This is a genomic window from Trichlorobacter sp. (assembly GCF_034008105.1).
Lineage (GTDB): Bacteria > Desulfobacterota > Desulfuromonadia > Geobacterales > Pseudopelobacteraceae > Trichlorobacter.
On the sequence record NZ_JAVEPN010000006.1, the window covers coordinates 1 to 56,179 of the forward strand.

General features: G+C 59.9%; 54 protein-coding genes, 1 tRNA gene, 1 other RNA gene and 1 riboswitch (1 of these 57 cut by a window edge). Of the genes, 32 read left to right on the forward strand and 24 right to left on the reverse strand.

Annotated elements, in window-relative coordinates; all coding sequences use genetic code 11:
• On the forward strand, positions 1-373 hold a 373-nt coding region (locus RBQ93_RS04765; RefSeq protein ID WP_320370880.1), incomplete at its 5' end, for a retropepsin-like aspartic protease.
• Positions 374-404: 31 nt separating this feature from the next.
• Here RBQ93_RS04765 and RBQ93_RS04770 read toward each other — a convergent pair.
• Positions 405-1,043: a CDP-alcohol phosphatidyltransferase family protein gene (locus RBQ93_RS04770; protein ID WP_320370881.1), complete on the reverse strand. Its 639-nt coding sequence runs from the start codon at positions 1,041-1,043 to the stop codon at positions 405-407.
• A 153-nt stretch (positions 1,044-1,196) separates the two neighbouring features.
• Here RBQ93_RS04770 and RBQ93_RS04775 point away from each other — a divergent pair, with 153 nt between their 5' ends.
• Complete coding sequence (locus RBQ93_RS04775) at positions 1,197-1,799, forward strand: DUF502 domain-containing protein (protein ID WP_320370882.1); 603 nt, start codon at positions 1,197-1,199, stop codon at positions 1,797-1,799.
• Between the two features lie 14 nt (positions 1,800-1,813).
• On the opposite strand, the gene RBQ93_RS04780 is transcribed toward RBQ93_RS04775, so the two are convergent.
• Together RBQ93_RS04780 and priA are read right to left on the reverse strand one after the other, a co-directional pair.
• On the reverse strand, positions 1,814-3,064 hold the full coding sequence (locus RBQ93_RS04780) for an MFS transporter (RefSeq protein ID WP_320370883.1): 1,251 nt from the start codon (positions 3,062-3,064) through the stop codon (positions 1,814-1,816).
• 15 nt (positions 3,065-3,079) lie between these two features.
• A complete protein-coding gene (gene priA, locus RBQ93_RS04785; RefSeq protein ID WP_320370884.1) occupies positions 3,080-5,341 on the reverse strand; it encodes a primosomal protein N' in 2,262 nt (753 codons plus the stop codon).
• A gap of 68 nt (positions 5,342-5,409) precedes the next feature.
• Between priA and RBQ93_RS04790 the strand changes: the two genes are divergently transcribed.
• Complete coding sequence (locus tag RBQ93_RS04790) at positions 5,410-6,579, forward strand: metallophosphoesterase (RefSeq protein WP_320370886.1); 1,170 nt, start codon at positions 5,410-5,412, stop codon at positions 6,577-6,579.
• Here RBQ93_RS04790 and RBQ93_RS04795 read toward each other — a convergent pair.
• Positions 6,536-6,745, reverse strand: coding sequence for a hypothetical protein (locus RBQ93_RS04795; RefSeq protein WP_320370887.1), 210 nt, complete (start codon positions 6,743-6,745; stop codon positions 6,536-6,538). The two genes, RBQ93_RS04790 and RBQ93_RS04795, sit on opposite strands and share 44 nt — an antisense overlap.
• 192 nt (positions 6,746-6,937) lie before the next feature.
• Between RBQ93_RS04795 and RBQ93_RS04800 the strand changes: the two genes are divergently transcribed.
• From RBQ93_RS04800 to RBQ93_RS04865, 14 genes are all read left to right on the forward strand, one after another.
• Positions 6,938-7,384 carry an Hsp20/alpha crystallin family protein gene (locus tag RBQ93_RS04800; RefSeq protein ID WP_320370889.1) on the forward strand — a complete coding sequence of 149 codons (447 nt, stop codon included), beginning with the start codon at positions 6,938-6,940 and terminating at the stop codon, positions 7,382-7,384.
• On the forward strand, positions 7,377-9,827 hold the full coding sequence (gene lon, locus RBQ93_RS04805) for an endopeptidase La (RefSeq protein ID WP_320370891.1): 2,451 nt from the start codon (positions 7,377-7,379) through the stop codon (positions 9,825-9,827). Before RBQ93_RS04800 ends, lon begins: the two co-directional genes overlap by 8 nt.
• A 162-nt stretch (positions 9,828-9,989) precedes the next feature.
• Positions 9,990-10,271, forward strand: coding sequence for a type II toxin-antitoxin system Phd/YefM family antitoxin (locus tag RBQ93_RS04810; RefSeq protein ID WP_320370892.1), 282 nt, complete (start codon positions 9,990-9,992; stop codon positions 10,269-10,271).
• Positions 10,268-10,696 (forward strand): type II toxin-antitoxin system VapC family toxin, encoded by a 429-nt coding sequence (locus tag RBQ93_RS04815; protein ID WP_320370893.1) that lies wholly within the window; start codon positions 10,268-10,270, stop codon positions 10,694-10,696. Before RBQ93_RS04810 ends, RBQ93_RS04815 begins: the two co-directional genes overlap by 4 nt.
• A 17-nt stretch (positions 10,697-10,713) precedes the next feature.
• Complete coding sequence (locus RBQ93_RS04820) at positions 10,714-12,324, forward strand: tetratricopeptide repeat protein (protein ID WP_320370894.1); 1,611 nt, start codon at positions 10,714-10,716, stop codon at positions 12,322-12,324.
• A 9-nt stretch (positions 12,325-12,333) separates the two neighbouring features.
• Positions 12,334-13,089, forward strand: coding sequence for a hypothetical protein (locus RBQ93_RS04825; protein ID WP_320370895.1), 756 nt, complete (start codon positions 12,334-12,336; stop codon positions 13,087-13,089).
• Between the two features lie 13 nt (positions 13,090-13,102).
• Entirely contained in the window at positions 13,103-13,408 is a 306-nt protein-coding gene (locus tag RBQ93_RS04830; protein ID WP_320370896.1) for a nucleotidyltransferase family protein, read from the forward strand.
• Complete coding sequence (locus tag RBQ93_RS04835; protein WP_320370897.1) at positions 13,408-13,746, forward strand: DUF86 domain-containing protein; 339 nt, start codon at positions 13,408-13,410, stop codon at positions 13,744-13,746. Before RBQ93_RS04830 ends, RBQ93_RS04835 begins: the two co-directional genes overlap by 1 nt.
• A complete protein-coding gene (gene thiL / locus RBQ93_RS04840) occupies positions 13,743-14,753 on the forward strand; it encodes a thiamine-phosphate kinase (RefSeq protein ID WP_320370898.1) in 1,011 nt (336 codons plus the stop codon). Before RBQ93_RS04835 ends, thiL begins: the two co-directional genes overlap by 4 nt.
• 26 nt (positions 14,754-14,779) lie before the next feature.
• Positions 14,780-16,780, forward strand: a complete 2,001-nt coding sequence (gene tkt / locus RBQ93_RS04845; RefSeq protein WP_320370899.1) for a transketolase — start codon at positions 14,780-14,782, stop codon at positions 16,778-16,780.
• Complete coding sequence (locus RBQ93_RS04850; protein WP_320370900.1) at positions 16,780-17,469, forward strand: Crp/Fnr family transcriptional regulator; 690 nt, start codon at positions 16,780-16,782, stop codon at positions 17,467-17,469. The genes tkt and RBQ93_RS04850 overlap by 1 nt, the downstream gene beginning before the upstream one ends.
• 15 nt (positions 17,470-17,484) lie before the next feature.
• Positions 17,485-18,513 carry a 3-deoxy-7-phosphoheptulonate synthase gene (gene aroF / locus RBQ93_RS04855; RefSeq protein ID WP_320370901.1) on the forward strand — a complete coding sequence of 343 codons (1,029 nt, stop codon included), beginning with the start codon at positions 17,485-17,487 and terminating at the stop codon, positions 18,511-18,513.
• A gap of 41 nt (positions 18,514-18,554) precedes the next feature.
• Positions 18,555-18,740, forward strand: a non-coding RNA gene (gene ssrS / locus RBQ93_RS04860) — 6S RNA.
• A gap of 75 nt (positions 18,741-18,815) precedes the next feature.
• Entirely contained in the window at positions 18,816-19,664 is an 849-nt protein-coding gene (locus RBQ93_RS04865; RefSeq protein ID WP_320370902.1) for an energy transducer TonB, read from the forward strand.
• 25 nt (positions 19,665-19,689) lie between these two features.
• Here the strand turns inward: RBQ93_RS04865 and RBQ93_RS04870 are convergent, their stop codons facing one another.
• The 8 genes from RBQ93_RS04870 to RBQ93_RS04905 all read right to left on the reverse strand — a co-directional run bounded on the left by RBQ93_RS04870 (position 19,690) and on the right by RBQ93_RS04905 (position 26,632).
• Entirely contained in the window at positions 19,690-20,343 is a 654-nt protein-coding gene (locus RBQ93_RS04870) for a hypothetical protein (protein WP_320370903.1), read from the reverse strand.
• A 6-nt stretch (positions 20,344-20,349) separates the two neighbouring features.
• Positions 20,350-20,985 (reverse strand): DNA repair protein RecO, encoded by a 636-nt coding sequence (gene recO / locus RBQ93_RS04875; RefSeq protein ID WP_320370904.1) that lies wholly within the window; start codon positions 20,983-20,985, stop codon positions 20,350-20,352.
• A 139-nt stretch (positions 20,986-21,124) separates the two neighbouring features.
• Entirely contained in the window at positions 21,125-23,830 is a 2,706-nt protein-coding gene (polA, locus tag RBQ93_RS04880) for a DNA polymerase I (protein WP_320370906.1), read from the reverse strand.
• A gap of 134 nt (positions 23,831-23,964) precedes the next feature.
• Positions 23,965-24,705, reverse strand: a complete 741-nt coding sequence (locus RBQ93_RS04885; RefSeq protein WP_320370907.1) for an SHOCT domain-containing protein — start codon at positions 24,703-24,705, stop codon at positions 23,965-23,967.
• Positions 24,706-24,713: 8 nt separating this feature from the next.
• The gene (locus RBQ93_RS04890; RefSeq protein ID WP_320370908.1) at positions 24,714-25,322 is read right to left on the reverse strand and encodes a hypothetical protein; all 609 of its coding nucleotides are present in this window, start codon (positions 25,320-25,322) and stop codon (positions 24,714-24,716) included.
• A 284-nt stretch (positions 25,323-25,606) separates the two neighbouring features.
• Positions 25,607-25,777: a type II toxin-antitoxin system CcdA family antitoxin gene (locus tag RBQ93_RS04895; RefSeq protein WP_320370909.1), complete on the reverse strand. Its 171-nt coding sequence runs from the start codon at positions 25,775-25,777 to the stop codon at positions 25,607-25,609.
• Between the two features lie 276 nt (positions 25,778-26,053).
• A complete protein-coding gene (locus RBQ93_RS04900; RefSeq protein WP_320370910.1) occupies positions 26,054-26,428 on the reverse strand; it encodes a hypothetical protein in 375 nt (124 codons plus the stop codon).
• A gap of 21 nt (positions 26,429-26,449) precedes the next feature.
• Positions 26,450-26,632, reverse strand: coding sequence for a DUF4177 domain-containing protein (locus RBQ93_RS04905; protein ID WP_320370911.1), 183 nt, complete (start codon positions 26,630-26,632; stop codon positions 26,450-26,452).
• Between the two features lie 158 nt (positions 26,633-26,790).
• On the opposite strand from RBQ93_RS04905, the gene RBQ93_RS04910 reads away from it, so the two are divergent.
• Entirely contained in the window at positions 26,791-27,240 is a 450-nt protein-coding gene (locus tag RBQ93_RS04910) for an Hsp20/alpha crystallin family protein (RefSeq protein ID WP_320370912.1), read from the forward strand.
• Positions 27,241-27,347: 107 nt separating this feature from the next.
• On the opposite strand, the gene RBQ93_RS04915 is transcribed toward RBQ93_RS04910, so the two are convergent.
• Positions 27,348-27,635, reverse strand: a complete 288-nt coding sequence (locus tag RBQ93_RS04915) for a TatA/E family twin arginine-targeting protein translocase (RefSeq protein WP_320370913.1) — start codon at positions 27,633-27,635, stop codon at positions 27,348-27,350.
• Positions 27,636-27,818: 183 nt separating this feature from the next.
• Between RBQ93_RS04915 and dusB the strand changes: the two genes are divergently transcribed.
• The 3 genes from dusB to RBQ93_RS04930 are packed head-to-tail and all read left to right on the forward strand — an operon-like array spanning position 27,819 to position 31,342.
• A complete protein-coding gene (dusB, locus tag RBQ93_RS04920; protein WP_413818353.1) occupies positions 27,819-28,805 on the forward strand; it encodes a tRNA dihydrouridine synthase DusB in 987 nt (328 codons plus the stop codon).
• On the forward strand, positions 28,798-29,895 hold the full coding sequence (locus RBQ93_RS04925) for a two-component system sensor histidine kinase NtrB (protein ID WP_320370916.1): 1,098 nt from the start codon (positions 28,798-28,800) through the stop codon (positions 29,893-29,895). The genes dusB and RBQ93_RS04925 overlap by 8 nt, the downstream gene beginning before the upstream one ends.
• A gap of 4 nt (positions 29,896-29,899) precedes the next feature.
• Positions 29,900-31,342 (forward strand): sigma-54 dependent transcriptional regulator, encoded by a 1,443-nt coding sequence (locus RBQ93_RS04930; RefSeq protein WP_320370917.1) that lies wholly within the window; start codon positions 29,900-29,902, stop codon positions 31,340-31,342.
• 35 nt (positions 31,343-31,377) lie between these two features.
• On the opposite strand, the gene RBQ93_RS04935 is transcribed toward RBQ93_RS04930, so the two are convergent.
• The 5 genes from RBQ93_RS04935 to RBQ93_RS04955 all read right to left on the reverse strand — a co-directional run bounded on the left by RBQ93_RS04935 (position 31,378) and on the right by RBQ93_RS04955 (position 36,418).
• A complete protein-coding gene (locus RBQ93_RS04935; RefSeq protein WP_320370918.1) occupies positions 31,378-32,001 on the reverse strand; it encodes an HAD family hydrolase in 624 nt (207 codons plus the stop codon).
• Entirely contained in the window at positions 31,998-32,312 is a 315-nt protein-coding gene (locus RBQ93_RS04940; RefSeq protein WP_320370919.1) for an HNH endonuclease, read from the reverse strand. Before RBQ93_RS04940 ends, RBQ93_RS04935 begins: the two co-directional genes overlap by 4 nt.
• A 145-nt stretch (positions 32,313-32,457) precedes the next feature.
• Positions 32,458-34,815, reverse strand: a complete 2,358-nt coding sequence (locus RBQ93_RS04945) for an endonuclease MutS2 (RefSeq protein WP_320370920.1) — start codon at positions 34,813-34,815, stop codon at positions 32,458-32,460.
• Positions 34,812-35,186 (reverse strand): peptide chain release factor-like protein, encoded by a 375-nt coding sequence (locus RBQ93_RS04950; RefSeq protein ID WP_320371025.1) that lies wholly within the window; start codon positions 35,184-35,186, stop codon positions 34,812-34,814. Before RBQ93_RS04950 ends, RBQ93_RS04945 begins: the two co-directional genes overlap by 4 nt.
• On the reverse strand, positions 35,186-36,418 hold the full coding sequence (locus RBQ93_RS04955; protein ID WP_320370921.1) for an EAL and HDOD domain-containing protein: 1,233 nt from the start codon (positions 36,416-36,418) through the stop codon (positions 35,186-35,188). The genes RBQ93_RS04950 and RBQ93_RS04955 overlap by 1 nt, the downstream gene beginning before the upstream one ends.
• A 191-nt stretch (positions 36,419-36,609) precedes the next feature.
• On the opposite strand from RBQ93_RS04955, the gene RBQ93_RS04960 reads away from it, so the two are divergent.
• The 4 genes from RBQ93_RS04960 to RBQ93_RS04975 are packed head-to-tail and all read left to right on the forward strand — an operon-like array spanning position 36,610 to position 41,004.
• Positions 36,610-37,269, forward strand: a complete 660-nt coding sequence (locus RBQ93_RS04960; protein ID WP_320370922.1) for a lysophospholipid acyltransferase family protein — start codon at positions 36,610-36,612, stop codon at positions 37,267-37,269.
• A 49-nt stretch (positions 37,270-37,318) separates the two neighbouring features.
• Positions 37,319-37,777, forward strand: a complete 459-nt coding sequence (gene rnhA / locus RBQ93_RS04965; protein ID WP_320371026.1) for a ribonuclease HI — start codon at positions 37,319-37,321, stop codon at positions 37,775-37,777.
• A 21-nt stretch (positions 37,778-37,798) separates the two neighbouring features.
• The gene (locus tag RBQ93_RS04970) at positions 37,799-39,352 is read left to right on the forward strand and encodes a hypothetical protein (RefSeq protein WP_320370924.1); all 1,554 of its coding nucleotides are present in this window, start codon (positions 37,799-37,801) and stop codon (positions 39,350-39,352) included.
• A 17-nt stretch (positions 39,353-39,369) separates the two neighbouring features.
• The gene (locus RBQ93_RS04975; RefSeq protein ID WP_320370925.1) at positions 39,370-41,004 is read left to right on the forward strand and encodes a methyl-accepting chemotaxis protein; all 1,635 of its coding nucleotides are present in this window, start codon (positions 39,370-39,372) and stop codon (positions 41,002-41,004) included.
• A 76-nt stretch (positions 41,005-41,080) separates the two neighbouring features.
• Here RBQ93_RS04975 and RBQ93_RS04980 read toward each other — a convergent pair whose 3' ends face one another.
• The 3 genes from RBQ93_RS04980 to RBQ93_RS04990 all read right to left on the reverse strand — a co-directional run bounded on the left by RBQ93_RS04980 (position 41,081) and on the right by RBQ93_RS04990 (position 45,631).
• Entirely contained in the window at positions 41,081-43,798 is a 2,718-nt protein-coding gene (locus tag RBQ93_RS04980) for an EAL domain-containing protein (protein ID WP_320370926.1), read from the reverse strand.
• A 151-nt stretch (positions 43,799-43,949) separates the two neighbouring features.
• Positions 43,950-45,404, reverse strand: coding sequence for an NADP-dependent succinate-semialdehyde dehydrogenase (gabD, locus tag RBQ93_RS04985; RefSeq protein ID WP_320370928.1), 1,455 nt, complete (start codon positions 45,402-45,404; stop codon positions 43,950-43,952).
• Positions 45,405-45,555: 151 nt separating this feature from the next.
• Positions 45,556-45,631, reverse strand: a tRNA-Thr gene (locus RBQ93_RS04990).
• Between the two features lie 69 nt (positions 45,632-45,700).
• On the opposite strand from RBQ93_RS04990, the gene RBQ93_RS04995 reads away from it, so the two are divergent.
• The 4 genes from RBQ93_RS04995 to RBQ93_RS05010 all read left to right on the forward strand — a co-directional run bounded on the left by RBQ93_RS04995 (position 45,701) and on the right by RBQ93_RS05010 (position 49,212).
• Complete coding sequence (locus RBQ93_RS04995) at positions 45,701-46,513, forward strand: SIR2 family NAD-dependent protein deacylase (RefSeq protein ID WP_320370929.1); 813 nt, start codon at positions 45,701-45,703, stop codon at positions 46,511-46,513.
• A gap of 87 nt (positions 46,514-46,600) precedes the next feature.
• Positions 46,601-47,620: an energy-coupling factor ABC transporter permease gene (locus RBQ93_RS05000; protein ID WP_320370930.1), complete on the forward strand. Its 1,020-nt coding sequence runs from the start codon at positions 46,601-46,603 to the stop codon at positions 47,618-47,620.
• Between the two features lie 10 nt (positions 47,621-47,630).
• Positions 47,631-48,458: a cobalt ECF transporter T component CbiQ gene (cbiQ, locus tag RBQ93_RS05005; RefSeq protein WP_320370931.1), complete on the forward strand. Its 828-nt coding sequence runs from the start codon at positions 47,631-47,633 to the stop codon at positions 48,456-48,458.
• 4 nt (positions 48,459-48,462) lie between these two features.
• A complete protein-coding gene (locus RBQ93_RS05010) occupies positions 48,463-49,212 on the forward strand; it encodes an ABC transporter ATP-binding protein (protein ID WP_320370932.1) in 750 nt (249 codons plus the stop codon).
• 10 nt (positions 49,213-49,222) lie between these two features.
• Here the strand turns inward: RBQ93_RS05010 and nikR are convergent, their stop codons facing one another.
• The 3 genes from nikR to thiD all read right to left on the reverse strand — a co-directional run bounded on the left by nikR (position 49,223) and on the right by thiD (position 52,575).
• The gene (gene nikR, locus RBQ93_RS05015; RefSeq protein ID WP_320370934.1) at positions 49,223-49,642 is read right to left on the reverse strand and encodes a nickel-responsive transcriptional regulator NikR; all 420 of its coding nucleotides are present in this window, start codon (positions 49,640-49,642) and stop codon (positions 49,223-49,225) included.
• 162 nt (positions 49,643-49,804) lie between these two features.
• On the reverse strand, positions 49,805-51,094 hold the full coding sequence (gene thiC, locus RBQ93_RS05020) for a phosphomethylpyrimidine synthase ThiC (RefSeq protein WP_320370935.1): 1,290 nt from the start codon (positions 51,092-51,094) through the stop codon (positions 49,805-49,807).
• Positions 51,091-52,575 carry a bifunctional hydroxymethylpyrimidine kinase/phosphomethylpyrimidine kinase gene (thiD, locus tag RBQ93_RS05025; RefSeq protein WP_320370936.1) on the reverse strand — a complete coding sequence of 495 codons (1,485 nt, stop codon included), beginning with the start codon at positions 52,573-52,575 and terminating at the stop codon, positions 51,091-51,093. Before thiD ends, thiC begins: the two co-directional genes overlap by 4 nt.
• Positions 52,576-52,632: 57 nt before the next feature.
• Positions 52,633-52,745, reverse strand: a riboswitch (TPP riboswitch).
• A 94-nt stretch (positions 52,746-52,839) separates the two neighbouring features.
• On the opposite strand from thiD, the gene alr reads away from it, so the two are divergent.
• The 3 genes in view from alr to RBQ93_RS05040 are tightly spaced (at most 11 nt apart) and all read left to right on the forward strand, a layout consistent with a single transcriptional unit that may run on beyond the window.
• Positions 52,840-53,973, forward strand: coding sequence for an alanine racemase (alr, locus tag RBQ93_RS05030; protein WP_320370938.1), 1,134 nt, complete (start codon positions 52,840-52,842; stop codon positions 53,971-53,973).
• On the forward strand, positions 53,970-55,013 hold the full coding sequence (gene selD, locus RBQ93_RS05035) for a selenide, water dikinase SelD (RefSeq protein WP_320370939.1): 1,044 nt from the start codon (positions 53,970-53,972) through the stop codon (positions 55,011-55,013). Before alr ends, selD begins: the two co-directional genes overlap by 4 nt.
• Positions 55,014-55,024: 11 nt before the next feature.
• Positions 55,025-56,179, forward strand: partial view of an ASKHA domain-containing protein gene (locus RBQ93_RS05040; RefSeq protein WP_320370940.1) — the 5' portion only. The gene runs 87 nt beyond the window's last position; only the first 1,155 of its 1,242 coding nucleotides appear in the window; it begins with the start codon at positions 55,025-55,027; its stop codon lies beyond the right edge, outside the window.

The following is a 56,179-nucleotide window of genomic DNA, read 5'->3' on the forward strand; positions in this document are numbered from 1 at the left end:
CACCGTACGGGGCAACAAGGTAATCGTGCCGGTCACCTTCAGTTACCGCGGCAATCTGGTGCAGGGTCGCATGTTGCTGGATACCGGCGCCTCCCTGACCGCCATCTTCCCCGGTCTGGCCAGCCGGCTTGGTATCCAGCCGGATCACGGACAGCGAGCGGTGGGCAGGATCGCCGACGGCAGTTTTGTTGAGGCGCAGCATATGCGGGTGGAGTATATGCAGGTGGGGCCCAAGGTGCAGCAGCATTCGGAGGTGGTGGTGCTGCAGCAGGCCGGTCCCTCGATGGGCTTTGACGGACTGCTGGGAATGAGTTTTCTGGGTGATTTCCGGTACCACGTCAATCTGCAGAACAGCACCATCGAGTGGCAGTAGCACCGCCGCAGGGTGTAAATTGAGCAGTAAACTATTCGTGATGTGCGGCCTCCCGCATACCACCCCGTACCCGTCTGAAGATGGTGAGCAGGGCAAGCAGTGCAGCCAACAGCAGCGCCCAGTTCATGATGATACCGTGCAGCAGCGGCTGGTGCACAAACACGGCCCAGGCGGTAAACAGACCGAGGGCGCCGAAAAAGAAGGCTCGGTTGCCCGCGCCGAAGGGGCCGTCATAACGACGTGAGGCACCAACGGCTACGCCCAGCAGCCCTGCACATTCAGCCACCCCGCACAGCCCCACCATGATCACCCAGCCGATGCTAAACTCCAACAGATCCAGAAAAGGCAGGTAGAGGGCCGCATCTGCTGCCACGAGGCCGATTTCGCGTGAGTACACGCCGGCTGGCGTCTCCTGTTCAGCATCAGTCAGCAGTTCGCTGATGACGTGTAACGCCATCCGCAGCAGCAGGAACGGACCCAGCAGCAGGTAGGGGTACGGGTTGGGGCCGTGGTCGGCAAAGGGCTGGTAGATCCAGATGCCGTAGGCCAGGGACGTCAGCATGACAAAGAGGTTGGCCATGGTGGCGGTTATGCCGCTGCGGGCCAACAGCGTTGCCAGCGGACGGAGCAGCTGCCGATAGGATTGTTGCACGTCGTGGACCAAAGGCATGGGTGATTCCTTTTGGATGTTTTAGCGACTTGACGCCATAATCAGAACTGTTCACAAGTGCGGCAGGGCATGAGGAAAACCGTGCAACCCGACAGCGGTTGCGCTACACTGCAGCGCACTCCGGCTGAAACCAGCCGGATCGGGAGGCGACAGATGAAGCGAGTTGGTACGATCCTGTTTCAGGGACTGGTGGCACTGCTGCCGGCCATCCTGACACTCTATATCCTCTTTTGGCTGGTCAGTTCAGCCGAGACGGTGCTGGGCGGCATGCTCAAACTGCTGTTGCCCAGCGGCTGGTACATCCCTGGCATGGGGCTCTTGGCGGGCCTCGTGGTCACCTTTCTGTTCGGCCTGGCGCTGAACGCCTTTCTGGTGCGGCGGCTGCTCGATCTGGGCGAGCGGCTGGCAGACCATATCCCGCTGGTAAAGACCCTCTACGGTTCGCTCAAAGATTTCATCGGTTTTTTTGCCAAACAACGGGATTCCCAGTTTAACCAAGTAGTTACCATGGATCTCGAGTTTGGCGGCAAGCCGATGCGTATGATCGGCTTTGTGACCCGCAGTGATTTCAGCAGCCTGCCGGCCGGCATCGGCGAGGAGGGTGAAATCGCCGTCTATCTGCCGCTGAGTTATCAGATCGGCGGCTATACGGTGATCGTACCGCGCTCCTCGGTAAAGCCGGTCAATATGTCTACCCATCGTGCCATGGGCTTTGTGGTCACCGGCGGCATGACCACCGACAAGGGCCTGAAATAGTCCAACTCGACCATTCAGGAGCGATCTTTCAGCCAGCTGCGCAGCAACTGCCGGCTGCGACATGTCATGGCAGGAAAGGCTGGCAGGGTGACGGCGCCGGCCAGCAACGTCAGCAGCGCCAGAAAGCTGAAGCCCTGGGCGGCACTCAGCTTGAGCGGCCCACTGAATAGAAAGGTCAGCACCGCTGCCAGCAGGATGCCGACCCAGTTGACAAAGCTGGAGGCGGCCAGGATCTCTCCTCGCAGGTCTTTGTGAGCCCGTAGCTGGATGAAGGTCTGCAGCGGCAGGCTGAAGATGCCGGCGCTGAGGCCGAACAGCACGATAGCAGTCACCACCAGCGGTAGACTGGGCGGCAGTAGCTGGAGTAACAGTGGTGCCACCACCAGGCCAATCGCCCCCAACGGCACGATCCCCAGCTCAACCCTGCGGCCCGAGATGCGGGCCGCCAACAGCGCCCCAGCGGCAATCCCCAGGGCAGACGCCAGAAACAGGTAGTTGCTGTGCACCTCGGAGAGGCCAAGCCGCTGTATGCCATAACCGATCAGGTTGAGTTGGGCAAAGGCCCCCACCAGCCAGAACCAAGCCAGGCCGGTCAGGGCCAGCAGCATCCAGCGGTCATGGCGGACCTGGCACAGGATGCGGATGATTTCGGTCGGAAAGAGCCTGATTCGCCGTTGAGGCGCCGCAGCAGCCACGGTCGGCAGCCCCAGGGAGCTTACAAAGCCGGCTAGCGATACTGCCAGGCAGAAGCAGGCGGTCAGCCAGAAACGGTTGGCAGTGGCCTGGGTCAGGGCCGATGCCAGGCTGGTGCCAAAGATGATCGCCAGAAAGGTGAAGGCCTCGATCAGGCCGTTGGCCCGCGACAGTTCGTGGCGGGGTGCCAGCTCTGGGATGATGCCGTACTTGGCTGGCGCGAAGAAGGCGCTTTGGGCAGCCATCAGGAACAGCAGCAGGTAGAGTGTGGTCTCTAGCCGTAGGCTGAAGGCCAGTACGGCAAAGGAGGTGATCAGTACCTCGGCTGCCTTGACCAGCACGGTGATCCGGCTCTTGCTGAAACGGTCCGCCAGGCAGCCGGCCGGTGCGGAAAAAAGCAGGAAGGGCACTACAAAGGCGGCCCCGGTGGTGGCGGTGACGATGCCTGCCCGGTCGCTGCCCTGGGCCTGAATCAGGAAAAAGATGATCAGCAGCTTGAGGATGTTGTCGTTCATCGCCCCCAGAAACTGGGTGGCGTTTAAGGCGCTCAGCCCGGCCGGCAGTTTCGGCATGTTGTTCACTTTGTGTTACAGCAGGTCCACCGGATCGATGTCCAGTGCTTCGCGTACGTTGGTGGCAAGGCTGCGGTCGCGGCGGTAGGCGGCAAGCAGGCGGCGCAGGTCGGCACGCTGGGCTGCTTTCAGGAGAATCTGATGGCGAAAGCGTCCCCGCAGGCGATAGAGCGGGGCCTGGGCCGGACCAAGAATCTCCAGCCGCAGGCCGAGCCGTGCCTTGAGCTGGGTCAGTAGTCGCGCTGCTACAGCGGCTGCGTCGCGGGTGGCCCCTTCGGCAGTGCCGGAAAACTGGATGGCCGCCAGGTGGCCGAAGGGCGGATAGCACAGTTCCTGTCTGAACTCCAGCTCTTCTGTGCAAAATCCGTCAAAATCATGCTGCAGGGCGCGGGCCACGGCGTAGTGTTCAGGGGTGGCGGCCTGCAGCACCACCCGTCCCGGCAGCTCGCCCCGGCCGGCCCGGCCGATCACCTGGGACAGCACCTGAAAGGTCCGCTCGGCAGCCCGAAAATCGGGCAGGTAGAGCGAGCCTTCCGCCTGCAGCACCCCCACCAGGGTCACACCGGGAAAGTCGTGCCCCTTGGCGATCATCTGGGTGCCCACCAGGATATCTACTTCACCCCGGGCCACCCGGGAGAGAATCCGGTTGTGGCCGTCCTTGCCGCCGGTGGTGTCGCTGTCCATTCGGGCGATGCGCGCCTCGGGAAAGTGTGCCCGCAGTTCGGCCTCGACCCGCTCGGTGCCGACGCCCAGTTCCTTCAGTTCCAGCTCGCCGCAGGCCGGGCAGGTGCCGGGGGCCGGCACCCGGTAGTCGCAGTAGTGGCAGCGGCTCTCGCCACGGCCGCGATGGTAGGTGAGCGAGACTGAGCAGTTTGGGCAGGAAAGGGCTTCTCCGCAGGACGGGCAAGAAAGCAGGGTGGCGAAACCGCGCCGGTTGAGGAACAACAACGATTGCTCGCCACGCTCCAGATTGCTGGTCAGCTCTGCCAGCAGTTCGGGAGACAGCGGAGACTCGGCGGTCAGACGGGTGGTGATTGGCAGTAACTCTGGCAGGGGGCGGCCAGCCACCCGCTCAGGCAGTTCCAGCAAGGTCAGGCGGCCATCCCGTGCCGCCTGGATGGTCGTCACCAGCGGTGTGGCCGATCCCAGCAGCACCACGGCGCCCTCGTCGCGACCGCGCACCAGGGCCAGGTCACGGGCATTGTAGCGCAGGCCGTCGGACTGCTTGAAGGAGGCCTCGTGTTCCTCGTCCACCACGATGATGCCGATCCGCTCCAGGGGCGCGAAGATGGCCGAGCGGGCGCCGATCACGATCGGTGCCTCACCGCGCCGGATGCGACGCCACTCGTCGTAACGCTCGCCGTCGGACAGGGCGCTGTGCAGCACGGCGATGCCGTCGCCGAAACGGGCGCGAAAGCGGCGCACCAACTGCGGGGTCAGCGATATTTCCGGTACCAGCACCAGGGCGCTTTTCCCCTGGCCGAGGCTGTGGGCGATGGCCTGCAGGTAGACCTCGGTCTTGCCGCTGCCGGTGATGCCATACAGCAAAAAGGGGGCAAAACCTCCCTGGTCAGCGGCAGTCAGCACTGCCTGCAGGGCGGCCTGCTGGTGCTGGTGCAACTCCTTGGGGCGGTCGCGCTCCACCTGCTCGCCGCTGAACGGGTTGCGGTAGACCTCACGGTGTTCCAGCCGCGCCAGGCCCAGCTCGGTCAATCGTTTCAGATTGGCCGAACAGTCGCCGAAGCGGGCCTTCAGTTCTGTTGAGGAGGCCTCACCGGACTCGTTGAGAAAGGCCAGGATTTCGGTTGCCTTGCCCCGCAGCGGCTTTGGCGGCGTCTGGCCGCTGCTGCTGAAGATCCGTTGCCTGAGTACCGTACGTCCGCCGATGATGGTCTCTGGACCGGCCCCTTTTCTGCTTTGCAGGTTGATGCCGGCCGGCAGGGCGGTCTTTAAGACCTCGCCCAGCGGGTGCAGGTAGTAGTCGGCGATCCAGCGGAAGAAGACCAGCTCCCGCTCTGTCCAGAGCGGCTCGTCATCCAGCACCTCCAGAACTGCCTTCAGCTGCTGACCTGCAGGGGGCGAATTGAGGCCCAACACGTAGGCGCTGACCTTGCGACGGCCGAAGGTGACCAGCACCCGCACGCCGGGTCGTACCCGTGCAGCCAGTTCCTGCGGTACGCAGTAGTGGAAGCTGCCATCCAGCGGCAGCGGCACGGCCACTTCGACGGTCAGGTCGTCACTCCGTGGTTGAGAATATGTGGGCGCTGTGGTAGTCACGGTGCAGCAGTATTGTGCAGGAACCCCCCGATGACAAGGGGAAAGTTGCGGCAGGGGAAGGTGTGCGGATGAACCTGTTCTTGCTTACATTTTTCCTGGTGTATGGTGCGGCTCACGGCTATTTTCTGCTGCGGGCCTGGCAAGGGCTCGCCTTGGGGCGGACCGGCGCTGGGCTGCTTCTGCTTTGGCTGCTGGCGATGATCGTCGCGCCACTGGCGGTGCGGTTGCTGGAACGGGGCGGACATGAGCTGATCGCCCAGGCGCTGGCCTATGTGGGTTTCTGTTGGATGGGCTTTCTGTTCCTGGTGATCACGCTGTTGGCGCTGTTTGATCTGCTGCGCCTCTCCCATTACCTAGCCAGTTTCTTTGTGCGGGTGCCAACCGTTGCCCTGTTTGCGCCCCGTCCCCTGTTTTGGTTCTGCTGTCTGACCGCCGCCCTGATCATCACCTATGGCTGGTTTGAGGCCCAGGCGGTCAGGACCGAGCAGGTCGTGCTGCCCTCGGCCAAGTTGCCGGCTGGGGTTGAGCGGGTGCGGATCGCGCTGATCTCCGATCTGCATGTGGGTCTGATCGTGCGGGATGGCCGGGCAAGCCGGGTGGTGGATGCGATCCGGCGGGCCGCGCCGGATATGCTGGTGGCCACCGGCGATATCGTGGATGGCCATGTCAGCCATTTTGACGGTGTTTCGGAGATGTTTCGGGGGCTGACGCCTCCCTTGGGGATGTTTGCCGTCTACGGCAATCATGAGTACTACGCCGGTTTCGGGCAGGCCACTGTCTTTTTGCAGCGCTCAGGTTTTCAGCTGCTGCGGGACGATCAGCGAGAGGTGGGCGAGTTTCTGACCGTGGTGGGGGTGGATGATCCGGCAGCCGGTCAGCGAGGGGAATTTCGGCCTGAGGATGAATCGCGTCTGCTGGCCGCAGTGCCGGCCGACCGTTTTGTGCTGCTGCTCAAGCACCGACCGGTGGTGGCCGATGCCAGCCGGGGGCGCTTTGATCTGCAGTTGTCAGGCCATGTGCACAAAGGGCAGGTCTTTCCGTTCAACCTGCTTACCTGGCTTCATTTTCCGGTGCGGGCCGGGTTGACCCGTCTGGACGAAGGAGGCTGGCTCTACGTCAGTCGGGGCAGCGGCACCTGGGGGCCGCCGATCCGCTTTCTGGCCCCGCCGGAAGTAACGATTATCGACCTGGTGCCTACCAGTACCTCTTCGGCGGCTCAGTATGGCCGATCTTCTTGATCTCTCCGTCTTCGACCTTGAAGACGTCACCAACTTCACTGGTCCACTGGTCGCCTTCCTCAAGCGGGCTGGGGAAGTTTTTGCTGCCCAGAAACACCTCTTCATCGTCGATATAGGCAAACCATTCCAGGGCGCCGGTCATCCAGATCCTGTTCTTCAGTTCCATCGCAGAAAGTACTCCTTGTTTGGTAAAGAATGCTGCCGACTTTCCTGCAAAAGTGGTCCGCAAGTCAATGTTTTTTTGGTTGCGGTGTCGGCCCCTGCACCTTGACATTCACCGAACGAATGGTTACATCAGACTAACAGGTAAAAAGCAGCTGTCATCTGAGTAATCGCTACCTTCCAGCAGGTGAGGCCCATGCCGCGATCGGGTGTCAAAAAGCCGTTGTTCCCGGGAATGTATAATCGGCATCTCGATGAGATGCGCAGGCTGCTGCAGGTGCTTGACCCCCACACCCTGGCGGAGGACGAGGGCGGCTTGACAGTGCCGATGGACAGCTTTGAGACCGAGTCGACCATTGTGCTGGAGCTGGATCTGCCCGGTGTTGATGCATCAGTCATCAACGTGGTGCAACGGGGCATGGTGCTGCAGATCGAAGTGGAAAAACGGGCCGAGCCTCGCCAGGAAGGGGCCCGCTATATCTGTCTGGAACGGCATTTTGGCCGTTTCCGTCGCACGGTGCGACTGCCGGACCAGGTGGACAGCAGTCAGCTGCGTGCCGAATACCAGCGCGGCGTGCTGCGGATCATCTGCCCCAAGGGGCGCGAACGTCGTATTGTGATTAAGGAGCCAGGTTGTGAGTAAGTCTGAGCAAGAAAAAGTAATCAACGAAGCCGTCAGCGATGCGGCTGAAGAGTTGCATATCCCTGAGGAGTTGCCGCTGCTACCGGTGCGCGATGTAGTGGTCTACCCCTTTATGATCATTCCCTTGTTTGTGGGCCGCGAGTCATCCATCAAGGCGGTGGATCAGGCCTTGGCTGGCGACCGGATGATCATGCTGGCCACCCAGCACGAGATCAGTGAGGAAGACCCCAGTCCGGACAAGATCTATCAGGTGGGCACCGTGGCCATGATCATGCGGATGCTGAAGCTGCCTGATGGTCGGGTCAAGATCCTGGTGCAGGGGCTGGTCAAGGCCCGCATCAGTGAGTTTGTGGAGGAAAAGCCCCACTACACCGTACGGATCGAACGGATGTCCGACCTGCCGGCCCCGGAAAACCTGGAGACCGAGGCGCTGATCCGCACCGTGCGTGAGCAGCTGACCAAGGTGGCCGAACTGGGTAAGCAGATCTCCCCCGAGGTGATGGTAATCCTTGAAAACATCGCCGACCCCGGCAGTATGGCCGACCTGATCGCCAGCAACATCGGCCTCAAGCTGATCGAGGCCCAGACGCTGCTGGAGATTGAGGACCCGATCAAACGTCTGACCAAGGTCAACGAACTGTTGGCCAAGGAACACGAGATGCTTTCGGTGCAGGCCAAGATTCAGAACGCCGCTCGGGAGGAGATGGGCAAGAACCAGAAGGAATACTACCTGCGCGAGCAGATGAAGGCCATCCAGCAGGAGCTGGGCGACAACGACGGCCGTGAGGAGCTGGAGGAACTGCGCAAGTCCATCGAGTCGGCCAAGATGCCGGAGGCGGTCCAGAAGGAGGCTCTCAAGCAGTTGGGGCGTCTGGAGCGGATGCACAGCGACTCCGGTGAGGCAGGCGTGATCCGCACCTACCTGGATTGGCTGATCGACATCCCCTGGTCCAAGACCACCCGCGATTCGCTGGACATCAAGCGCGCCAAGCAGATCCTGGACGAGGATCACTCCTACCTGGACAAGGTCAAGGAGCGGATTCTTGAATTCCTGGCGGTGCGCAAGCTGAACAAGAAGATGAAGGGGCCGATCCTCTGCTTTGTGGGCCCCCCCGGCGTGGGCAAGACCTCGTTGGGCAAATCCATCGCCCGGGCCTTGAACCGCAAGTTCGTGCGGATTTCACTGGGCGGGGTGCGGGATGAGGCCGAGATTCGCGGTCACCGTCGCACCTACCTGGGGGCGTTGCCGGGCCGGATCATTCAGGGCATGAAGCAGGCCGGCACCAAGAACCCGGTCTTCATGCTGGATGAGCTGGACAAGCTGGGCTACGACTACAAGGGCGATCCTTCGGCAGCGTTGTTGGAGGTGCTGGACCCGCAGCAGAACAACGCCTTTTCCGATCATTATGTCAACCTGCCCTATGATCTGTCCAACGTGCTGTTCGTGGCCACCGCCAACCACAGCGATCCGATCCCCTCGGCCCTCTACGACCGGATGGAAGTCATCAATATCCCCGGTTACACCGAGGAGGAGAAGCTGGAGATCGCCAAGAAGTACCTGGTGCCGCGTCAGCTCAAAGATAACGGTTTGAAAGCCAAGCATATCGCCTTTGAGGACGAGGCGCTCAAGGAGCTGATCGCCAAGTACACCCGCGAGGCCGGTCTGCGTAACCTGGAGCGGGAGATCGGTACGGTCTGCCGCAAGGTGGCCCGCAAGATAGCAGAAGGTTCCAATCGGCAGATGAAGATCACCCCCACCACCCTGACCACCTATCTGGGCGCCGCCAAGTTTCTGCGGGACGATGAGATGGATAAAAACGAGGTCGGTGTGGTGAACGGTCTGGCCTGGACATCGGTGGGGGGCGAGGTGCTGCATATCGAGGCCACCACCATGCAGGGCAAGGGAGGGCTGGCGTTGACCGGCCAACTGGGCGATGTGATGAAGGAGTCGGTGCAGGCTGCTCTGGCCTATATCCGCTCCCACGGTAGCGATTTCCATATCGCCCCTGACTGGTTTCAGGAAAACGAGATTCATGTGCATGTGCCGGCCGGCGCAGTGCCCAAGGATGGCCCCTCGGCCGGTTGCGCCATGGTAACCGCCCTGGTCTCGGTCTTGACCAAGACCGCAGTCAAAAAAGATGTGGCCATGACCGGTGAATTCTCTCTGCGGGGCAAGGTCATGCCGATCGGCGGGCTGAAAGAAAAGATACTGGCTGCGGTACGGGCCGGCATGAAAACGGTGATCATTCCGGAACAGAACAAAAAGGACCTGGAGGATATCCCCAAGGAGATGCAGAAAAAGGTCCGGATTGTGCCGGTCAAGGAGATCGACGAGGTACTCAAGCTGGCCCTGGAACGCTATCCGATCCCGGCGCCAAAAGGCAAGCCCAAGTCAGCCACCCCCAAGGTGGTGGTGCGCCCCAACCGCGAGATTACGGCCTGATGCGGCTGTGAACAGTACGATGGGAGACGGGGCATGGTGTCACACACCATGCCCCGCTTGTTTTCAGGGCGGCTGTACGTACAGTCAGAAAGACCGCTTTGCATACAAACTGCATCTGTGATAGTGTCATCTGGCTAGACTGGCTAGTTTGCGGAGGGTGGCATGAAAGCAACGATAAAAGATCAACATACCTTTGAGCGGCAGTGGCAGTTGCAGGACGCCAAGAATCGGCTGAGCCAGGTGGTTGAGCGTGCTGTCCATGACGGGCCGCAGACCATCACCCTGCGCGGCAAGCCGACTGTAGTGGTTGTCTCCTTTGAAGAATTCCGCCGGCTGAACGCCCCACAAGAGTCCTTGGCCAGCTTCTTTAAAAAGTCGCCATTGCACGGACTGGAACTGGACCTGCAGCGCAGCGATGACCTCTCGCGTGAGGTCGATCTGTGAAATACCTGCTGGATACCTGCCTGATTTCTGAACTGGTCAAAAAAGAGCCGCATCCAGCTGTTCTGCGTTGGCTGGATGAGCAGGACGAACAGCGGCTGTTCATCAGTGTGCTGGTGCTGGGCGAGCTTAATAAAGGCGTTGCCAAGCTGGCTGCAGGGGATCGCAAGCAGGCGTTGCTCTCCTGGGTTGAACATGATCTTGTTGAGCGCTTTGAAGGACGAATTGTCGGTCTTGATCTGGAGACGGCGGTCCTTTGGGGACGGATGCAAGGTGAGGCGGAAAAAGCGGGTGAAAAGCTGCCGGTGAAGGATTCCCTGATCGCTGCAACGGCCTTGCGCAGTGGCTTTACGGTTATCACCCGCAATGTCAGGGATCTGCAACGCTGCGGGGCAGCGGTGTGCAATCCTTGGGAAACAGAACGTTAGTAGCGAAAGGTCTTTCTATGCGAAACATGCTATTGCTGGTTTGTGCCGTTGCGCTGCTTTTGCCTCTTCCAGCTTTTGCCGAAATCAAGGTCGTCACCCACACCGTGCAGCAGCCATTCGGCGGCAGTCAATCGCCGGATGATGCTCGCACTGCCGGCATAGCTCGCGCCAAGCGCGAGGCGCTGGAGCAGTTCGGCACCTATATAGAAAGTACCACGGTGGTGAAGGACTCGCAGGTGGATAGCGATGAGATTCTGGCCCTGACGGCCGGGGTCACCAAGGCCGAGGTGATCAAGCAGAAGAACTACACCGATGGTGATGGGTTTGGTCTGGAGATCACTGTCAAGGTAGAGCTGGATACCGCTGTGCTGGACCAGAGCCTGAAGCGGTTGCTGCAGGACCGTAACCACCTCAAGGATTTGAAGACTGCCCGTGTGAGAGAAAAAGAACTGCTGGCCCGAATTGCGGAACTGGAAAAAGAGAACAAGCAGCAGGGGAAGACAGAGAAGCAGAAGGAATCCTTGAAAAAAGAGTTTCAAAAAACCCGTGATGGGCTGACGGCAGTAGAGTGGTTTGATAAGGCGATGGCGTTGTGGGACGGGGAAAAATATGCAGAACCCCTAAAAGCAATTGAATACATCACCCACGCCATTCAGCTTAATCCTACTGATGCAGCCTTCTACAACAACCGTGGGCTTGCTTATGCGGTTTTTAAGCAGTATTCAAAGGCAATTAAGGACTATACACAAGCGATCAAACTAAATTCTAATTTTGCATTAGCCTACAGCAATCGAGGGGCTGCTTACCTAGATCTTAAAAACCACCAGCAGGCCATTAAAGACTTAAATCAGGCTGTTAAATTAGATCCATCTTATGCTCCTGCTTACTACAACCGCGGAAAAACCTATATATCGCTTAACCAGTACGAGCAGGCTATAGCCGACTACAACCAGGCTATTTACCTAGATCCCGCGTATGCCAGCGCTTACTATAATCGAGGAAATGCCTACAGTGATTTGAATCAATACCAGTTGGCTATTGACGATTATACTCAGGCTATCCGCCTTAATCCAGGCAGTGCTGATGTTTATAACAACCGGGGAATTGCTTATAAGGCACTCAATCAATACCAACAGGCCGTTAACGATTATGACCAAGCAATTCGTCTAGCCCCTACAGATGCTACCGCATATCGCAATAGGGGAATTGTTTTTACTGCTTTAAATGATCACCAGAAAGCGATCAACGATTTCAATCAGGCAATTCAAATTAACTCAAAATATTCGACTGTTTATTCTGATCTTGGTAATGCGTATAGCGATTTAGAGATGTACTCAAAGGCCGTTGAATTTTATGATCATGCTATTCGAATCGCCCCTAATGATGCATTAACCTACTACAATCGGGGGCGCGCAAAATTGGCTTTGGAGCAGCCAGAAAAGGCTATTTCTGATTTTAATAAATCTTTAAGTCTGACACCAGCCTTTACGCCTGCAATTATGGGGCGTGGCTTAGCCTATATGGTGATTCCAAAGGTCAAACAGGGCTGCATTGATCTGATGAATGCATGCAAGCTTGGCGAATGCAAAGGTTATGAGCTTGCCAAGCAGCAAATGATGTGTAAGTAAGGTTCCTCTATGTACAAGCAACATCAAGCGTTTAAGCTTCCACCTGAAACTACCATCATCTGGCGCTACATGTCATTTGGTCAGTTTTCTTGGCTGATAGCGCATGAAAACCTCTATTTTTCACGGCTTGACCAGCATGAAGATGGCTGGGAAGGATTTATGCCCAGAAATTGGGATAAAGGTAAGAGCCGATATATCCGTTTTACAAAATACATTAACTGCTGGCACATGAATGACAGTGAATCAGATGCTATGTGGAAATGTTATGGCAGTCCATACGGTGAAACAGTTGCTGTCAAAACGAGTGTTAATAGGCTTATCAAGTCATTAGAACGGTCTTCAGTCCCTGTTTATATTGGTAGTGTTGATTACAGCGAGTCAGATACTCTCGAAACCAACCTCTACACGCCTGTTCTGTTCAAACGCAAAGCCTTTCAGCATGAGCAGGAATTGCGGCTTTGTATCTCAAGCGATTCATGCGACAACCCACTAGATTTTTCTCCAGTAATCCAGCAAGCAGATGCTTTGGGCTGTCAAATAACAGAGATGGAGTTCTTAAAAGCTGCAGGCGAAAAAGGGGCATGCGTGTCCGTTGAACTCAATCAGTTTGTTGATGAGATTGTTCTTTGCCCCAATCGTAAGCCGTGGCTCAAAGAGGCCGTTGAATATGTAGCGAGGCCAAAACTTCCTCATGTGCGGATCACAGAGTCGGTAATTTCGCAGGACACAGTGTGTAATGAGGAGGGCACTGATGTACGTTCATAAGCAGGAGGCTGCGATGGGTGAGAAACTGAAGCTTAATATGAACCTTCAGCAAATGACAGAGCAAATTCTTCCCTACTGCAAACAACAAGGTGTCAGCAAACTTGGAATCTTTGGATCATTTGCCCGTGGAACTGCCCGACCTGATAGTGACCTTGATCTTTTGGTAGACTTTGTCCATCCAACGAGTCTGCTGACGCAGATACGGATAGAACGCGAACTTTCGGAACTGCTTGGCATTAAGATTGATCTGGTTACGGAACAGGGGCTAAGTCCGTACCTGCGTGACCAGATTAAAGCTGAGCTCAAGGTGATACTGTAATGATCAAAAATGATGAAGTATATCTTGCCCATATTACCGATGCCATAATCCAGATTGAACTGTACACGCAAGGGCTTGATGCAGAAGGATTCAGGCAAAACAGGCTGGTACAGGATGCCGTTATACGACAGTTTGAGATCATCGGCGAAGCCAGCAAGAATGTTTCTTCAGCCTTGCGTAGTCAGCATCCGGAAGTGCCATGGAAAGATCTGGCAGGCTTCCGCGACAAACTGATTCATCACTATTTCGGTGTTGACATCGTTTCAGTCTGGCTTTCGGTTACCACTGACCTGCCGATCCTGAAACAACAGATTTTCTCACTCATTACCAACAAATGAAGACCACCACTTCCCTCTCCTCTCTCGGCGAATTTGGCCTAATTGACCGGATTCGCGTCCGATTTCCCCAACCCGCCCCGCCGGAGCTGGGGATTGGCGATGATGCCGCCCTGCTTTCCCCCTCACCGGGGATGCAACTGGTGGTCTCCACCGACCTGCTGGCCGAAGGGGTGCATTTTGAGCGCTCCTTCGGCCAGTTGCATCTGTTGGGGCGCAAGAGTCTGGCGGTCAACCTCTCCGACCTGGCCGCCATGGGGGCACGCCCCCGCTGGTTTTTCCTTTCCCTGGCCATTCCGGCCGGCTTTCCCCTGGACCAGATCGAGGCCTTTCTGGATGGCCTGGCTGAACAGGCCGCCGAGCATGGCGTGCTGCTGGCCGGTGGCGATACCTGCGGCTCCAAGAGCGGTCTGGTGATCTCGGTGACCATCATGGGGGAACAACGGCCCGAACTGCTGCTGCGGCGGAGCGGCACCCGGCCGGGTGATGATATCTGGGTCAGTGGCAGTCTGGGTGACTCCGCCCTTGGCTTGCGGCTGTTGCTGAAAGATAAAGGCTCTATTGGCGATGATGCGACGGAATATGTCGTTAATAGACACCTCGATCCGACCCCGCGCTGCGGGTTGGGGCAGAACCTGGCCGAGGCCGGTCTGGCCAGCGCCATGATTGATATCAGCGATGGTCTGCTGGCCGATCTGGGGCATCTCTGCCACCAGTCCGGTTGCGGCGCCGAGATTCTGCTCGCTCAAGTCCCGCGCTCAACCCCGTTTGATGCCGTAACCGCCGGTGCATCCCCAACCCCCTGGCAGCTGGTAGTGGCCGGTGGCGAGGATTACGAGCTCTGTTTTACCGCCCCCCCGGCCCGGCGGGCCGCCATCCTGGAAACGGCAAATAGTGCTGGCGTTCCGGTGACGGTTATTGGTAAAGTAACCGACTCTGGACAGGTGGTTGCCTGCCTGCCGGACGGATCGAACTTCCAGCCATCTGCTTCCGGCTATACCCACTTTTAAGGCCTCTTTTGAAAGGAATTGTACCGATGTCCACCCCGCTTACCCCGCAACAAGCCCGCCGCACTGCCGATACCATCCGTTTTCTTGCCGCTGATGCGGTTGAAAAGGCCAATTCAGGCCACCCCGGTCTGCCGATGGGGGCTGCCGATATGGCCGTTGCCCTGTGGGGCGGCTTTTTAAACGTGAATCCCGGCGATACCGCCTGGGCCAACCGCGATCGTTTCGTCCTTTCGGCCGGTCATGGCTCGATGCTGCTCTATTCGCTGCTGCACCTGTTCGGCTTTGATCTCTCCATGGATGAACTGAAAAACTTCCGCCAGTGGGGCAGCAAAACCCCCGGCCACCCTGAATTTGGCCACACACCCGGCGTTGAGGTGACCACCGGCCCGCTGGGGCAGGGGATTGCCAACGGCGTTGGCATGGCCCTGGCCGCCAAGATGGCGGCCGAGCGGTTCAATACCCCTGACTTCTCTCCGATCACCCATCGGGTGTTTGGTCTGGTTGGTGACGGTGACCTGCAGGAGGGGATCAGCTATGAGGCAGCGGCCCTGGCTGGCCACCTGGGCCTGGGCAACCTGGTCTACCTGTACGATGACAACAGCATCACCATTGAGGGTACGACCAACCTGGCCTGGTCCGAGGATGTGGCCAAGCGTTTTGAGGCCGCCGGCTGGCATATCCAGAAGGTGGATGGCCACGACCACGCCGCCCTGACCAGCGCCATCCAGAACGGCATCAACGAGACCGCCAAGCCGTCGCTGATCATCGCCACCACTCAGATCGCCTTTGGCTCGCCCAACAAACAGGGTTCCTCCGGGGCCCACGGCTCGCCGCTGGGCAAGGACGAACTGGCCGCTACCCGCACCAACCTGAACTGGGAACTGGGACCGTTTGAGGTGCCGGCCGAGGTGCGCGAGTTGTGCGCAGGCCGGGTGGCCGAGATGAAGAAGGGCTATGACGCCTGGCAGGCGGGGTTTGCTGCCTGGCGTAGCGCCAACCCCGACAAGGCCAAGCTGTGGGATGCCACCTGGCAGAAGCAGCTGCCGGCCGATCTGGCTCAACAACTGCTGGCCGTGGTGGACGGCAAGACCGGCGCCACCCGCGCCCTGTCCGGTGCGGTGCTGCAGAAGGCTGCCGAGCTGATCCCGGCCCTGGCCGGCGGCTCCGCCGACCTGGCCCCCTCCAACAACAGCGACATCAAGGGCGGCGGTTCGGTGCAACCGGGCGCCTTTGGCGGCCGCAACCTGCACTTCGGTATCCGCGAGCATGCCATGGGGGCGGTCTGTAACGGCATGGCGCTCTACGGCTGCTTTATCCCTTACGGCGCCACCTTCCTGGTCTTCTCCGACTACTGCCGTTCGGCAGTGCGGCTGTCGGCCCTGATGCAGCAGCAGGTGGTTTACATCTTTACCCACGATTCCTACGCCGTTGGCGAGGATGGTCCGACCCATCAGCCGATCGAACATACCGCTTCGCTGCGGATGATCCCCGGCCTGCAGGTGATCCGGCCGGCTGACGCAGCTGAGACTGCTCTGGCCTGGTATGCCGCGCTCAAGTACCACAACGGCCCCACCGCCCTGATCCTGACCCGTCAGGCTTTGCCGCTCTTGCCCCGTATTGAGGGCAGCGACCCGACCCAACCACTGATGGGTGGTTATGTGCTGGCCGATGCGGCCAATCCGGCAGTGGTGCTGATGGCCTCCGGCTCCGAAGTTTCGCTGGCCCTGGAAGCCGCCAAGCTGCTGGCAGGCCAGGGGGTAGCCGCCCGGGTGGTGTCGGTGCCTGATCTGGGCACCTTCATGGCCCAGCCGCTGGCCTACCGTCGTTCGGTGTTGCCGGCCGGTGTCAAGCGGGTGGCCATCGAGGCCGGCCGTGGCGAATCCTGGGGCCGGCTGTTGGGTGAGGAAGGCCTGTTCATCGGCTGGGAACAGTTCGGTGCATCGGCTCCGGCCGACGTGCTGGCTGAGCAGTTCGGGTTGACTCCGGCCAAGGTGGCTGAGACGGTTGTAGCCTTCGTGAAGGCATAATGGATCTCGTCAGTCTGCTCAAAAAATCGCTCTTGTTTTCAGGTCTCAACGATGAGGATCTGCAGTCGTTGGCGGCCATTACGGTGCGTCGCGCGGTGAGCAAGGGGGAGACCCTGTTCAGTGAAGGGGAGGAGGCCACCGGTTTCTTTCTGCTGATCGAGGGTCACCTCAAGCTGTGCCGGGTCTCACCGGAGGGGCGCGAGAAGGTGCTGCACTTTGTGCACCCCGGTGAGACCTTTGCCGAAGCGGCCTTTTTCGGTGACGGCCGCTATCCGGCCGAGGCCCGCGCCCTGGAACCAGGCGAGGTGCTGTTCCTGCCCCGCCAGGGGTTCATGGAGCTGATGGGTTCCAAACCGCAGTTCGCCCTGAATCTGGTGGTGTCGCTGTCGCTTTCCCTACGCCGTTTCGCACGCCAGATCGAGGAGTTGACCTTTGCCGACGTCACCTCCCGGCTGGCCTCGTTTCTGATCAAACGGGCCGAGGAACAGTCCACCAGCTACGGCGGGATCACCTACCTGGAGCTGGGCATCAAGAAGGGTGAACTGGCAGCCCAGTTGGGCACTGCCGGCGAGACCATCTCCCGCACCTTCCGCAAGCTGAAGGAGGAGGGGATCATCGAGCTGGACGGACGAAAAGTTACTATTTTGCAGATGGAGCGGCTGCAGCAGATGGCCAGCCGCCAGCAGTGATGAAAGGAAGGTAGTATGTTGATCGTGATGAGCCACACCGCCAGCCAGGCTGATATCGATAAGGTGATTCAGAACGTCAAACAGTTGGGTTTCAGCGCCGCGCCGATTCCCGGTGGTGAGCGGACCGCCATCGGTGTGCTGGGCAACAAGGGCTATGTGGATGATGCAACTATCCGCGACCTGCCCGGCGTACAACAGACAATCCATGTCTCCAAGCCGTACAAGCTGGTCTCCCGCGACTTCCACCCCGAGGATACGATTGTTGATGTGGCCGGGGTCAAGATCGGCGAGGGGCAGCGGCCGGTGGTGGTTGCCGGTCCCTGCGCGGTGGAGAGCGAGGAGCAGATACTTACAACCGCCCGTTTCGTCAAACAGGCCGGTGCCGATCTGCTGCGTGGCGGCGCCTTCAAGCCCCGCACCGGCCCCCACACCTTCCAGGGCCTGCGCGAAGAGGGACTGAAGCTGCTGGCCAAGGCCCGCGAGGCAACCGGTCTGCCGATCGTGACCGAGGTAATGAGCCCGGATAACGTCGGCTTAGTGGCCGAGTATGCCGACCTGCTGCAGGTGGGAGCCCGCAACATGCAGAACTTCGATCTGCTACGGGAGTTGGGCAAGATCCGCAAGCCGGTGTTGTTGAAGCGGGGCATGAGCGCCACCATCGAGGAGTTTCTGGCCGCTGCCGAATACATCCTGGCCGAGGGCAACCAGCAGGTGATCCTCTGCGAGCGCGGTATCCGTACCTTTGAGACCGCCACCCGCAATACGCTTGATCTGGCCATGGTGCCGCTGGTGAAAGAGCTGACCCACCTGCCGATCATGGTGGATCCCTCCCATGCCACCGGTAAGCGCAGTCTGGTGACGCCGATGTCCAAGGCGGCCCTGGTGGCTGGTGCCCACGGTGTGTTGGTGGAGGTGCACCCCGAGCCGGAAAAGGCCTTGTCCGATGGTCCCCAATCGCTGACGTTCCCCGGCTTTGAGGCGCTGATGGCCGATGTTCGCAGGCTGCAGCACTGCCTGCAGCAGTGCTCAACACAAAGCGCTTGAAAAAATGAACCGGCAGGACTACGATAAAACCGTCTACACCGTGCTCTCTGCCCTGCCCGTGACGGCCTGTAGCGCCCGGGCGGAATACTTGTTGAAACGGGGATCGTTCCCTGCCGTGGTGTGCTGCCCTCTGTACGTGGGAATTGCCTGAAGCGGTATATTGAGACCCATCTGTAGAGGAACTCGCCAGAGGACCTTTGGGGCCACAACGACAGGGCGGAGAGACTTTTGGAAGAGGGGATGCGGACCAGGCATCCCTTTTTTTATAGCTTCAGGAGGGTACCAAGCTGGCTAGACCGGTTTTGTCAGACCAGTATGTCGAAAAGGGGTTTCTGTACCTGCTGGTACTCTCTCTCGTGCTGCACGTTGTCGGTTTTACGGTGGTGTACCTCTGGCCCAAACAGCAGCCGCAGTTCACAGAGCCGACCTTTATTGATCTGCAGGATATGCCTGAGTTGAAAGCGATGCCGCGGGACGACCAGCAACAGGCCCGTCCTTCAGACCAGCGACGACGTGTTGCCAGGGAAACCGCACCCAAAGGTGATATGCGGATTACCCGACCGGTTCCGCAACGTAGTCAAACCCCTCCCCCTGGCCCGCCAGGGCCGCCTAGCCGGTCCAGAACGCCAGCCACCAGGCCGGATACGACTGGCACCTCTGCCAGTGAACTGCTCCGCCGCCAACCTGCCCAGCCCCAGACACCAACAGCCACGGGTGGTGGTTCTGCGCTGCCGACGCGCCTGATGCCCAGCGCCAGCCGGATGGCCAAGCTGGAGGAGAACTACCGGCGTCGCTATGCCGATGAGATCGCTGAAGGCGACACCCACTTCCTCAACACCAACGACATCCAGTTTGGTTCATTTTTGAGACGTTTTGAAACCTCGGTCTACGGTGTCTGGCGCTATCCGCAGGAGGCTGCCCTGAAGGGGATCGAAGGGGTCACGCCGGTTAGAATTACCTTTAACCGCAATGGCGAGATCGTCAATGTGAAGTTATTGGAGAGTTCGGGCAGCAAGCTGCTGGACGACGAGGTGTTGCGTACCCTGCGCCTGATTGGACCGATGGGCAGCCTGCCCAGAAACTATCCCAAGGATGAGTTCCACCTGATCGCTTTCTTCCAGTACGGCAATGCGCGGAGCCGGCTGCGCTAGGCGTGACGACGTCTTGTCGTGATGGTCAGTTGCTGGTGCTGCTGGTGCCGATCACCAGCCGGAGCGGACGGCCCTGCTGGTCGCTGGTCAGATAGCTGAGCGGGTTGTCCTGCAGCAAACGGTAGGAAAGCCCCAGTGCTTCGGCAACCGTAGCGACGGTCAACTCTGCCGCAGCATCCGCAGCCAGATTGATCAGCGTGACTCCATCCGCCTCCAGCAAGCGACCGAAGGTGTAAGCCTCGGCTGTTGGCAGGTCGCAGGCAAGAACCACCGTCGCGCCCTGATGACGACCCGCCGCGATTGCCGGCAGGGTAAGCCCCTGCAGAGCATCTTCTACAGGTATCGGTTTAGCCACCGCCTCCAGCAGCAGCCGTGCCCGTATGCAGGCCTTGGCGCCATCCAGCAGTACCAGCTGTTCAGCAGCCTGCTGTGGTGCCGGTGCAATTTTGGGAGCTCGTAGAGCCGTCTTGGCAGCTGGGCGCGCCTTTTTGGCAGGTGCCTTGGCGGTGGGCTGCGGCTTGGTCGTCTGTGGAGTAGCGGCCCGCTTCGGAGGGGTAATCAGGGTTGGCGACGGTTTTTTAAGTTCCTTCAAATCAAGCTCAAAACCGGCCGGAGCAGCGAAGCTGGCGGGCGGAGCGGTCATCAAGGCAGCCAGGGCAAGCAGAACAGGTAGCTTCATAGTCATTCACTTCCTCGGTTCGATCAGATCCTGTAGAAAGGCAAGCGTGTTCAGCGGCCGTGTTGTGTGGCTGCTGATGGCCCTGTCCAGCAGCCGGCCGGCTATCGTCAGCTCATCGTCGCCAAAGTTGACCAAGCCAAATTTACCAGTCCGCAGGCAGTTCTGCAAGGGGCGCAACGCGTCGCTCTCCAGGGGCGGGCGGTAGCCCAGGATGTTGAGCAGGTTGATCTCAAAGAAGCGGCGGTCGGCTTCGTTGCTTGTTCCCTGATCCAGGTGTTCCAGCAGGGCGGTCAGCAGGCGGTACAGGCGGGGCAGGGGGTGTCCCTCCGGTGTCAACGCCTCCACCAGCTCGCAGCCGTACAGGGCCAGCGATAGAGCATCAAGGCTACTACGCAGACCTGGGTGGCCGTGGGTCGCCTCCACCCGCTCCAGGCGGCTGAGGCCATCGTGTCTGACCTGCAGCGTCAGCTCCAGCCGGTTGCCCGGTTCCAGGCTGCCGCCGAACCGTTTGCGGCTGGCCCGGGCCGCTTTGGCAAAGGCCCTGATCCGCCCCTGTTCTAGGCTGAACAGCGAGATGATCCGGTCGCTCTCGCCGTAGTCCAGGGTGGAGAGTACGATGGCCTGACATTGTTCGCTTTTCATATCATGACTCATGCATTCCGGTTACAGATCAAGGATGATCTCCAGGCGGCGAGGAGCAGACGACGCAGGCGTACAAAACAGTACGTTGAGGAGTCTGCGACGAAGCCAACGAAGAGAGCGCCTTGACATGGAAGCGGAATTAGTGGGCTTCGCTCCAGTTTTTACCAAAGTTGATATCCACCTTTAACGGCACCTGCAAGCTGACCGCCTGACTCATCTCTCGCTCCACCAGTTCCCGCATCGCTGCCAGTTCCGCCTCCGGCACCTCGAAGACCAGTTCGTCATGCACCTGCATGATCAGGCGGCTTTTGAGCCCTTCCGCCCCGATGGCACGCTGCACCCCCAGCATGGCCTGTTTGATGATGTCGGCTGCCGAGCCCTGGATCGGGTAGTTGATGGCGTTGCGCTCGGCAAAGGAGCGCAGATTGCCGTTGCTGCTGTTGATGTCGCTGATCGGCAGCCGGCGGCCCAGGATGGTGGTGACGTAGCCCCTCTCCCGTGCGCCGCTGATGCAGCTGTCCAGGAAGGCGATCGCCCCGCTGTGGCGCTCCTTGTAGGCGCTGATGAACTTCTCGGCCACATTACGGGCCACCCCCAGTTGCTTGGCCAGCGAGAAGGCCCCCTGGCCGTAGATGATGCCGAAGTTGATGGTCTTGGCCTGACGCCGCATCTCGGGGGTGACCAGCTCCGGGAACAGGCCGAACACCTCGCTGGCGGTGCGGGTGTGGATGTCCTCGTCATGCTTGAAGGCGTCGCAGAAGACCGGATCTTCGGAGAGGTGGGCCAGCACCCGCAGTTCGATCTGAGAGTAGTCCGCTGCCAGGATCAGGCAACCCGACGGTGCGATGAACGCCTCGCGGATCCGGCGGCCTTCGTCGGTGCGGATCGGGATATTCTGCAGGTTGGGGTCCGATGAAGAGAGCCGTCCGGTGGCGGTGACCGCCTGGTTGTAGGAGGTATGCACCCGCCCGTTTCGGTCGGTCAGCTTGGCCAGGGCGTCGGTATAGGTTGATTTCAGCTTGGTAAGCGCCCGATAGGTCAACAGCAGCCGAACAATCTCATGTTCCTCGGCCAGGCCGGTCAATACCTCGTTGTCGGTGGAGCGGCCGGTCTTGCCCTTGGTCTTCTTGCCCGACTGCAACCCCAGCCGGTCAAACAGCACCTCTTCCAGCTGCTTGGGGGAGTTGAGATTGAACGGCCCGCCGGCCAGCTCGACGATCTGCCTTTCCAGCTCCAACATCCGCTGGCCGAAGCCATCACCAAGTTCGGCCAGATAGTTCAGGTCCAGCAACACGCCATGTTGCTCCATGGCGGTCAATATCTCCATCAGCGGCATCTCCAGCTCGAACAGCAGCTTGTCCAGCCCCTGTTCCCGCACCATCGGCAGCAGTTTCTCGTGCAACAGCCAGGTGGCGTCGGCATCCTCGGCCGCATAGCGGGTGGCCTTTTCAACCTCCACCTCACTGAAGCAGATCCGGTTCTTGCCGGAGCCGGTCAGCTCGTCGTAGGAGATCATCTTGTGATTCAGGTGCTCCTGGGCCAGGGCATCCAGGCCGTGTCCGCCCCGGGAGGGGTTCAGCAGGTAGGAGCAGAGCATGGTGTCGCACCAGGCTCCTTTGACTTCCAGCCCGGCCGTGGCCAGCACCTGCAGGTCGAATTTCAGGTTCTGCCCCACCTTGTGGATGGCCGGGTTGCTGAAGGCCGGCCGCAGGCGGTCCAGCACCGTTGCGCGGGGCAGCTGCTCCGGCATACCCAGGTAGTGGTGGCCCAGCGGGATGTAGTACGCCTCGTGGGGCTCCAGCGAGATCGAGATCCCCACCAGGTCGGCGTTGCGGGGATCAAGGCCGGTGGTTTCAGTGTCAAAGGCGAAGGCCGGAGCTGATTCTAACCGCTGTGCCAAGGACTCCAGCTGCTCAACGGCCAGCACGCAGTGGTACTGGTCGCTCTGCAGGGTAGGCTGGGCGGTCATCTCCTTGATCAGGGTGTGGAAGCCGTACTCCTTGAACAGCTCATTCAGGCGGGCCGTGTCCGGCTCTTGGACTGCCAGAACACCAGGGGCAAGGGTCAAGGGGCATGGGTCATCGGGGAAAATCTTGTCCAGCGGTACATCCCGGATAATGGTGGCAAGCTGACGTGAGAGACGGGCCTGGTCCGCAAACTCCCGCAGTTTTTCGCCGGTCTTGCCCGGCACCTGGTCAGCCCGTTCCAGCAGGCTGTCCAGTGAACCGAACTCCTGGATCAGTTTGATGGCGGTCTTCTCGCCGATGCCCGGCACACCGGGGATGTTGTCGGAGCTGTCGCCGGCCAGACCCAGGATGTCGATCACCCCGTCCGGTCCCACGCCAAAGCGCTCATGTACCTGGGGAATTGCGGAGGCCGTGTTCTTCATGGTGTCTAAAAGCGTGGTGCGCTCGGTGACGATCTGCATCAGGTCCTTGTCGCCCGTCACCACCACCACCTTGCCGCCCTGGGCCTCCCAGCGGGCCGCCAGGGTGCCGATCAGGTCGTCGGCCTCGTAGCCTGCCAGCTCCACCACCGGGATGTTGAAGGCCCGCACCAGATCGCGGATCGGCCCCAGCTGCTGGCGCAGGTCGGCCGGCATCTCCTCGCGGTTGGCCTTGTAGGCCGGGTACAGTTCGGTGCGGAAGGTCACCCGCCCCACATCGAACACCATCGCCAGGTGCTGCGGCTGGTGGTCTTTGAGCAGCTTTAAGAGCATCTGGGTAAAGCCGTAGATGGCGTTGGTGGGAAAACCGCTGGGTGACGACAGCCGTTTGATGGCGAAGTAGGCCCGGTAGAGGTAGGAGGAGCCGTCGATCAGGTAGAGGGTGTTGTTGGTGTTCATTGGGTGTCCGGTCTGTTGTGTGGTGTTAGTGGCTGTTTAACGCTGTCGGCGCTGACCTGACGGTTTTGGTCTTCGGGCAGGTCCAAGGACGTGGTTATGTCATTTTATGGTTTTGAAAATAGGACTTAATCCAGTTAGATATTGTTCAACAACTGTTTTCTTGTATTTGTGTATTCTTCTTCTGTAATTGTGCCGCTGTCCTTCAATTCCTTAAGCTTATCAAGTTTTACCTCAATATCACTGTCATATTTGCTTGCTCGACTTGAAAAGAGCTTTTTGAAACTAACATCGTTGTTCAGGTGAGATACCAGAGTTGTGATGTACCTTGAAATTGCAATCTCGAACGCTGCCGTATCTCCTCCAACTCCTGTATTTTCAAAGCTGCCTACAATATCGTACGATTTCTGATAAACGTTCTTTTTTTCTTTATTGGCCACGTTCACCTTTGCTGTGCCGCCGAATAACGCCTTATCGAATTTATTGCTTGCGTAACTAAGTTCGTATTCTACCTTGTTTATGTTGTAGTCAACATCAACAAGAAAATCTATGTTATCCTTCGGATTCACATTGGTAAAGTCGTCAACATAAAAGACATCATTGAACATTACATCAAAAGCGTCCCTGGTTACGCCAGAGAATACATTGCCAAGCTCCGACTGAAAGGGAACTCCACCGCCAACAAAACCGGTCGGATTCTTGGTAAGCACCTTATGTTCTTCATCAATAGACACCTTTAAGGCAATTGCATTTCCGTATATCGGTTTTATCTGGTTCGCAATTTCAGGGTGAATCGTTCTTGAAATGGGCAATTTTTGAGTACAAGCCGTCAGTGACACGAGACCTAGAATACACATTAGCTTTACAATGGTTTTCATATATCACCTCACTTCAAATAATTTAATTTGTCGGTCAAATTCTGGATAGCATTCGAAACAGATTCGTTTATTGAATTGTTCCTGCAGTTAACAAGCTCTTCATTCCACATGAAGTTTTTGTAGTATTCCATTGTTCCTATGTATGCAAATCCGCCCGAACAGGAAATATTGCTGCTTGCTTCCCCCTTCAAGGTAATTTCCCGATAACTGCCCTGTGAGTATATCCTTGCTTTGAAGGATGCATTGGAGGTTGCGACCTGCTCCCTTTCAAGTACTGCGATTCTGACTACAGGCTGAAATACAACCTTGTGCTTTGTGGTTGATTTGGATATGTCGGAAACATACTTAAAGGTATCTGGAAGGCTATTTTTAAGTTTGTTGTTTATCACCGCAACCAGTCTTTTACGTTCCTCAGCTAAACCAGCCTCATCATGGGAAACGGAAAAATTCGTTACAAATTTGGATTCCAAGTATTCGTTGTCGATCGTGTACTCTACAGATTCTGCAGTTCTAAAGTTTGGCTTTACAGCATCGTCTTGCAACGAGTATTTGGCCACTTCCATGTTTGCACAGGCTGGAAGTAACGCCACGGCAGATAATAGCAAGAACTTACGCATTAGATCGCCTCCTATGAGAATTGTGGGGACAGTATACGCGACTTGAAGTGTGCTCTGGAATTGTTTAATTATCCCGGTTGATCAGATTCACCACGACCTTCACAATCGTCCTTCTCCTCCGGCCTGCTTTCGGCGATCAGCAGAGACGGAGCAACATTCCTCGCCGTGTTATGCACTGCCGAGGATTGCTCGGTAGTTCAATTGGCAATCAGGGTAGTTGTTGCAAAAAATGCAACTACTGCGTAGCTGCCTAAAGCGCGCTCATCGAATGCAGAAAGCGGTCGTCAGAACAGCCTTAGGCCGTCACTGAAACAACCGTGGGCCTCGATGTAGTGGTTGAACTCGGTGACCGCCTCTCTGTTTTGATCCTGCCAGTGCTGCCGCAGTAGTTCGCTGTCGTTACTTAGCTTCGTCTGCCCTTGTGGTGCGCTGTTATCGTCGAGTTCGTTATGCATGGGATGACCTCGTGCGCATAATTATGTGTATGGCTGTAGCGCAAATAAGCTGATGCGACAAGGGTTGTTCCAACCGTTTCCTTTTGGGAAAGAGTTGAGCGTGATTTGAGCTAACATCCTTAAATTTAAGCGGTTTGAGTTTGTGCAAAAAATGCACATTCCTTTTATTCCCCTTGTTGCGAGAAATCACCGGAGCCGCGTCTGCATATGTTCACAACATAATCTTCTTGAAATGGGGTGTGAAGTATAGAGACGCACCCGCTTTAGGTCTGATGTTCATTCAATGACCTTGACAGCAGTAACGAAGTATTCCGACTCGCCGAAGCAGTTGGTGGGCACCCCTTTGTGCTGCTCATAGGTCAGTGCCAGTTTCTTTGACATGGAACGGTTGATGCTGTCGGCAACCGCATCGTCCCTGACCGAGAAGATGAATTTTTCTGGGACCATCCCCTGCAGCGGCAGCATGGTCAGCTCACCTTCCCAGGTCTTGCAGAGCCAGCCCTTGCTTGAAAACTTCTGCACATAGCCGGTGCGCTCACCCTTGGAGTAGCTCCAAGTGAGGGCGGCCCAGGTATACAGGGCAGCTAGGGCGATGATCAGGATGAAGACTCCGGCAATGGTTGAGAGGATGCTGGTTTTGGTGATCGGCATGGCGTAACTCCTTGCAGGCGTCTACTGGTCGTTTTTCTCTTCTCGCGTAAATACTACAAAGGCCATGGCCGGCCGTTTGCTGCTCTCGCGCATGGCAAACTGCAGGCCGTCGTACTGCCAGCCCTTGGCGGTCCATTCGTTCAATGTCTCTTCGATGCTTTCTTCGGTGACGTTGGACAGTTCGACAACCTTGTACTGCAGCATGGCGTTTCCCCCTTTGATAACGCCGCGATAGTAGCGCAACAGTACGGTGCCATCAAGCTGAAAGGCTGACGCGGGGCCCCTTGACTTTGGGTAAAGAGTGCTTATGTTTACAGTAGAAACTGGCTCACCAGTACCACAGAGGAAGGAGGAGACAACCAATGGCAATCGTCAAGTACAACCCGTTGCGCGAACTGCGCACCATGCAGGACCAGATGGACCGCCTGCTGAACCTTTCCTGGGGAGCGCCCGACTTTCCCGGTGAAGATATCAAGGAAGGGGTCTGGCAGCCGGCGGTGGATATCTACGAGACGTCCGAGTCGATCGTGATCAAGGCCGAACTGCCCGATGTGGAGCAGAAGGACATCGATGTGCGGATCGAGGACAACACTCTGACCATCAAGGGTGAGCGCAAGCATGAGAGCGAGGTCAAGAAGGAGAATTACCACCGGATTGAGCGCTACTTCGGCAGCTTCCAGCGCAGTTTTAAACTGCCCGGTACGGTCAACCAGGAAGGGGTCAGCGCCAACTGCGAAAAAGGGGTGCTGACCGTTACGTTGCCAAAAAAGGAAGAGGTGAAGCCGAAGCAGATCTCGGTTGAGGTGAAGTAAGGTAAGAAACTTCGTTTCATTTTTAAGGACAGTGAGTAGCAAAACAAACGGGCCGGGGGAAGTCTCCCCCGGCCCGTTGTTTGTCGTTAGCGGGTTGCGTTTAGTGCTTAGGCAGACTTTTTGCTGTCATCTGATTGCTGGGCAGCTTCCTGTGCTGGCTCTTCGGCAGGTTCGCTGGATGCCTCGGTCGGCTGGGGTTCCTGTTTTTGGGCGTTCAGTATGTCGGCCTTGCGGGTTTCCTCCTGAATATTGCGCTGGAAGTCGTCCGAGGCCTTCTTGAATTCGGCCAGTCCCTTGCCGAGGGATTTGGCAATGTCGGGCAGCTTGTTGGGGCCGATCACGATCAGGGCGATCACCAGGATGACGATCAGTTCAGGCATACCAATTCCAAACATAGCAGGTTCTCCGTGGGTGGTCTGTGGTGTGGTGCAGGCCGTTAAACGAATGGGTCATTAAACCCTTTCTGCCCCGCAACTGGCAACAAAAAAATCACTGCCGGTCTGCTGTTCGCCCGTGTTAGTATTGCACAAAAAATATGCATGCCTGATTACATTTTATACAAAGAGGTCCGCGTGTCGTTGCTGCAACCATTAAAAATTGGGCGTTTGGTACTGCCCCACAACATCCTGCTGGCACCCCTGGCAGGCATTACCAATCTGCCGTTCCGCCTGATCTGCCGCAGGCAGGGGGCCAGCCTGGCCTTTACCGAGATGGTCAGCGTGAACGGCATGGTTCGTGAAGGGGAAAAGACCAGGGCGCTGCTGCACAGCCTGCCGGAGGATCGTCCCTTGGGGGTGCAGTTGTTTGGCAGCGACCCCCAGACCCTGGCCCAGGCAGCAGCGATGGTGGCCGACCAAGCCGACTTGCTGGATATCAACATGGGCTGCCCGGTGCGCAAGGTGGTGGCCAGCGGGGCCGGTTCGGCGCTGCTTAAAGATTTGGCAGGTATTCGTGAGATTGTTAAGGCGGTGCGGGCGGTGACCGCGCTGCCGCTGACCATCAAGATTCGCAGCGGCTGGCAATGTGGCGAGCATGTCTACCAGGAGGTAGGGCGGATAGCCGAAGGAGAGGGCTGTGATGGCATCACCCTGCATCCCCGCAGCCGCTCCCAGATGTTTTCCGGCCAGGCCGACTGGCCGCTGCTGGCGCGGCTGAAGGAGACGGTTGCCATCCCGGTGATTGGCAGTGGCGATCTGTTTAAGCCTGAGGACTGCCGACGGATGCTGCATGAAACCGGCTGCGACGGTGTGATGATCGCCCGGGGCGCCCTGGGTAACCCCTGGATTTTTCGTCAGACCCTGGAATTGCTGCAGGGGGGGGCGTCTGCGTCGGTTACCCCCCAAGAACAGGCTGTAACGGCTGAAGAGCACCTGCAGCTGCAGATCGAGGCGCTGGGTGAGGCGGTTGGGGTACGTGAGATGAAGAAACACCTGGGCTGGTATATCCATGGGGTGCCGGGGGCGGCCAGCCTGCGGCGCACCGTCAACAACGCCCAGACCGCCGGGCAACTGCGGGCGGTACTGGCGCAACTGGCACAGAACGGAGCAGACGCACACGGTGTCTAACGAACGCAACGAATATTACGCCACCGTGCTGGACAGCGTGGGAGACGGCGTGATCGTGATCGGCCGCCAGGGGCAGGTGACCCTGATGAACCCGGCTGCCGAGGAGCTGACCGGGCGTTCCCGTCGCCAGACCCTGGATTTGCCGTTTGTTGACGCCTTCAGCAGTGAGCCGGTGCTGGTGGAGATGGTCGAGCGCACCGCCGCCAGTGGTGTCTCCCGTTCCGATCAGGACAACGTGGTGCTGAAGAATACCGGACGTCTGATCCCGGTTAATGCCTCCACCGTGCCGCTGATGCGTGCCGACGGCGAGGCGATCGGGGTGATCCTGACCCTGCGTGACATGACCTCGATCCGCGAACTGGAAGCGGCGGTGCGGCAGGCCGACCGGCTCTCCACACTGGGCACCCTGGCCGCCGGTCTGGCCCACGAAGTGAAAAACCCGCTGGGTGGCATCAAGGGGGCGGCCCAGTTGCTGGAGCGGGAGCTGGACCCGGACAACGATCTGCTGGAATACCCGCGGGTGATGATCCGCGAGGCGGAGCGGATCGACAAGATCATCCGTCAACTGCTGGAACTGGCCTCTCCCAAGGGGCCGCGCTATGCCCCGGTCAACCTGCATATGGTGCTGGGGGATATCATCCTGCTGCAGCGCGAGGCGGCCGGTTCGCGCGAGGTTTCCATCGTGACCGGTTTTGATCCCAGCATCCCGCCGATCATGGCCGATGAGGCCCAGCTGACCCAGGTCTTTTTGAACCTGATTCGCAACGCCCTGGAGGCGATGACCGAAGGGGGGCGCTTGACGGTCACCAGCCGGGTGCTGTCTGACTATCAGCTTGGCCGTGACGAGGGACGCAGCCGGATGGTGGCGGTGGAGGTGGCCGACACCGGCCCCGGCATTGCAGCGGAAAATCTGTCCAAGGTGGGCACCCCCTTCTTCAGCACTAAGGAGGGCGGCACCGGGCTGGGGCTGGCCATCTGCCAGAAGATCGTGTCTGAACACCGCGGCATGCTGAAGATCGATTCCCAGCCGGGCCAGGGTACCCGGATCAGTGTGCTGTTACCGCTGATCCAATCGCCCGTGAAAGGTTAAAGCAATGGCACTGCACCGCATCCTGGTGGCTGACGACGAAGAGAGCATGCGTTGGGTCCTTTCCAAGGCGTTGCGCAAAAAGGGCTATTCCGTTGACCTGGCTGCCGACGGCAACGAGGCGTTGCGTCAGGTGCGCGAGCAGTCCTACGACCTGGCGATCGTGGATATCAAGATGCCCGGTATGAGCGGCCTGGATTTTCTGGACAAGGCCCGCGAGGTGCGCTCCGACCTGCTGGTGGTGGTGATGACCGCCGAGGCCAGCATGAAAAACGCCGTGGAGGCCATGAAGCGCGGGGCCTACGATTACATCACCAAACCGTTCGACCTGGAGGTGGTGGACGCCATCATCGAGAAGGTCAGCCGGGCCCGCGACGTCAGCAGCCAGGTCTCGCTCTTGAAGCAGGAGCTGAAAGACCGCTATCAGGTGGAAAAGAACATCGTGGGCAATTCGCCGGCCATGCGGGAGGTCTACAAGACCATCGGCAAGGTGGCGGTCAGCGACGTGACCGTGCTGATTCAGGGTGAGTCCGGCACCGGCAAGGAGTTGATCGCCCGGGCGATCCACTTCAATTCGTCACGTTTGGGTAAGCCGTTCGTGGCGATCAACTGCGCCGCCATCCCCAAGGACCTTTTGGAGAGCGAGCTGTTCGGCAGCGAGCGAGGTGCCTTCACCGGCGCCACCGAACGCAAGACCGGCAAGTTTGAACAGGCCAACCACGGCACCATCTTCCTGGACGAGATCGGCGACATGCCGCTGGACCTGCAGGCCAAGATTCTGCGGGTGCTGCAGGAACAGGAGATTACCCGCATCGGCGGCTCCCAGAATCTGCAGGTCGATGTGCGGGTGGTGGCGGCCACCAACCAGGAGCTGCTGGAGAAGGTTCGCAACCGTGAGTTCCGTGAGGATCTATTCTACCGGCTGAACGTGGTGCCGATCCATCTGGTGCCGCTCAGGGAACGGCGTGAGGATATCCGCCCCCTGGTGGACTATTTCCTGGCCCGTGCCTCGGCCGAGCTGGAGACCCAGCCCAAGCAGTGTTCAGACGAGGCGATGGAACTGCTCTGTAACCATTCCTGGCCCGGTAACGTGCGGGAACTGGAAAACACCATCAAGCGGGCGGTGATCCTGTCCAATGATCCGCTCTTGACCCCGTCCGACTTCGGCGGTCTGTTCGACCGTCAGCAGACGATCCATGCCGCACCCGAGGAACAGTCGCTGGAGGCGATTGTGGAGGCCAAGCTGCGTAGTTCCATGAACGGTATCGAGAAGTTGGACAAGGGTGATATTTACGACCGGGTGCTGGAACAGGTGGAGCGGCCGCTGATCCGTTTTACGCTTGAAAAGACCAGGGGCAACCAGGTGCGGGCCGCCGATATTTTAGGCATCAACCGCAACACCCTGCGTAAGAAGATCAATGATTTGGGGATACAGCTGAAGAAGGATTAGCTACTGCGGGCGCCGGAAACGGCGCCTTTTTTGTTTTAAAACACGTGCTGCAACAGCTGGCTGTGGCGTTCGATCACCGCCAGCGCCTCAAGCTCGGACTTGTAGGCGATGAACGGCACCCCGGCGGCAGCGGCGGCCTGCATGTCCACAGCGCTGTCCCCCACGAACAGCGCCTCGTGGGGCGCCAGGCCGTAATGCTCCAGCACCTTCAGCAGCGGTTCGGGGTGCGGCTTGGGATTAGCCACCTTGCCGGCGGTCATTACGCAACCAAAGAACCCTTCCAGGCCAAAGTCCTCGATGATCATCTCCATGGATGATGCACGGTTGGTGCAGACCGCCAGTTCCACCCGGCCTCTCAGCTGTTCCAGCGTCTCCACCAGCTCATCCTCCCGCCGCATGTAGGGCATCAGCTCCTTGTAGCGGATGGTCTTGCCGATCGCTATCGCCTCATCCTTCTGCGGGTCGTTGGCAAAGAAGTGCTCCATCACATCCAGGTAGGAGTAGGTGTGCAACACCCGCTCCGAGACCTGGCAGAGGCGGTCGATGGGCGGCCGTCCCAGACCGGCCATGATCCGGTTGTAAAAGATGTAGTTGGATTCGATGGAGTCCAGGATGACCCCGTCGCAGTCGTAGATAACCGCCTTGTAGCGTGGTGTCACGATTCGTTTTCCTCTTTTGGATGCATCCGTTGCAGATACTCTTCCCATTCCATCGGTAACAGGTACTTCTTGCGGCTGTTACATTCCCGACAGGAGGGGACCACGTTGTTGCGGCTGGCCTTGCCACCGCGGGTGACCGGCACGATATGGTCCATGGTCAGTTCCTCGGCTGGAAAACTGCCGCCGCACCAGTGGCATCTGCCCTGGGCCACCCGGTTTTTCCACCAGCGGCTGCGGCGCAGCTCGCGGGATTTGTCCCGTTCCCGCTTGATCTCTTCCTCAGTGATATCAATTTCGAAATGTTGAAGCACAAAAAACCTCTTTTTTAAAAGCATGTAACGCTAAGTTTACACGAGAGACGCGAAGGCGCAGAGAAAAACACTACCCAAACGAGCTGGGTAAACAATAGAAGAGATCCCTTTGCGCCTTGCCTTAGACCCTTTGCGTTAAAAACGGCTAGTCCAGTTCGGCGATAGTGGCGCCGTCGCGCCCCTCGTGGGGCGCGCCGCTGCGCCAGGTGGCCACCTGGGGGTGGCGTCCCAGAAATTCTCGCACCGCCTGTTGCAGCACGCCGCTGCCCAGGCCATGCACCACCCGGATCTCACGTTCACCGGCCAGCACGGCCTGATCGACGAAGGCCTCCAGCAGGGTCAGGGCCTCATCGACCCGCTTGCCGATCAGGTTCAGTTCGGATGAGGCCGATGCGACGGTCTGAGTCATACGGATGGGCGTATGGGCCGGGCGTTTAGTGGCAGCCGGGGCGGCTGATGCTTGTGACAGGCCGTGCAGCGGCACCTCCATCTCGATGCTGCCGGCCCGCACCCTGACCTTCTGGCGGGCCTGATCCACTGCCACGACCGTTGCATCGCGGTCCAACAGGCGCAGGTGAACCTGCTGGCCCGGCTTGAGGCTGTCGGCGGCTGGCGCCTGCTGATCGGCCGGGGCAAAGCTGGCCTCCAGTTGGCCGGCGCGTTCACGGAGTCTGTCGGCGGTCTCCTTGCGCCGTTCTTTGCGATACTCGTCCAGCAGGCTGTTCAGCTCGCGGCGGGTTGCGGTCACCAGGGCGCGGGCCTCGTCGCGGCCCTGCTCCGCAATCCTGCGCCGCAGCTCATCCAGTTCGGCCCGTTGCTGCTCCAGTTGGCGGGCCTGTTCGCTCAGCCGCTGCCGCTCCGTCTGCTGGCCTGCCAGCTCATCGGCCAGGGCGTTGCGTTTCTGGCGCAGGTCCTCGATCACCCCGGCAAAGGCGGTGCCGGCATCCCCCAAAAGCTCACGGGCGAATTGCAGCACCGTCTCGGGCAGCCCGTAGCGCCGGGCGGTCTCCAGGGCGTGGGATTGTCCCGGTTCGCCCATCACCAGACGGTAGCGCGGGGTCCAGCTGGCGCTGTCGAACTCCATGCCGGCATTCTGCATGCCGGGTGTTTGCTGCACAAAGCCGACGATCTCGGTCAGGTGCGTGGTAGCCATTACCACCGCGCCGCGGCTCTGCAGCTCGTGCAGCACGGCGCAGCCGATGGCCGCACCCTGCAGCGGTTCGGTGCCGGTGCCCAGTTCGTCCAGCAGCACCAGGCTTTGGGGGCCGGCCTGCTCCAGAATGCGGGCGATGCCGGCCACGTGGGCCGAGAAGGTGGACAGGCTGCTCTCGATGGACTGCTCATCGCCGATATCCACCAGCAGGGCATCCAAGAGCGGGATGGCGGAGGAGGGAGAGGCCGGCACCGGCATGCCGGCCAGGGCCATGGCGGTGATTAGGCCCACTGTTTTTAATGCTATCGTCTTGCCGCCGGCGTTGGGTCCACTGATGGCCAATACTTGAAAGTCAGCGCCCAGTTCCAGGTCCAATGGTTCCACCGGCGGCGCGTCGGGCTGGTCGGCCCGCAGGGCCAGCAGCAGCGGGTGGCGGGCCGACAGCAGGCGCAGGGTGGTGTCGGTCGAAAGTTCCGGCATGGCCATGGCGTACTGCTCGGCATAGGCCGCGATGCTGTCCAGCCGGTCCAGCTCCACCAGGGTGTCGAAGCAGGCCCTGATCCGGTCGCTGTCCTCACGAATCCAGGCTGAGAGGCGCCGCAGGATGCGGATCTCCTCGTTTTTTTCCTCGGCAGTCAGGTTTTCCAGTTCGTTAACAAAGGGGATGATCTCCAGCGGCTCCATGAAGGCGGTCTCGCCGGAGGAGGAGACGTCGTGCACCACACCCGGCACCATCCCCTTGGAGTCCATCCGCACCGGTATCACCCAGCGGCCGGAACGGATGGTGATGAAGTCGTCCTGCAGGAAGATGGCGGTCTCGTGTTTGCGCACGATCTCCTCCAGCTTTTTGCGGACCCGGGCTGTCAGGGTCCGCTTGGCCCTGCGGATCTCGGCCAGCTCCCGTGAGGCGCTGTCCAGTATGGTGCCCTCGTCATCCAGGGTGGCCGAGAGCGGTTCCAGGATGTCGCTGAAGGCCACCGGGGCGGGCTCAATGCCTTTCAGCAGCGGGATATCCTGGCGGGGGTTGAACTGGCGGGCCAGTTCGGCCAGCGAGCCCAGCACCGGGATGAATTGCAGCAGCGCAAAGGGCGGCAGGATCGCCCCTGCGGGCCGTACCTGGTCCAGCAGCGGCCGAATATCCTCGAAGCGGCTAATCCGCAGTGAGATTCGTTGCCGTGTCAGTCCCCTGATCTCCTCAACCCGTCCCCAGTGCTGGCGGATGCGGGCGGCGTCGCCCAGGGGCGTCATGGCAAGGATCGCCGTGGTGGTGCACTGGCTGCGGGCATGGCCGTTCACCAGCCGCAGGACTTTATCGAATTCGAGTCGTTTCAGGGTTTCAGGTCTGATCATGGTTGGTCTGGCGCAGGGGTTGCCGAGGCGGAGCGGCGCTGTCTGCGGGCTTTCTGTTTGCGAATTTTTGCGCTGCGGGTATCTTCGGTCGTGGCGAGCCCGCGCGAGCGGGCGATCTTTTCCAGCAGCTCCCGGCGCGCCAGGAAACGGTTTAAGGACTGGCTGCGCTCGCGGCCGCAGCGGGCCTCGATGCCGCTGGGCAGGTGCCGCACCTGGACGCAGGTGGCGGTTTTGTTGACATGCTGGCCGCCACGGCCCGAAGAGCGTACAAAACGTTCCTCCAGCTCTTCCTCGCGTACTTCCAGCTCGGCCATGCGGCGCAGCAGCCAGCGGTTTTTCTCATCACTGACGGCAAAGGAGGGCGGCTGCATCACTCCATGCCCTGCTGCCAGCCGTAGGCCTTGACCTGGGCCTCCATCACCGTCTGGTAGGGGATTGCCATCTCGCCCAGCAGCGTGGCGGCGTTCACAAAATCTGCCTGCTCCAGGGCCTCGGCCAGGGCCAGGAAACGGCCGAAGATGCCGCTGCGATCAATCAGGGCCTGACGCACCTCGTCGGACAGGTTCAGTTCGTGGGCTATCTGATCCATCGGGATGGCGTAGATCGATTCCAGCAGCGACAGGATGCCGGTCATGAAGGCCTGATCCGGCGCTTCACTGTTGCCCCGCAGCTGGGGGCAATGCTGGGCCAGCTGCTCCATAAAGCCGGCGCGAACCGCTGCCAGGTCCACCAGGGGGTTCTCCAGGGCGTGGCTGTCATCGGAGGCAAATAGGGCCAGCTGTACCCACCGTTTGATCTGGGCCCGGCCCAGCATGCTGATGGCGTGGCGTACGGTCTGGATCTTCTGCAGGCCGCTGAAGGAGACCGAGTTGACCAGGAGCAGCAGTTTGTAGGTCAGGCCCGGGCTGCTGCGAAAGGTCTTTTCAATCTCCTCGATCTCGGCGTCGTCCATCAGCTGCCGCATCAGCCGCAGCAGGGCGGCGCCCCCCTCGTCGATCTTCTTCTTTTCAATCACGGCCGGCTTGGCAAAATAGTAGCCCTGGAAATACTCAAAACCGAGGTCGAGACATTTCAGGAACTCTTGCTTGGTCTCAACCTTTTCGGCCAGCAGTTTGAACGGATAATCGCGGTAGCGCTCGATGGTCGGCCCCAGGCCGTCCACCGGGGTGGCCATTAGATCAACCTTGACGATCTCCACCAGTTGGTACAGCTCTTCATAGGCCGGGCTGAACGCATGATCGTCCAGGGCCAGCACAAAACCGGCCGCCTGTAGTTCGCGGCAGCGCTCAATCAGCTGCGGGGTGACCTCCAGCGTCTCCAGCAGCTCCAGCACCACCATCTGCTTGGGCAGCAGTTCCAGCGAGTCGCTCATCAGGATGTCCAGCTCAAGGTTGATGAAACCGCGATGTTTGCCCAGGATCTGTTGCACACCGAAGCCGGACAGGGTGTTGAGTATCACACTGGCGGTGGCCTGTGAGGCGTCGTTGACCATGGCAGTGGTCAGCGACTGGGCTGAGCGGAACAGCAGTTCGTAGGCGCAGACCTGTTCGTCGCGATTGAGGATTGGCTGGCGCCCAATCAGGTATTTCTGTTCGTGCTGCATCTAGTAGGCCTCACTGCGGTTGCTGACAGATCTTGGTGTGTGGTGTGATCGGCCGGTTAGTATACGGCATATACCCGACAAGTTCAATTGGGCTCGTGCCGAGCAGCGTAGTTGCTGCTGCCCGTTAAACGTGGTATAGAGTCCGGTGCAGATAACCACGCTGAACAGCTCATCTTCTGAAAGGTTGTGCCGTGTCCGTTTCTTTGTGGCGACGTTTCTGGATCACCTTTTCGGCCTATGTGATCGGCTGTTATGCATCATTGCTCAATCGATTGCAGGTCAAGGGGGCCCAGTATATCCCTGCCAAGGGTGGCGTGCTGTTGGCCTCCAACCATATCTCGGCCTATGAAACCATCTTCCTGCCCTGGGCGGTGTTGCGTTCGCAACCCTTCCAGATGGTCTGGGCACCGGCCAAGGAGGAGCTGTTCCGCAAGCTGATCCCGCGTCTGCTCTATTCATCCTGGGGTGCCTTTCCGGTGCGACGGGGACGCGATGTCAAGGCCGGCCGGGTGCTGAACGACCTGCTGGCAGACCAGAAGGTGATGCTGTTTCCCGAAGGTACCCGCCACCGCGACGGTCGTCTGGGGCCGGGTAATCGCGGGGTGGGCAAGGTGATCTACGATACCCGGCCGGTGGTGATCCCCACCGCCCTGATCGGTCTGAACCGCTGGAAATTCCCCAGTTTTGGGGCCCAGGGGGCGATTGTCTTCGGTCCGCCGCTGGTGTTTGATGACCTGTTTGCGCTGGAGAACAACAAGGAGACCCATCAGTTGATCGTGGAGCGGGTGATGGAGGGCATTGCCCAGGTGTTGAAGCAGGAGGGGGCGTACGTTGGCAGAGTTGAAAAGTAAGGGTCAAGGGTCAGGGGGCAAGGGCCAGGAAACGAGTGCCCCATGCCCCATACCCCATGCCCCTGTTGTTGAGATATTCTGCGACGGCGCCTGCAGCGGTAACCCCGGTCCAGGGGGCTACGGCACCATCCTGCGCTGTCGTGGTGTTGAAAAGGAACTGTCCGGCGCGGCACCGGAGACTACCAATAACCGGATGGAGCTGACCGGCGCCATTGCCGGTCTGCAGCAGCTGACCCGCCCGTGCCGGGTGACGGTGACCACCGATTCCCAGTACCTCGTGAAGGGGATGACCGAGTGGCTGGCCGGCTGGCAGCGTAACGGCTGGAAGAACAGCAAGAAGGAACCGGTGCTGAACCGGGACCTGTGGGAGCAGTTGGTCGCCTTGACCGCCCAGCACCAGCTGCGCTGGCAGTGGGTGCGTGGCCATGATGGCCATGCCGAGAACGAGCGGTGTGACCAGTTGGCCCGTGAGGCGATCACCAGCCTGCGTCAGCAGCAGGCAACCTAAACCCAGTGCGATGGGGGTGTCATGAAGGATATTGAAGCCGAAGTAGGCGTAAAAGACATTATCGGGTTTTATATCAAGATCAACGATAGTGCCCGGGCAAAGAAGGATATGGCCAAGTTGTCCGCCAAGGACAAGGCTACCGCCTTCTCTCTGATTGCCGAATCAGGCGCCAACCGTGAGTTCAAGATCGAGATCGCCCGCTATTTTGTCAACGATCTGGACGCCCATATCCGCCGTAAGGCTGAACTGCTGCTGGAGGCGCTGGTGCCGGGCTGGGTGGCTGACCCGGCCGCCAGTATCCTGCAGGTGCTGCGCTCAGCCGACACCAAGGGGGCCAGCCGCCGTAACGCCGCTGTGCGCTTCCTGTTCGGCATCGTTGACGCCGACTCGCTGCGGATTACCCTGATGAGCCTGCTGTCGAGCCGCAACCGGGCCCATATTGTCGAGATTATCGATATCCTCGAGCAGTACATCGATGCCTCCAACGACGAGAACGAGCAGGTCAAGATCTTCAACGCCTCGCTGGATATCGTGCTCTCCGATGAGGTGGAGATGCCGGTCAAGCACCACGCCAGCAACCTGTTGTCGGTCTTCTTCAAGAAGGTGGCCACCACATCGCTGGGGGCCCACCTCAAGGCCAAATACATCGAGCGCCAGGTGGAGAAGGCCGAGAGCGTCTACCGCTTCCTGTGCAGCGGTACCTGCGGCCTGACTTCCAACTATCTGGATGACCTGCTGCGGCCGCTCCAGGAGGGTGGTTCTGCCTATCAGCTCAAGATTCTGTCCTATTTTTCGTTCCTGCTGGATAAGACCTGGAACGAGGACGATGTGGACGACTACATCGATACCTGGCCTGAAAGCTGGGAGCCGGAAGATCTGAGCAAGATGGACAAGGTGCGTCGCTTCCGTACCCAGATACTGAAAGAGGTGGAGGAACTGTGGGAGCTGACCAGCGACGATGAGGTGCGCACCGCCATTATGGCGGTGGTCTACAGCGGTCATCCTAGCAAGCCGGAACTGCTTGCCACGGTGCGCAGCAAGCTGGAGGCCGGCAATCTGTCTGAGGTGGCCCTCGATAAGCTCTCGCGCATCCTGCACAGCTTCCTTAAGAGCGAAGAGCCGGTGTCGCTTAAAACCCAGGCAGCCAACCTGCTGTTGTTCAACGTGGCAGGTGAACAGCACCATCTGGCAGCCTTGCGGTTTTTGCGGCAGTATGTGGAGGGCGGCAGCCTCAATTATGCCGAGCAGGGCAGTCTGGCCACTGTAATGGCCCAGTTTGCCGGTGAGGCGAGCGGGGCCGACGAGCAGGTGGCTGCTTGGTACCTGGTGTTCTTGCTGGACCCGACCCGGATTGATGACCTTGAGGTGCAAAAACAGGTCCTGGCCCATCTGCGCAGCATTGTAGAGCAGGAAGTGGTGCCGGAGCAGGGTAAGCAGCTGATGCTGGCGGCCCTTGATCGTTTTGCTGACAAGGCAAAAACCAGTGATAAACTAAAAAAAGCTGCCGCCTATCTGGTGTTTAGGCTCCGTAACCCCGGTGAAACGCCAACCTGGGAAAAGATAGAGAAGCATTGACAACAAAGGAGTTGGCCATGTTGCAGCAATTCGAAAACCTGGGTATCCGTGTCAAGCTGGTGCTGGCCTTTCTTGTGCTGGCGGTGTTTGCCGGCGCGCTGGGGGTGATGGGTATTGTCAATGTGCAGAAGCTTAAGACCGCCGATGATTTTATGTTTAACGGCGTGGTGCTGCCCCAGGCAGAGTTGCGGGATATCACTCAGGCCTTTCTGATGAACCGGATCGTGACCCGGGCCCTGATGGGAACCACCGACCCTGACGAGCAAGAAGCGATCGTTGATTCGATCACTGAAAACAAGGAGTTGCTGGCGCAGAAAACCAGCCATTATGAAAAAATAATTGCTGGCAAGGATGAACGGGCCGCTTATGCGGAATTTAAGCAGGCCTACGACGCCTATCTGCCGCTGCTGAATCAGATGCTGGAACTTTCTTTGGCCGGCAAGACTGCGGAGGCGCTTGAGATTGCCCAGAGCGATGCCGGCAAGCAGGCCAATCTGATGCTGCGGGCCTTGGACAAGCTGTCCCTGGTGAGCATCAAGCATGCCAAGGAAACGGCCCAGCTGAACGGTCAGGTGGCCCGCACTGCGCTGCTTCTGTCGGTGACACTGGCGGTGGCGGCGGTGGTCGCGGCCATACTGATCGGACTGCTTGCTGCCGGGCGGATCAGCCGGCCACTGCGTCAGTTGCAGCAGCAGGTGCAGGCGGTGGCAGATGGCGATCTGACCGTAACGGTGACAGCCTCTTGTTGCGATGAGGTGGGGCTTTTGGCTAGTTCATTCGATCAGATGGTCAAACAGCTGCGTGATCTCATTATGCGGGTCTCCGAAACCTCGTCTACGGTGGCCAGCGCCACCCAGGAGCTGTACGGCACCTCGCAGGAGATCGCCTCTGGCGCAGAGGTGGCAGCAGCCCAGACCATCAGCGTGGCCACCGCCAGTGAAGAAATGGCAGCCACCAGCCATGACATCGCCCACAGCTGTCAGGTGGCGGTCGAAGGGGTGACCCTGGCGGCCCAGACAACCAGCCAAGGTTTTGAAGTGGTGAAGAGTACGGTCGAGGGGATCAGGTTGCGTGGTGAGTTGACCAAACAGAACGCACAGTCGATCGCCTCGCTGGGTGAGCGCTCAGACCAGATCGGCGCCATCGTGGCTACCATTGAAGATATTGCCGATCAGACCAACCTGCTGGCCTTGAACGCTGCCATCGAGGCGGCCCGGGCCGGCGAGATGGGACGAGGGTTTGCGGTGGTGGCCGATGAGGTGCGTGCCCTGGCCGAGCGCACTACCCGGGCCACCAAGGAGATTAGCGACATGATCCGTGCGATACAGGCCGAGACCAGGACCGCCATCGCCTCGATGGAAGAGGGGGTACGCGGTACCGAGAAGGGGGCTGCCGAGGCGGCGCAACTGGAGACCTCGTTGCAGAACATCCTTGAGCAGGTTAACGCCGTTACCGACCAGGTTAATCAGATTGCCACGGCCGCTGAGGAACAAAGCGCAACCACCGGCGAGATTACCGACAACATCCATCGGCTGACCCAGATCATCCAGGATACGGCCCGTGGCTCCCACCAGACCGCCTCGTCGGCCTCTGATTTGTCCAGCCTGTCAGATGGGTTGCAACGGCTGGTGTCGAGATTCAGACTGTCTTAGGCAGGTAGCGGTCTCGGATAGATGCATGCGAAACGCCAACGGGCGGGGAAGCTTCCCCGCCCGTTGGCGTTTCGTGTTACTGGTTCTCGCCCCTGGCCCTGATGAAGCTGGCCAGATCCCGTTCCGACAGCGGCTTGCTCAGGTGGTAGCCCTGAATCTCATCGCAGCCACGGTCTTCAAGGAAGGCCAGTTGTTCGATGGTCTCGACCCCTTCCGCAATCACCTGCAGCTTGAGGGAGTGGGCCATGGCGATGATCGCATCGGTGATGGCTGCGTCATCCGGGTCCACCAGGATGTCGTTTACGAATGACTTGTCGATCTTGAGACGATCAAGCGGGAAGTGCTTCAGGTAGGAAAGGGACGAATAGCCGGTGCCGAAGTCGTCGATGGCCAGTTGTACGCCCATCTTCTTAAGAACCCGCAGTCGTTGGAGCGCCTGCTGTTGATCGGAAACCAGCATGCTTTCGGTCAGTTCCAGCTCCAGCAGTCCCGGGGGGAGCCCACTGTCGGCCAGGGCTGCCGCCACCTGGTCGACGAAATCGGGTTCAATGAACTGGCGACCGGAGATATTGACCGCAATGCGCAGCTGTGGCAGGCCCTCTTTGATCCAGGCCGCATTCTGGAAGCAGGCGCTGCGTAGCACCCATTCACCCAGCTTGATGATGAAACCGCTTTCCTCGGCCAGCGGTATGAAACGATCAGGGCTGATGAAGCCCAGCTCAGGGTGCCGCCAGCGCAGCAGCGCTTCCATGCCGACCACACGGTCGCTCTTCAGGTCCAGTTGGGGCTGGTAGTGCAGATAAAAATCACCGTTTGCAAGTCCTGTCGGCATACTGTTGTCCAGGGCCAGCATTTCGGCCGCCTGGGCGTTCATGTCGCGGGAATAGAAACGGAAGCTGTTTTTGCCGCCCCGTTTGGCATCGTACATGGCTGTTTCAGCGTTTTTAAGCAGGGTTTCCGGGTCTTTGCCGTCATTGGGGCAGAGGGCAATGCCGATACTACCGGTCAGCAGCACCTGCTGACTGGCATTGATGGCAAACGGATCATTGAGGCTGGCCAGAATCCGGTAGGCCATGGTGACCGCCTCGTGCTTGCTCTCGCGCCCTTGCAGGATGAAGGCGAACACGTCGCCGCCAAAGCGGCAGAGGGTGTCGTCGGCGTGCAGCAGTGCACGCAGCCGCTCGGCAGTCATGATCAGCAACCGATCGCCCACCTCGTGTCCCATGGTGTCGTTGATCAACTTAAAACGATCCAGGCCAAAGAACAGTACGGCCATCAGCCCGTGTTCAGTGACGGTCCGGGGGGTGTGGACAGTCAGCCGATCAACGAACAGGGTTCGGTTCGGCAGACCGGTCAGCAGGTCATGCAGTACCAAGTGCGACACCTGGTCGGCCAGCAGTTTTTTGTCGGTGATGTCGCACAGACTGCCACGGCGACCCAGGTACTGGTTCTGCTCGTCGTAGATCGGGCGGCAGTTGCGGCGAATCCAGCGGGTGCTGCCGTCTTTGGTTGTGATCCGGTATTCGAGCTCGCCCCCCTGGCAGGTCCCGTTTTCCGGCTGGCTCTCCATCGCCTCCAGCAGATGCCGGTCTGCCGGATGTATGATCTCTTCCATCAACTGCGGGTTGCTGTAAAACTCGCCCATGCTGTAGCCGGTAACCTCCAGGCAGGAGGGGGAGACAAACTCGAAGTTGTCGTCGGGGCGGCGCCAGTAGGTAAAGTCGTTGGAAAACTCACTGACAACCCGGTAGCGCTGTTCGCTTTCCTGTAGTTCAAAGGTGCGCTGTTCAACCTCTTGCACCATTGTGTTGAAGGCCTTGATCAGTCGGCCGATCTCGCCATGGGTATCAAGATGGAGCAGTCGGTCGCTGCCCTGTTTGTGCGACAGCTGTTCAACGTGCCGGGCCAGTTGCTCCACCGGACGGGTCAGCAGGCGCATGACCAGAAACACCACCAGCACTGCAGCGGCCATGCCCAGCAGGGTTGCCAGGATGAACCACGTCCGTACGGTTCGCACCGGGGCGTAGACTTCATCGACCGGGATGCTGGCAGCCAGTACCCAGTCGGCAGTCTCCAGTCGGTGTAGATACGTAAAGGTTGGCAACTGGTAGCGGTTTATGTTGGTGAGCGCGACGGAACCCTGTTTAAGCGCCTGATCGACCGCCTCTGCCACTTCCGTCACTGACTGGCGACCGATCAGTTCGGGATTGACGTGGGCCACCACCTGGTAATCATCGCTTATCAGCCTGATCACACCGTTAACGCCGCTGGGTTCCTGCATATGTTCCGACAGCCGGTTGGGGCGTTTTAGGTCTACGCTGCCAGCCAGCACCGCACGTATGCGCCCGTTACGCACCACCGGGACAAACATGAAGGCCTGCAGTCCGTCATCGGCGGCACAGCAGGCGGTTGGAGAGCTGACCTGAGGCTTGGCGGTTGCCAGCGCTTTTTTGAGCGCCGGCTGCCCTGCAAAGAATGACAGCCGGTGCTGGTCATGTGGTAACGAGGGATATTCGGCAATTAGGCGGCCATCAGCAGCAAGCATGAACAGGTGGCCAGTAAAGAAATTGTACAGCCCGGCACGTGATTTAAGGAACGTGAGTGCACCGGCTTCTGATCGCAGGGCCTGTTCCGGCAGGTTGTCGGCGTTACGCTGCAGGGCATCCTTGGCATAGCGCAACGAATTGTCGACGTTCATGCTGAGCAGTCGCACTACATTGGCCTGATTTGTACGGACAGAGGCCTCGTGGAGTCGCTCGAAATAGGAGAGCGTGCCCCCGGCCGTAATCAGCATCAGCAAGAGCACCAGGCCAGATACCGCCAGGGTCATTTTGGTGCGCAATGAAAGGTGGTGGTAACGCATGGCGGTCGGACAAAACTCCGTAACAAGTAGTACCTAGTGCGGTAGCAGTATTTTAGGGCTGCGTCAAGCCTGATGATAGTGTTTACAGGCCGCCCATGCAGAGGTATTTCACCTCCACAAACTCTTCGATGCCGTATTTAGAGCCTTCGCGGCCGACTCCAGATTCCTTGACCCCGCCGAAGGGGGCCACCTCGGTGGATACCAGCCCGGTGTTGATTCCCACCATGCCGTATTCCAGCGCTTCGGACACCCGCCAGACTCGGCCGATATCGCGGGTGTAAAGGTATGATGCCAGGCCGAATTCGGTGTCATTGGCCATCTGGATCGCCTCGGCCTCGGTCTCGAACTTGAAGATCGGCGCTACGGGGCCGAAGGTCTCTTCCCGGGCCACCAGCATCTGCGGGGTGACGTTGCAGAGGATGGTGGGCTGGAAGAAGGTACCCCCCAGCGCGTGACGTTTGCCTCCCAGGGCGATGGTGGCCCCTTTGGCTACGGCGTCGGCGATATGTTCCTCAACCTTCTCAACCGAGGCCTCATCGATCAGCGGCCCCTGCTGCACCTCGCCCTTCAGCCCGTCCCCCACCTTCATGGCGGCAACTGCGGTTGCCAGCTTTTGAGCAAAGGTATCATACACGCCGGCCTGTACCAACAGGCGGTTGGTGCAGACGCAGGTCTGACCGGTATTGCGGTACTTCGAGGCCACGGCCCCATCCACGGCGGCGTCCAGGTCGGCGTCATCAAAGACGATGAACGGCGCGTTGCCCCCCAGTTCCATGGAGACCTTCTTCATGGTCTCTGCACACTGGGCGGTCAACTGTTTGCCGATCTCGGTGGAACCGGTGAAGGTCAGCTTGCGCACGATCGGGTTGCTGGTCAGCTCATCGCCGATCTCTTTTGATGAACCGGTGATCACGCTGAACACCCCGGCCGGGATGCCGGCCCGTTCACCCAGCTCGGCCAGGGCCAGGGCGGAATAGGGGGTGGCGGTGGCCGGTTTGACCACCATGGTGCAGCCGGCTGCCAGGGCCGGGCCGGCCTTACGGGTGATCATGGCGGCAGGGAAGTTCCAGGGGGTGATGGCGGCGCAGACCCCGATCGGCTCCTTGATCACCACAATCCGTTTGTCACGGGCGTAGGAGGGGATGGTGTCGCCATAGATCCGCTTGCCCTCTTCGGCAAACCACTCGATGAACGAGGCGGCATAGGCGATCTCGCCCCGTGATTCGGCCAGCGGCTTGCCCTGCTCGGCGGTCATGATGATCGCCAGGTCTTCCTGGTTGGCCATCATCAGATCAAACCAACGCCGCAGGATCACCGCCCGCTCCTTGGCAGTTTTTGCCCGCCAGGCCGGCAGCGCGGCTCCGGCCGCCTCAACGGCACGGCGGGTCTCCATGGTGCCCATCTTGGGGATGGTGCCCAATTGTTCGCCGCTGGCCGGGTTGGTGACCGACAGTACTGCGCCGGAATCAGCGGCACACCAGGTTCCATTCAGATAGCAGGCTTGGCGGAGCAGGGTAGGGTCAGAGAGACTAAGCATAAAGGTATCTCCTCCTGTGCGGGATGAAAGTGTATACAGTATTTTGTATATATCAGATACGCCCTTGTGTGTCATGGACAAGATGTGTGGGGGGGGGTGTTTGGTCACAAAAAAGCCCCACTCCTGGTCAGGAGTGGGGCTGCTTGCTTACTGGAGCCACTTAGCGGAATCGAACCGCTGACCTACTGATTACGAATCAGTTGCTCTACCATCTGAGCTAAAGTGGCACACGAAGGCTTGTTTTTGTATACTAAAACAGTTGAACCGTCAATACTCACTGTCTTATGGAGGCTCGTATGTTCACAGTTGCGGCAGAGCTTGTCCGGAATGCAGAGGCGCTGATTATTACCGCCGGCGCCGGCATGGGTGTGGATTCGGGGCTGCCCGACTTTCGCGGCAACCAGGGGTTCTGGCAGGCCTATCCGCCCTATGCCCGTCTGGGGCTTTCCTTTGTGGAGTGCGCCAACCCGGAACACTTTCAACACGATCCGGCCTTTGGCTGGGGCTTTTACGGCCATCGCACCAATCTGTACCGAGAGACCGTTCCCCACGGCGGGTTCGGGATCATACGCGACTGGATAGCCCAGCGAGATTTGCCTTGCTTTGTAGTTACCTCCAACGTGGACGGCCAGTTCCAAAAGGCCGGCTTTGCTGATGATTGTGTCCTCGAGGTGCATGGATCGATCCACTGGTTGCAGTGCCTACGGCCCTGTTCTCAGGTGATCTGGCCCAACAACGAACAGATCCCGGTTGATCAGGTCAGTATGCGGGCTGGCCATATCCCCCGCTGCCCGCAGTGCGGTGGGGTCAGTCGACCCAATATCCTGATGTTCGGCGACTGGTCCTGGTTGCCGGAGCGGACCCACGGTCAGGAAGAACGCTTTCAGGCGTTTCTGGCGCAGCATGCCGATGGTCGGATCGCTGTGATTGAGCTGGGGGCAGGCAGCGCCATTCCCACCATCCGGGCCACCTCGGAACGGATCGGCTGGCGCTATCCCGGCGCCACGGTGATCCGGATCAACACCCGTGAGCCGGAGATCGCCTCACCCCATATCGGGCTGGCCTGCGGTGCGCTGGAAGGGCTGCAGCGGATTGACGCCGCGCTGTAGAGAGTCGGCAGTTGGTTGACGGGTTGATTGCTGAGCGTTATAGTCCCGGTAGCACGAATTTAAAATCTGTGACACCAGGGGCATGCTATGCATATGGCAGACGCGTTGGTTTCTCCAGCAGTGGGGGGAACCATGTGGGCGGTTGCAGCGGGCGCAATTGGCTACAGCTCGGCGCAGCTCAAGCGTGGCAATGATCAACGCCGGGTGCCGTTGATGGGGGTGTTGGGCGCCTTTGTCTTTGCCGCCCAGATGATTAATGTTGCTATTCCCGGCACCGGTTCCAGCGGCCATCTGGGAGGTGGCCTGCTGTTGGCGGTGTTGTTGGGGCCCCACGGGGCGCTGCTGGCCATCTCTTCGGTGCTGATCGTACAAGCCCTGCTCTTTGCCGACGGCGGCCTGCTGGCCTTAGGGGGCAATATCGTCAACATGGGGATCATTCCGGCCTATCTGATCTATCCATTCTGTTACCGGCCCCTGGCCGGCCCAGCCCCCACTGCGTCCCGCCGTTCAGCTGCCATTATGATCGCCGCGTTAGTGGCGCTTCAGTCAGGCGCCCTGGCGGTGGTGCTGCAGACGACGTTGTCCGGCATCTCTGCCCTGCCGTTTGCTACCTTTGCGCTGTTAATGCAGCCGATACATCTGGCGATCGGTCTGCTGGAAGGGGTTGTCACCGCCGCTGTACTGACGCTGGTCAGTACAGCCCGTCCCGAGCTCCTTGCGTTGCAACCGTCGCCATCACCGGCAGGGCTGCCATTACGCAGGCTGCTGGTTGGCTTTTTTGCTGCAACGGTCGTGATCGGAGGACTCGGGTCGCTGGCGGCTTCGGATAGACCTGATGGCCTGGAGTGGGCGATCCGGCAGGTGGCAGGCAGTGCTGAGCTGGCCAATCCCCAGCATGGTCTGCATCAGGTGATGGCCACGGTTCAGGAGCGGCTGGCACTCTTGCCGGACTATGGTTTGAGGCAGACAACCGCTCAGCAGTCTGCCGCGGGGCCGTCGGACGAGCGCTGGGGGACCAGTCTTGCCGGGCTGGTGGGCGGGGGCATCACCGTGTTGTTCCTGTCGCTTGGGGCGTTACTGCTGGGCAGGGGCAGGGGCAATCCGTGAGTGCTGCACGATGAGCTCTGGTGCCATCTTCGGCTCGTTGCTGGAGCTGCGTCAGCTTGACTTGCTGGCGAGCGGTGATTCAGTGATTCACCGCCTCGATACGCGGGTCAAGCTGCTGGCTGCGTTCGGCTTCATCCTGACCGTGGTTTCCTTTGATCGCTACGAACTGAGCGGCCTGTTGCCGTTCTTTTTTGTTCCCCTGGCGGTATGCGCCACGGCCGGGCTGCCAGTCTGGCTGGTGGTGCGCAAGGCGCTCCTGGTGCTGCCGTTTGCCCTGCTGATCGGTGCCGCCAATCCGTTGCTGGATCAGACGGTTCAGCTGCAGCTGGGCACGGTTGGCATCAGCGGGGGCTGGTTCTCATTCACCTCGATCGTGCTGCGTGCCCTGCTGACTGCCGCCGCCGCCATCCTGCTGGTGGCGGTGAGTGGCGTTCCGGCCGTCTGCGAGGCCCTGGCCCGGCTCGGTGTGCCGCAACCTCTGGTGATCCAGCTGCTGTTCATGTACCGCTATCTGTTTGTGCTGGCTGAGGAGGCGGTCCACGCGTCACGTTCCCGCTCGTTGCGCAGTTTCGGCCGCAGGGGGATGGGGCCGGGTCCCTTTGCGGCCATGATTGCCCACCTGCTGCTGCGCTCCTGGGAGCGGGCCGAGCGGATTCATCAGGCGATGCTGGCCCGTGGGTTTACGGGGCAGTTTCTGCCCAGCCGCCGCTGCCGCTTCGGTCTGCCTGAACTGACGGTGTTGCTGCTGTTTGTAGGGGGCTGCCTGCTGTTGCGCTTGGTCAATCTGCCGCAACTGGTGGGGGCGGCTGCCCTCGGTCTGTTTCAAGGGGTGGTTTGAGCGTATGAACCACCCGATCGTTGCAGCTGATCAGCTCTGTTTCAGCTACCCGGACGGGACCGTTGCGCTCCGTTCGGTCTCCTTTCGCATCCGCCCCGGTGAGTCGGTGGCCATTATCGGCGCCAACGGAGCAGGCAAATCCACCCTGTTACAGCAGTTGAACGGCAGTCTTACCCCCACCACCGGACAGGTGCGGATCGGCGACGTGCCGGTAGCCCCTGCCACACCGCAGGAGGTGCGGCGAAGTGTCGGCATGGTCTTCCAACAGCCGGACGACCAGCTGTTCATGCCCACGGTCTATGACGATGTGGCCTTTGGCCCGCTTAACCTGGGCATGAAAGGCGCCGACCTGGAGCAACGGGTCTGCCTGGCGCTTGATGCCGTGTCCGCCCGCCACCTGGCAGCCAAGCCGCCTTACCGGCTCTCGGCGGGCGAGAAAAAGCGGGTCGCCATCGCCACGGTGCTGGCCATGGACCCGACCGTGCTGGTGATGGACGAACCAACGGCCGGTCTGGACCCCTATGGTCGACGAGAGATCATGCAGTTGTTGAGCACCTTTGACCATACCCGGATCATCAGCAGTCACGATCTGGATATGGTGGCTCAGGTCTGCAGCAGGGTGGTGCTGCTGCACGAAGGAGAGATCAGGGCGGACGGCGCCCCAGGAGAGATATTGACGGATACGGCGCTCTTGGCCGATTGTCGGCTGGAGCCGCCGCTGTCGCTGCAGGCCTGCTGCGTCTGCGGCAGGTGACGGATAAAGGTTAGTGGCTTTCGGGGGTGGCTGAGGTCAGGAACAGCCGGCCGTGCTTGACCCCCTTGACCCCCAGCAGTTCATTGGCGATCCGGTTGATCTCGGCGCTGCTCCCTTTTAAAACCAGTACCTCCAGGCAGTTGTGGGCATCCAGGTGTACATGCAGGGCCGAAACCACCTGCTGATGGTGCTGATGTTGCTGCTCGGTCAGCTTGTCGGCCAGGTCGTGTACATGGTGATTGTAGACCATGGTGACCGTGCCGACCATCTCCTCCTGGCCGCTGGCGGTCTTCTCCTCCACCAGGGCGTTGCGGATCAGGTCGCGGATCGCCTCGGAGCGGTTCTGGTACCCCTTCTGACCGATCAGCCGGTCAAAGCTCTCCAAAAGGTCGCTGTCGATCGAGATGCCGAAACGAGTGGTGTCGCCCATGACCTTCCCCTCTCGTGCCTAAGCTTTAAACCGATAGAACAGGAACGAGGATTTTTTTGTCCTGGCTGCGGCAATCAAGGCAAGCCGCGGAGGCGTACGTTACGGGTACGCCGCACAAGGCTTGCTGAAGAGTGACGCGACCAGGGCAGAAAAAGACGGTTCCTACCTTTTCATTGCTTCGTCCATCACCTTATAGGCGCAGAACTCTCCACACATCGTACAGGCGCCATGCTCGGATACCGGTGAATTGGCGCGGTACTCCCGGGCCCGCTCCGGGTCCAGGGCCAGGGCAAACTGACCTTCCCAGTCCAGTTTCTTGCGGGCGCGGGCCATGGCGTTGTCTTTTTCAATGGCACCGGGCAGTCCTTTGCAGATGTCAGCGGCATGGGCCGCAATCCGCGAGGCGATCACGCCGTTGCGCACATCCTCGATCTCCGGCAGGGCCAGGTGCTCCGAAGGGGTGACGTAGCAGAGGAAGTCGGCCCCGGCTGCCCCGGCGATGGCACCGCCGATGGCGCAGGTGATATGGTCGTAGCCCGGCGCGATGTCGGTCACCAGCGGTCCCAACACGTAGAACGGCGCGCCGTGGCAGAGCCGCTTTTGTAGCTGGATGTTGGTCTGGATCTGGTTGAGGGGTACATGGCCCGGCCCTTCGATCATCACCTGTACCCCGGCGTCCCAGGCCCGTTGGGTCAGTTCACCCAGGATGATCAGCTCGTGGATCTGGGCCCGGTCGGTGGCGTCGGCCAGGCAGCCGGGACGGAAGCCATCCCCCAGCGACAGGGTGGCGTCGTACTCCTTGGTGATCTCCAGCAGGCGGTCGAAGTTTTCGTACAACGGGTTTTCCTTGTTGTTGTAGCTCATCCACTCGATGGTGAAGGAGCCGCCCCGGGAGACCACGTCCATGATCCGCCCTTCGTTCTTCATCCGCTCCACGGTGGAACGGGTGACGCCGCAGTGGACGGTGATGAAGTCAACGCCGTCGTCGAGGTGCTTGATGATCCCCTTGAAGATGTCGTCGGCGGTCATGTCAACCAGGGCCTTTTTCTTGACCCGCACCGTGTCGGTGGCGGCCTGGTAGAGCGGCACCGAACCGATGCAGGCCTTGGTTTCGGCCACGATGGCGCGGCGGATCTCATCCACCGGGCCACCGGTGGAGAGGTCCATGATGGCGTCGGCGCCATGCTTGACCGCCACCCGAGCCTTTTCCAGCTCTTTGGTGATGTCGGTGTCGTCGGCCGAGGTGCCGATGTTGGCGTTGACCTTGGTACGCAGGCCGGCCCCCACCGCCAGCGGGATGCCGTGCTGGTGGGTCTTGTCGTTATGGCTGATGATGATGGTGCCCTTGGCAATGCCGTCGCGGATGAATTCGGGGCTGACCCCTTCGGCTGCGGCAGCGGTCTGCATCTTGTCGGTGATTATCCCTTTGCGGGCGGCTTCTAACTGGGTCATGGCGCTTGTTCCTTTGCGGCGAGATAATGGTTGACCGGTCCGTGTCCCTTGCCCATCGGGCGGGCCAGGCGGATGGCGGTGGTGATGAACTGTTTGGCACGGCGCACCGCTTCGGTCAGCGGTTCGCCCTGGGCCAGCAGGCTGGCGATGGCCGAGGCATAGCTGCAGCCGGTGCCGTGGGTGGCGCTGGTAAAGATACGGTCGGCAGTGAAGCGGTGGATCGTGCTGCCGTCGAACAGGATATCCTGGGCTTCGGCGCCGGTCAGGTGGCCGCCTTTGACCAGCACATTGGCGGCACCCAGGGCATGCAGGTCACGGGCAGCCTGTTCCATGGCTGCGATGGTCGTAATCCGGCGATTCAACAGCCGTTCAGCCTCCGGCAGGTTGGGGGTCAGCAGGTAGGCCTGGGGCAGCAGTTCCTGCACAAAGACCGTCACCGCATCCCGCTCCAGCAGATGGGCGCCCCCCTTGGCCACCATCACCGGATCGATCACCGCCGGCAAGAGGCGGGGTTGCTCGGACAGCTGTTCTGCCAGCAGGCTGATGATGGCCGGGGTGTGCAGCATGCCGGTCTTGATCACGTCGATCGGCAGGTCGGACAGCACCGCCTGCAGCTGGTCCCTGACAAAGCTGGGGGGCAGACCGTGGATAGAATGGACGCCGCGCGTATTCTGGGCAGTCAGGGCGGTTAGGGCCGAGGCGCCGTAGCTGCCCAACAGGGTAATCGTCTTCAGGTCGGCCTGGATGCCGGCCCCGCCGCCGGAGTCACTGCCGGCCACGGTCAACACGGCCCCGCGCGGGAAGGGGGCGGTGCGGTTGAACAGCAGCCTGAGTTCGGCCACCGCCAGTTCGGGCCGGGGGGCTGACAGCACCGATGAGATCACCGCCACGGCATTGGCGCCGGCCTCGATCACCCGACAGGCGTTTGCAGGACTGATGCCGCCGATGGCCACGATCGGCAGCCTGACCTGGTCGCGAACAGCAGCCAGGCCGGCCGTACCGGGCATCTGGGTGATCATCTTGCTGCCGGTGGGGTACATGGCGCCGAACCCCAGATAATCGGCGCCGTCTGCCTGCGCCTTGAGGGCCTCCTCCAGGCTGTGGGTGGAGACGCCGATGATTGTGTCCGGTCCCAGCAGGTCGCGGGCTGCGGCGACACTGCCATCATCCTGTCCCAGATGGACGCCGTCGGCATCCAGATCGCGGGCCAGCTTGATATCGTCATTCACAATGAACAGGGCGTTGCTGGCGCGGCAGAGCTGCTGCAGGGCTGCCGCTTCGGCCAGCATGGCCTCGTGCGGCTTGTCCTTGGCGCGATACTGCAGGACGTTGACGCCGCCCCGCAGTGCCGTGCGTACCCGCTCCAGCAGATTTTCGTGCTGATCGGTGATCAGGTAGACGCCCCGCAGCTGGCGTTCAACAACGCCCCCCCTGGACAGGGGGGCCACCAGGCGTAGTTTTGACGGTTGTGTGATGGACATGGCTGGTCGCCTCGTACGAAAAAAGGCCGCTCTGCGGATACAGAGCGGCCCTGTGCATGACATGAGCTGGCCGCTTTCCTCCGCCGGCATTACCCGGTTCAGGTTCAGGGGTTCAGCGCAAGCGCTGTCTCAGCCAGGTGCTTCAAAAGACGGCTCCCCCAGGGCAGGCACAAACCATACGCTAAAACGAACAGCACGTCAACTGCCCCAAAACATTGTTTTCTCGTTGCCCGCCACCAGGAGCCGTGATAAGAATTCAGGACCATGTTCGATAGCCGTCCAACCTTTGCTGAGATCAATCTGTCCGCCCTGCGGGAGAACTACCGTACCGTGCGTGCCTCAGTTCCTTCCCGTGCCGCTGTACTGGCAGTGGTCAAGGCCGACGCCTATGGCCACGGCTTTCTTGAGGTCAGTCGTGAATTGGAACAGCAGGGGGTTGATGCCTTTGGCGTTGCCTTCCTGGCTGAGGCGATCCAGTTGCGCAAGGCCGGCATTGATAAGCCGATCCTGCTGTTGGGCGGTGTCTATCCCGGCCAGGAGCGCAAGTGTGTCGGTTACAACGTCTCTACGGTGGTCTTTTCCTTTGATCAGCTGAAGGCCCTGGACCAGGCGGCTGCCAAGCTGTATCGCAAGGCCCTGGTGCATCTCAAGGTTGATACCGGCATGGGCCGTCTGGGCATCCCTTATAACGAGGTGCCGGCCCTGCTGGATGCCATGAAGCTGCTGCCCAACATCTGCCTGGAGGGGGTGGTGTCCCACTTCTCTTCGGCCGACGAGCTGGACGAGGCAGGCCAGTATTATACCCGCATGCAGGCCGAGCGCTTTGAATGGGCGGTCAAGCAGGTGCGCAAGGCCAAGTACGCGCCGCGTTACATACATATTGCCAATAGTGCCGGTGCCTTGCTGAAGGATTACCCCTTCTGCAACCTGGTGCGTCCGGGCATCGCCCTGTACGGTGCCCTGCCGTCGGCTGATTTTCAGGGCAAGCTCGACCTTAAGCCGGTGATGCGCCTCAAGAGCAGGATCGCCATGTTGAAATGGGTCGAGCCGGGCACCGCCATCAGCTATGCCCGCCGCTTCAGCGCCAGCAGCAAAAGCCTGATTGCCAGCGTTCCGGTGGGTTATGCCGACGGCTACTGCCGGACTCTGACCAATAAAGGGCAGGTGCTGGTACGGGGTGAGCGGGCACCGGTCTCCGGCACGGTCTGCATGGATTGGTTCATGCTGGATGTGACCCATATTGAAGGCGTTGCGGTGGGGGATGAGGTGACGTTGATGGGCTGTGACCCTTTAGGCAACAGCATCCGGGTCGAAGAGCTGGCCCAGTGGGCCGGTACCATCCCCTATGAGATTTTTTGCGGTATCTCGAAGCGGGTACCGAGGGTGTATTTGAAATGACTAACAAAAAGATCAAACTGACCCAAACGGTCAAGGCGGCCGGCTGAGCGGCCAAGCTGGGCCCGGAGGGCCTGGAAAATGCTCTGTCGGGGTTGAAACGCCCCGTTGACCCGAACCTGCTGGTGGGACCGGAGACCTCCGACGATGCGGGGGTCTATCGCCTGAGCCCGGAGTTGGCCCTGGTGGAGACCTGTGACGTGGTCACTCCGCCGGTGGACGATCCCTATCAGTTTGGCCGGATTGCCGCCGCTAATGCCCTGTCCGACATTTATGCCATGGGGGCGCGGCCGGTTACCGCCATGAACCTGGCCTTCTTTCCGGCCTGCAGTATGGGGCCAGAGGTGCTGGCCGAACTGCTGGCCGGTGGCCAGGAGGCACTGAACGAGGCCGGATGCTGTCTGGTGGGCGGACACACCGTCGAGGATGACGAGCTTAAATATGGCCTGTCGGTCAGCGGCACGGTTCATCCCGAGCGGATCATCCGCAACAGCACCGCCCGCATTGGCGACCGCCTGATCCTGACCAAGCCGCTGGGCAGCGGCATCGTCTCCACCGCCATCAAGGGAGAACTGGTGGAACCGGAGATTGAGGCCGAGGCGATCAGCTGGATGATGCAGCTGAATCGGGCTGCCGGTGAATTGATGCTCCAGTACGCACCCAGCGCCTGTACCGATGTGACCGGCTTTGGTCTGATCGGCCACTGCTGCGAAATGGCCCGGGGGGCTGGGGTAACGCTGGCATTGCAGCTTGACCATATCCCGCTGATGGCTGGGCTGGCCGCCCTGGTGGGAGACGGCATGGTGCCGGCCGGTTGCTACCGCAACCGCGACTATTACGCCTCCCAGTTGGACAGTGGTCAGGTTGACCCTGACCGGCTGCTGCCGCTGTTCGATCCCCAGACCTCAGGCGGTCTGCTGATCGCTCTGGCCCCTGGCGAAGCTGAACAGTTCCTGGCTGCAGCCAGCATGGCCGGCATCTTTGCCCGGCCGGTGGGCGAGGTGCTGCAGCGTCAGGCCCTGCCGGTTCTCATCCGTTACTAGCAGGCTCCTCTATGTACGCCATCGCCTTTGATCTTGGTACCACCACTCTGGCGGCCTCGCTGGTCGAGCTGAGCAGCGGCCGTCGTTGTGCCATGGACGGCAGTCTGAATCCGCAGCGTTCGTTCGGTGCTGACGTGGTAGCGCGGCTGGATGCAGCCGTACATGACACGTCGGCAGCCTCGGCCATGACCGGCCTGGTCCGCGCTGAACTTGGCCGTTTAGCTCAATCGCTGCTGCAGCAGTCCGGTGTTGGAGAAAAGCCGGTGCGTCTGGCGGCAGTGGCCGGTAATCCGGCCATGCAGCACCTGCTGCTGGGCTGGCCGGTTGAGACGCTGGTCCGGCCGCCCTTTCGGCCGCGTCAAACCACGGGACTGACGATAGCTGCTGCAGAGCTGGACTGGGCGTTTTGCGAACAGGTGTATCTCTTTCCCCAGCCGGGCGGGTTTGTGGGGGGTGATACGGTGGCCTTTCTGTTTGGTTGCCAGCAGCAGGCGCCGTCGTCACCGGCCCTGTATCTTGATATGGGCACCAACGGCGAGATGGCGCTGGACGACGGGCAGACGCTGTGGGCCACCTCGGCCGCTGCCGGTCCGGCCTTTGAGGGGGGCAACCTGAGCTGCGGCATGGCTGCCTTGCGAGGCGCCATCAGTGATCTCTCACTGGATGATGATCGCCTGCAGACCAGCGTGCTTGGTGGCGGAAGACCGCTAGGTATCTGCGGTTCTGCCGTGATCCGGCTGGTGGCGGCGTTGCGCCGTAAAGGGATCATCGATCGCTCGGGGCGTCTACTCACTCCCGCTGAGGTCTCGTCCAATCTGGCCACCCGGCTCATGGAGCGTGCCGGTGAGCTGGTCTTTGTGCTGCACCGTGATGCCCAGGGGCAGGTTGTACTGACACAGGGCGACATCCGCCAGCTGCAGCTTGCCAAGGGAGCGGTGCGGGCCGGTCTGGACGTGTTGCTGGAGCGGGCGCGTATACATTGTGACGCCTTGCGGGACCTGATCTTGACCGGTTCCTTTGGGGCGGTTTTGGAGCCGCAGGACCTGAAAACCGTTGGCATCTTCAGTGAGGAAATGGTAGAAAAGTGCCGTTTTGTCAGTGAGGGCGCCCTGGCAGGTGTGGAGCGCTTTGTACTGCACCCAGAGGGTGTGCCAGCCGTTGAGTCG

What these genes read in the sequence shown, in the direction of transcription:
- RBQ93_RS04770 (WP_320370881.1), bottom strand. Translation starts at nt 1,043, where the DNA reads ATGCCTTTGGTCCACGACGTGCAACAATCCTATCGGCAGCTGCTCCGT.
- RBQ93_RS04775 (WP_320370882.1), top strand. Translation starts at nt 1,197, where the DNA reads ATGAAGCGAGTTGGTACGATCCTGTTTCAGGGACTGGTGGCACTGCTG.
- RBQ93_RS04780 (WP_320370883.1), bottom strand. Translation starts at nt 3,064, where the DNA reads ATGCCGAAACTGCCGGCCGGGCTGAGCGCCTTAAACGCCACCCAGTTT.
- RBQ93_RS04790 (WP_320370886.1), top strand. Translation starts at nt 5,410, where the DNA reads ATGAACCTGTTCTTGCTTACATTTTTCCTGGTGTATGGTGCGGCTCAC.
- RBQ93_RS04795 (WP_320370887.1), bottom strand. Translation starts at nt 6,745, where the DNA reads ATGGAACTGAAGAACAGGATCTGGATGACCGGCGCCCTGGAATGGTTT.
- RBQ93_RS04800 (WP_320370889.1), top strand. Translation starts at nt 6,938, where the DNA reads ATGCCGCGATCGGGTGTCAAAAAGCCGTTGTTCCCGGGAATGTATAAT.
- RBQ93_RS04810 (WP_320370892.1), top strand. Translation starts at nt 9,990, where the DNA reads ATGAAAGCAACGATAAAAGATCAACATACCTTTGAGCGGCAGTGGCAG.
- RBQ93_RS04820 (WP_320370894.1), top strand. Translation starts at nt 10,714, where the DNA reads ATGCGAAACATGCTATTGCTGGTTTGTGCCGTTGCGCTGCTTTTGCCT.
- RBQ93_RS04825 (WP_320370895.1), top strand. Translation starts at nt 12,334, where the DNA reads ATGTACAAGCAACATCAAGCGTTTAAGCTTCCACCTGAAACTACCATC.
- RBQ93_RS04830 (WP_320370896.1), top strand. Translation starts at nt 13,103, where the DNA reads ATGGGTGAGAAACTGAAGCTTAATATGAACCTTCAGCAAATGACAGAG.
- RBQ93_RS04835 (WP_320370897.1), top strand. Translation starts at nt 13,408, where the DNA reads ATGATCAAAAATGATGAAGTATATCTTGCCCATATTACCGATGCCATA.
- thiL (WP_320370898.1), top strand. Translation starts at nt 13,743, where the DNA reads ATGAAGACCACCACTTCCCTCTCCTCTCTCGGCGAATTTGGCCTAATT.
- tkt (WP_320370899.1), top strand. Translation starts at nt 14,780, where the DNA reads ATGTCCACCCCGCTTACCCCGCAACAAGCCCGCCGCACTGCCGATACC.
- RBQ93_RS04850 (WP_320370900.1), top strand. Translation starts at nt 16,780, where the DNA reads ATGGATCTCGTCAGTCTGCTCAAAAAATCGCTCTTGTTTTCAGGTCTC.
- aroF (WP_320370901.1), top strand. Translation starts at nt 17,485, where the DNA reads ATGTTGATCGTGATGAGCCACACCGCCAGCCAGGCTGATATCGATAAG.
- RBQ93_RS04870 (WP_320370903.1), bottom strand. Translation starts at nt 20,343, where the DNA reads ATGAAGCTACCTGTTCTGCTTGCCCTGGCTGCCTTGATGACCGCTCCG.
- recO (WP_320370904.1), bottom strand. Translation starts at nt 20,985, where the DNA reads ATGAAAAGCGAACAATGTCAGGCCATCGTACTCTCCACCCTGGACTAC.
- polA (WP_320370906.1), bottom strand. Translation starts at nt 23,830, where the DNA reads ATGAACACCAACAACACCCTCTACCTGATCGACGGCTCCTCCTACCTC.
- RBQ93_RS04885 (WP_320370907.1), bottom strand. Translation starts at nt 24,705, where the DNA reads ATGAAAACCATTGTAAAGCTAATGTGTATTCTAGGTCTCGTGTCACTG.
- RBQ93_RS04890 (WP_320370908.1), bottom strand. Translation starts at nt 25,322, where the DNA reads ATGCGTAAGTTCTTGCTATTATCTGCCGTGGCGTTACTTCCAGCCTGT.
- RBQ93_RS04895 (WP_320370909.1), bottom strand. Translation starts at nt 25,777, where the DNA reads ATGCATAACGAACTCGACGATAACAGCGCACCACAAGGGCAGACGAAG.
- RBQ93_RS04900 (WP_320370910.1), bottom strand. Translation starts at nt 26,428, where the DNA reads ATGCCGATCACCAAAACCAGCATCCTCTCAACCATTGCCGGAGTCTTC.
- RBQ93_RS04905 (WP_320370911.1), bottom strand. Translation starts at nt 26,632, where the DNA reads ATGCTGCAGTACAAGGTTGTCGAACTGTCCAACGTCACCGAAGAAAGC.
- RBQ93_RS04910 (WP_320370912.1), top strand. Translation starts at nt 26,791, where the DNA reads ATGGCAATCGTCAAGTACAACCCGTTGCGCGAACTGCGCACCATGCAG.
- RBQ93_RS04915 (WP_320370913.1), bottom strand. Translation starts at nt 27,635, where the DNA reads ATGTTTGGAATTGGTATGCCTGAACTGATCGTCATCCTGGTGATCGCC.
- RBQ93_RS04930 (WP_320370917.1), top strand. Translation starts at nt 29,900, where the DNA reads ATGGCACTGCACCGCATCCTGGTGGCTGACGACGAAGAGAGCATGCGT.
- RBQ93_RS04945 (WP_320370920.1), bottom strand. Translation starts at nt 34,815, where the DNA reads ATGATCAGACCTGAAACCCTGAAACGACTCGAATTCGATAAAGTCCTG.
- RBQ93_RS04950 (WP_320371025.1), bottom strand. Translation starts at nt 35,186, where the DNA reads ATGCAGCCGCCCTCCTTTGCCGTCAGTGATGAGAAAAACCGCTGGCTG.
- RBQ93_RS04955 (WP_320370921.1), bottom strand. Translation starts at nt 36,418, where the DNA reads ATGCAGCACGAACAGAAATACCTGATTGGGCGCCAGCCAATCCTCAAT.
- RBQ93_RS04970 (WP_320370924.1), top strand. Translation starts at nt 37,799, where the DNA reads ATGAAGGATATTGAAGCCGAAGTAGGCGTAAAAGACATTATCGGGTTT.
- RBQ93_RS04975 (WP_320370925.1), top strand. Translation starts at nt 39,370, where the DNA reads ATGTTGCAGCAATTCGAAAACCTGGGTATCCGTGTCAAGCTGGTGCTG.
- RBQ93_RS04980 (WP_320370926.1), bottom strand. Translation starts at nt 43,798, where the DNA reads ATGCTGATTACGGCCGGGGGCACGCTCTCCTATTTCGAGCGACTCCAC.
- gabD (WP_320370928.1), bottom strand. Translation starts at nt 45,404, where the DNA reads ATGCTTAGTCTCTCTGACCCTACCCTGCTCCGCCAAGCCTGCTATCTG.
- RBQ93_RS04995 (WP_320370929.1), top strand. Translation starts at nt 45,701, where the DNA reads ATGTTCACAGTTGCGGCAGAGCTTGTCCGGAATGCAGAGGCGCTGATT.
- RBQ93_RS05000 (WP_320370930.1), top strand. Translation starts at nt 46,601, where the DNA reads ATGCATATGGCAGACGCGTTGGTTTCTCCAGCAGTGGGGGGAACCATG.
- cbiQ (WP_320370931.1), top strand. Translation starts at nt 47,631, where the DNA reads ATGAGCTCTGGTGCCATCTTCGGCTCGTTGCTGGAGCTGCGTCAGCTT.
- RBQ93_RS05010 (WP_320370932.1), top strand. Translation starts at nt 48,463, where the DNA reads ATGAACCACCCGATCGTTGCAGCTGATCAGCTCTGTTTCAGCTACCCG.
- nikR (WP_320370934.1), bottom strand. Translation starts at nt 49,642, where the DNA reads ATGGGCGACACCACTCGTTTCGGCATCTCGATCGACAGCGACCTTTTG.
- thiC (WP_320370935.1), bottom strand. Translation starts at nt 51,094, where the DNA reads ATGACCCAGTTAGAAGCCGCCCGCAAAGGGATAATCACCGACAAGATG.
- thiD (WP_320370936.1), bottom strand. Translation starts at nt 52,575, where the DNA reads ATGTCCATCACACAACCGTCAAAACTACGCCTGGTGGCCCCCCTGTCC.
- alr (WP_320370938.1), top strand. Translation starts at nt 52,840, where the DNA reads ATGTTCGATAGCCGTCCAACCTTTGCTGAGATCAATCTGTCCGCCCTG.